This is a genomic window from Nonomuraea sp. NPDC004186, from assembly GCF_053603495.1.
In genome coordinates this window covers 169001-223756 of the sequence record NZ_JBSGFQ010000004.1, presented here as the reverse complement: position 1 = coordinate 223756, position 54756 = coordinate 169001, and the positions used below count along the sequence as shown (strand labels likewise).

Genomic DNA, 54756 nt, shown 5'->3' with positions numbered 1-54756 from the left:
GTGTCGGAGCCGATTTCGAGGTTGACCACCGTCTCCGACTCCGTGTACCCGAGGTACTTCACGTCGTCGAAGTCCTGCTTCAGCGACAGGTGCAGCACGTAGTGCTCCGACGTGCTGTTCAGGCCGTGCATCACCAGGTCGACCTGAATGCCGTCCTGGGCCAGCGAGTCGTACGCGGACCTGATCCGGTGCTCGGACAGCTGCTCCGTGACCTCCTGGCGATTGAGAATCTGGGAGGCGCGCGCGAGCAGGTTGGACGAGTACTGCGGCACGCCGTTCACGGTCTTCGGGATGATCCCGCGCTCGGCGAGCTCGTCCAGCACCTGATCCCTGAACTCGTCCAGCCCGTCGATGTCCTGGACGAGGGCGGGGCCGGCGCCCCGCATCTGTCCCGGGCCGTCGCCGAGCCACACGGGCAGCTCGGGCTTGCGCCCCGGCGGCGGATCGGGATTCATGTCGCCGCGCAGCACCTGGTTGCCGTCCGCGTCGAGGAGCGGCTGTCCGTCCCTGTACACCAGCGCCGCGCTGTCGACGGGCAGGCCGAAGTGGTAGGCGGCCTTCTCCCGCATGCTGACCACCGCCTCACTGCGCATCGGCCGCAGCGTGACAGGCGGCTTGCCGATCACCTCCACGGTGAACGTGGTCTCCACCACGAGCCGGTAGCTCTGCTTGTAGCTGGTCTTCCTGTGCACGCTCGGGTGGATGGCCTGCTTGTTGGCGGTGGCCGAGTAGGACCGCGACGCCGCCCGGGAGCCTCTGACCTGCGGCCCGATGCTGGGATGGTAGCCGCCGACGCCGACCCCCTGTAGCGCGTCGTGCCTGAACCCGGCCGAGGCGCTCGCTTCCAGCGACCCGCCGGATGACGCGCCGCCCGGGGTCGCGACGAAGTCGACGAGCACCTCCTCCTCCCACTCGTCCGCGGTCGCCCCGCCCAGCGGCTCGCTCTCCACGAGCACGACCCGGCTCTTGGCGGTTACCCTCGCGTGCGGCTCACCGTTCTTGGTGAAGACCTGTTCCCGCCCTTTGTTGACGGCATCGCGCAGCCGGTGGGGCAGTACGTCGGTCACGAACGTGCGCAGCTGGTCGTGGGGGACGGCGCCGACCTTGGTGTACTCCCCGCCGAGCGTCGCCGCGATCTCGTCGAGGGCCTCCTCCAAGCCGTCCATGCTGGTGAGGACGTGGTTGGGAAGCTTCGGGTCCCGCTTGTCGTCGTCGATCCAGGCCAGCTTCCGCGGCGGCTGGTCGGTGAAGGAGTGCGAGACCCACATCCGCTGCGCGGCGGAATCGCCGGGTTTGCCGGAATTCACCACGGTGGTGTCCCGCCAGCTCGTGTCCTGCCCGGTGCGGATGTCGACGGTCCACGTCGCGGCGGCGTCGAACAGCAGCGACTCGCTCCTGTTGTCGGCGACGGAGCCGCCCTGCGCGTACATTCCCGCGCCGCCCGTCGCCGACCAGTTGCGCCCGGCGGCGACCCCGAGGCCGACCCCGAGCAGCTCGACCAGCGTCCTGGGCACCTCGCCCTCGGCCAGGAGTTGCGCCAGGACGGAGCTGTCGAAGCCGACGTTCATCCCGCCGCTGCCCGACTCGGTGGCGGTGACCGTGCGGCCCGCCTGGAAGAACAGGCCGACCATCATCTCCGATGCCTTGACGCCCGGGTCGAGCACCTCGACGAGGTCGGAGAGTGAGAGTTTGACCCGCACTTCCGCCGCCCTGCTGCCGCGGCCGACGCGCAACACGGCGCCGTCGGAGACGATCTTGTGGAAGTCGGCCCGCAGGGCGCGCTCCAGTTCGTCCGGGGTGAACTGGTGGCCGATCTTGTTGCGTCCCAACATCTCGTTGACGGCGGTGGTGAGCGCGTTGAGGTGGGCGAGCCGGCCCGTCGGCATGGCCGTGGACAGGCTGTCCTTGTGCGGCAGCGCCTCGGCCAGCGCGTCCAGATAGCCCTTGTGGCGCCGCCTGGCCTCGGCCTCCAGCGACCGGGCGATGGCGGCCATGCCGACCTCTCCCGGCTGGGTGGGCCCTCCTGGCTGCCTCATCGCCGCGAGCAGTTGCTCGTAGACCTTCCGCGCCTTCGTCGCCTCCGCCAGCGCGGGGGCGTACGCCTGCGCGATCCTGGAGTGCCGCTTCTGCGTGGCCAGGTGCATCCGCATCTCCTGCCGCGCCTTGCGGGCCCGCTCGGACCGGCCCTGGTCGTGCTGCATCCGCGCCTTCACCGCGTCCCGCGCCGCCTTGCGGGCCTGCTTACCTGCCTCTTTCGCGCTGTCCTTCTTGGCACTGATCTGCTTCTGGAGCGCATGCTCCGCCTCGATCAGCGCGTTGATGACGTCCTGAACCTCCTGGGTGGACGGGTGCTCGCCGGGTAAGGCCGGGGCGTGGCTCGGCCGGGCGGTTTGCCCGGGCGCCCAGGGCGGCAGGGGCGGGGTGTGACCGCGTTCGTGCAGCTTGCGCGCCACGCCGTCGATGTCGACGGCGAGGAGCCGCTTCTCCGGGAGCGTCTGGGCCTGGTGCCACTTCCCGGCCAGCAACGACAACTCGTTGTAGAAGGCGGGGACGCACGCGTCCTGCGTGGCCTCGCCGCCGCGTCGGCGCCGTAGGAAGCCCTGCCGCCTGCCCCCGCCGGCCGACTGCACTTCCTGCAGTGTGTCGGTGATCTCGTGCAGCCAGACCCTGGACAGTTGCTCGGAGTCCACACGGGGGTTGAAGTGCACCAGGTGGGCGTCGTCCGCGCTCCTGCCCGACCTGATCTCGGTCTGGCCCATCAGGTCCGAGGGCAGGCCGCCGATGACGGGGCGGAAGTGGTGGACGCCGTCCGTCTCCGTGTGGACCGCCAGCGTCCGGCGGCCCTCCGAATCCGTCGACCAGGTGAAGCGCTTGACGCCCTGGTCGAGGAAGTGGCGGGCGAGCCAGTTTCCTATCGAGCTCCGCACCTCGTCGAGGTCCAGGTCCGGGCCCTGGCGGCCGTCGGTCACGTACCTGGTGCCGGCGATCGGCCGCGACGTGACCGTCCCCGGCTTGCTCGTGTACGCAGGCGCGGCGGCGGGGGCGTCGTCGGGCGCCGGGGCCGCCGCGGGGGCGGCCGGCTCCCCGGCCTGGGCGACCGTCAGCAGGGCGGCGGCCTCGGCCTGGAGGTCGGAGACGTCCGAGACCTCCTCGGCCCGCATGTCCAGCGCGGACCGGATGCGGCTCATGGTGGCCGCGGAGATCACGCGCACGCCATTGGGGGTGGAGATGAGGAGGTCGCCCTCCGGGCCGATCACCGCGTCGGGGAAGCTCGTGGTGAGTGCGCCGATCAGCGCCGTACGGGCCCGGACGGCGGCGGGCATGGGCTGACCGGCCGGCACCGACCCGTCGAGGGAGGTGACCGGGTGCCCGGAGCCGTCGTCGGCGAGCGTCGTCGTGCCGGTCGCGGCCTGGGCGTCGGGCATCGCTTGGGCGTCGGGCACCGTCTGGCCGTCCGGCTGGGCGGGGCTGTTGTCGGGGTTTGTCGGGTTGGCGTCGGGTTGGGTGGAGTTGTTGTCGGGGTTTGTCGGATTGGTGTCCGGTTGGGCGGGGGCGCTGTCCGGCTGCGCGGGGGTGCCATCCGGCTGGGCCGGGTCGGCGTTGGGCGCGGTGCTGCCGTCCGGCGCCTGTCCCGTCGGGGCCGTTCCGGAGGCGTCGTCCGGTCGCGGGCCCGCGTCGCCGGCGGGCTGCGGCGCGGCGTCGTCCTGGGGGGGTGCCGCCGCACTTGGGTCCGCCTGGTCGGGTGCCGCCGCATTCGGGTCCGCTTGGTCGGGTGCCGCCGCATTCGGGTCTGTCTGGTCGGGGTCCTCGCCCCTGGAGGTCCGCCGCTGCGACGACGCGTCCGGGTCCGGCGCGGCGGGGTTGCGGCGGCCGTCGCCGTCCCGGCCGCCGTCGGCCCTCGGGGTCGCCGGAGCGTCGGGCCTCGGGGTCGCCGGTGCGGTCGCCTGCCCGCCGGACCTCACGGTGGTGGGCCCCGCGGGGTCGGGCTGGCGCACGGCTCCGGCCATGCCGGGCTGGGGGCCGCCGTTCGTGGGGCTGCCGCCCGACGTGTTCCCGTCCGCCGGGCCCCCGGGCGGGCCACCCGCCGCGCGGCCGGCGTCGGTGTGCGCGGCGAGGTCGTAGGCGGAGGCGAGAGAGGTGACCGGGTGGGCCAGCGCGGTGTAGACCTCGGGGTTGAACGGGCTGATCGTCCCGGTACGCCCGGCGCCGCCCATGAAGCCGCCCAGGAGGGAATCGGCCGTGAACGGGTTCTGCCACTGGTTGTAAACCACGCCGTTGGCGATGAAGCTGCCGGCCGGGGAGGCGATCGTGTTGGTCAGGCCCGTGGTCAGGGCACGGCCCGCGAAACCCGGCACGTGGCTGGTGACGTGGGACATGGGCCCGGCCAGGGCCGTGCCGAAGAGCGCGCCGCCGCCCGCGCCGATGACCGAGGCGGCCGACTTGTTCACGTCCCAGTCCTGCACGGTGCCCATCTGGAGCTGCTGGTACTGGGAGGCCGCGTCGATGAAGAACTCCTCGCCGATCTCCTCGATCAGCTCCCGGCCGATCGGTGAGGCCAGCAGCCTGGCGATGAGGCCGCGCCCGGTGGCGCCGCTGAGCGCGGTCACCCTGGCCAGCTGCCGCACGCCCAGTTCCCGGCCGCCCAGGGTCATGAGCCTGACGAGGATCCGCGTGATGGCCGCGCGGGCGCCCGCCGCGTACGGCCCGATGATCGCGGTGGAGGAGCCGGCGGTGAAGAAGGCGACGAAGAGGGCGATCGCGATGGCGACGACCGTCACCCAGAAGGCCACGTTGACGGAGAGCTTGGAGTACTGCGTCTCGACGGCGAAGTTGTTGGCCTGCTGCGAGTAGGCCTGCGCGTTCCCGGACACCCCGGCCAGCCCGCCCTCGTGGCCGTACAGGAAGGTGGCCCTGGTGACGAAGTTCGCGGTCGCGGGCGAGATCCATCCGTCCAGGAGGACGCGCGTGGCCGAGCCCGCGGCCGGCGCGGAGCTGACGGACCCCTCGGCCAGCTTGTCGTACGCCTCGGACAGCTTCGACAGCCCGCTCTCGCTGGCGCCCGGCCATTTCTGCCCAGCCGAAAGCAGGGGGAGCAGCCAGTAGACGACCCAGTCGGGCAGCGCCTCGGTCTCCCACGCGGGGAGGACGTCGCTGTCGATGCGGACCGCTGGCCGCGGGGCGGCAAGGCCGCCGCCGTTCTTGCTGCCGGAGCCGTGGACCCCGGTGTCGGCGTTGACCGTCACGTCCTGGGCCTCAGATTTCCCGCACCCGCCCGGCTGCCATGTCGCGCTTGATGTCGAGATCCATCTTCAGGGTGTTGTCGACGGCCGTGCGCACCCCGCTCCCCGCACCGGTGATCTCCTTGGCCAGCTGGGTGCACTGGCTGAGCATCTGGTTGGGGCCGTCGTTGCGGAAATGGGCGGCCCTGAACGCTTCCCCCTCGGCGCCGGGACCCCACGGGGCGGCGTCGAGCGCCTCCCGGACCAGGGCGACCAGCCTCGCCGACTCGTGTTCGAGGTCTTCGGCCATCGTCGACCACTCGGACAGCCCCCGGTCCACGCTGGGCTTGATGATCTGCGTACCGTCCCAGAGCCTCATCGTTCACCCTCCATCCGCTCGGCGAGTTGCGTCAGGGCGGTTTCGACGTCGCCGTCGAGGTGTGCCTCGAGCTCCGCACGGGGGATCACCGGCTCGAGGATCTCCGTGACGCGCTCGCGGGCGCCGGCCGCCGCCCGCTGAGCCGTCTCGACGATCGTGTCGGCCAGCTGCCGTGCCTCCGGCCGCCGGTAGATGCGCGGGTCCAGGTCGAGCCGGACGAGCTCGCCGCGCGGGCCGACCGTGACCGACACCAGGCCGTCGCGTGACTTCTCGGTGAACTGCACCCCTCTGGCCTGGGCATGCAGCTCCATGCCCGCGTCCTGGATCTGCCGGAACATGTCGCGCAGCTCGTCGGCGTATGCCCTCATCGCCGCCGAATCAGGCTGGTCGAGCGACTCCATGACACCCCCTGAAGCCAGGCCTCCCGTCTACGGGAAATCCTCTTACGAAACTTCCACGTTTCTAGTTAGTTTCCGTCACATGAACACCATCAGACAAGAGTGTGTTCAAAAGTGTTGTTTCCCGACATTTAGTGGTTCGGTGTGTTCGTGGAGGTCCGTCACCTCGGCCCGGGGCACCCAGAGGCGGTACACACCCCGCTCGACGCGCTCCAGCCCGAGCTCCACCGCCGCGGGCGCGGACCCGCCCAGGTATTCGAGCAGCAGCCGCCCGTCGCGCTCGCCGTGCACGTGGAAGCGCTCTCCCCGCCAGGTGCACACCGTCGTCACGAAGTCCAGGGCCGTGCACTCCGACGCGGGCACCGGGCGTACGTGGCAGCCGGGCTCGACCTCCTCGAACCCGTCCGCCGGCTCGGGGCTGCGCAGCCGGATCCACAGCTCCAGGGAGTGCGGCTCGGGGCTGGCCACGTAGTCCGCCCCCTGCCAGCGAGCCCGGTAGAAGTGCCAGCTCATCCCGTCCGCCTCCCGACCAGCAGCCACCGGCCCAGGTCGCCGTGGTAGATCGCGCGCCGGTGCTCCGTCCCTCCCGAGGTGAGCTCCCAGATCTCCGCGCCGTGCGGCAGGCCCACGCCGTACACCTTGTACTCGCGGATGACCTGGTCGACGTTCGGCACCAGGCCCATCCCCACGAACGGCGGCTCCTCGACCACCCAGCCCGCCACCGCGGCCCTGCGCTCCTCGTCGGTCCCGCCGTAGGGGGTGCGGTAGCCGGCCAGGCCCACGGGGCGCCAGCGCAGGATGTTGAGCGAGCCGTTCTCGGTCAGCAGGTCCGGCTGCCCCAGCGCGTCGGCGAGCACGACGGGCGTCGCGATGTGCGAGACGTCCAGGGCGTGATGGCAGTAGCCGGAGACGCGCGGCTCGCCCCCGGTCAGCAGGTCATGGATGGCGGCGGGGGACAGCAGCTTCTGGACCGCCGGCACCCCCGACCCGGGGTCGAGCACGAGGTCCGCGGCCAGCGTGGGCACCGCCAGCCTGGCCACCGTCCCCGACTCCAGCATGAAGGCGGCCGTCAGCCCAGGATTGATCGCCAGCCCCCACCGCGGGTCCGGCCAGCCGGCCGCCAGCTCGACCAGCGACAGGACGCGGCAGTGCGTGGCGACGCCCCCGGTGGCCAGCCGCATCGCCTCCACGGAGGTGTAGGCGAGCAGCCACGTCCGCTCGGCGTCGGCGGCGGTCGCCCACGCGGGGGCCTCGGTCCCGTCCGCCGCGGCGGCGGTGATCGGCAGCGCCAGGTCCGCGTCGCGGAGCAGGCTCAGGCAGAGCGCGTCCTGCCCGTCCCGGTGCGCCGCCCACAACCGCTCCTCGAACGGCGTGGCCGGTTCGTGATCACTCGACGTCATCCGCCCAGTTTGCCGGAGCGGAACGCGTCAACCCAGGGCGTGGTCGAGGTTGAAGGCGGCGCTGATCAGCGCCAGATGGGTGAACGCCTGGGGGAAGTTGCCGAGCTGCTCCCCTGAGCGCCCGATCTCCTCGGCGTACAGGCCCAGATGATTGGCGTAGCTCAGGATGTTGTCGAAGACCCGGCGGGCCTCCTCCACCCGGCCCGCCCTGGCCAGCGCCTCGACGTACCAGAACGTGCAGATCGAGAACGTGCCCTCCGAGCCCTGCAGCCCGTCGGGGCTGGCCTCGGGGTTGTAGCGGTACACCAGCGAGTCGGAGACCAGCTCGTCGGCGAGCGCGTCGAGCGTGGACAGCCATTTCGGGTCCATGGGCGAGACGAACTTGGCCAGGGGCATCATCAGCACCGCCGCGTCCAGCACGTCATCGTCGAAATGCTGGACGAAGGCGTTCAGCGTGGCCGAATAGCCGTGCCGCATGATCTGGCGGTAGATGCCGTCGCGGGCCTCGCGCCAGCGCGGGATGTCGGCCGGGAGCCCGCGGTGGATGGCCATGCGCATGGCCCGCTCGATGGCCACCCAGCACATGAGCCTGGAGTAGACGAAGTTCTTGCGCCCGCCGCGGGTCTCCCAGATGCCTTCGTCCGGCTGGTCCCAGTTGTCGGAGACCCAGTCGACCAGCGTGCACAGCTCGTCCCAGCGGTCGCTGGAGATGGGCTTGCCCCATTTGTCGTACAGGTAGACGGAGTCGATGAGCGCGCCGTAGATGTCCATCTGGAGCTGGTCCGCGGCGGCGTTGCCCACGCGTACCGGGGCCGATCCGCGGTAGCCCTCCAGGTGGTGGAGCTCGCGCTCCGGGAACTCGACGCGCCCGTCGATGCCGTACATGATCTGCAGCGGGGCCGACTGGTCGCCGCGGCCGAGCGTGACGTGCTCCGACAGGAAGTTCATGAACGCCTCGGCCTCTTCGGTGAAGCCCAGCCGCAGCAGCGCGTACACGCAGAAGGCCGCGTCGCGCACCCACACGTAGCGGTAGTCCCAGTTGCGCGGGCCGCCGATCTGCTCCGGCAGGCTCGTGGTGGGGGCCGCGACGATGCCGCCGGTCGGCGCGTACGTGAGCAGCTTCAGCGTCAGCGCCGAGCGGTGCACCATCTCCCGCCACCTGCCGCGATAACGGGAGCCGGACAGCCACGACCGCCAGAACCGCACCGTGTTGGCCAGCTCCTGCTCGGCCTCGGCGAGCGCGCACGACTTCGGGCCGAGCCCCATGTCGGACCGGTCGAGGGCGAAGACGGCCTGCTCGCCCTCGGAGAGCGTGAACCATGCCCGCACGTCACGGCCGTCGCTCTCCAGCGGCACGGTCGAGGTCAAGGTCAGCGAGAGCCCGGATGACTCGAACGTGGCCCGGCCGTCGTGCAGGCGCACGCTGTGCTCCTGCGCGGCGTAGTCGAACCGGGGCGCGACCAGCACGCGGAACGGCAGCGAGCCGCGTACGCAGACCAGCCGCCTGATCAGCCGGTGCCGGTCGGCCTCGTGCGTCTCCTCCTCGACGACCGGCATGAAGTCCTGGACTTCGGCCATCCCCTCGTCCGCGAAGAACCGGGTGACGAGCACGTTCGTGTCGGGGATGTAGAACTGTTTGGTCCGTATGTCGAGGTCGGCGGCCAGTTCGAAACAGCCGCCCCGCTCGTTGTCCAGGATCGAGCCGAAGACGCTCGGCGCGTCGAAGCGCGGGCAGCAGTACCAGTCGATCGTGCCGTCCGTGCCGACCAGGGCGACCGTTCGCAGGTCGCCGATCAGCCCATGTTCGCCGATCGGCAGATATCCCATGACATCAAACTAGACCCGTCAAGGTCGGCAGTTGCCAAAACATCCGGCAAGGGATGTACTGCGTCGTGGGTCCGGACGGCCTCGGGGAGATTGCCACGATGGATTTCTCGATTCTGGGATCCTTACGCGTACAAGGCGCAGAAGGGCCCGTTCGGCTGAGCGCCAAGCAGCGCGCGGTGCTCAGCGTCCTGCTGCTCCACCCCAATGTCGTGATCTCAACCGAGCGCTTGGTCGCCGCCGTCTGGGACGACCCGCCGCGCTCTGCCGTGGCGAACCTCCAGACGTACGTCTCCCAGCTGCGCCGCGTCGTCAGCGGCACCGCGCTCCGCCTGCGCACGGAGCCCGCCGGGTACGCGTGCGAGCTGTCGCCCGACCGGCTCGACCTGCTCGCGTTCGAGGACCTCGTACGCCGGGCGCGGCGCGCGCGGCAGGCGGGCGAGCACCAGGCCGCGGAGCAGGCCTACAAGGCTGCGGTGTCCCTGTGGCGGGGCAGGCCCGCCGAGGACAGCCGGCTCGGCAGCGCCATGGAGCCCAGGATCGCCGAGCTGGAGGAGCAGCTCCTCCTGGCCAGGTCCGAGTGGATCGACGTCCGGCTGGAGCTCGGCGGGGAGGACCTGGTGGTCGAGCTGCGCACGCTGGTCGCCGCCCACCCGCTGCGCGAGCGGCTGTGGGCGCAGCTCATGCTGGCCCTGCACAGGAGCGGGCGGCGCAGCGAGGCGCTCGACGCCTTCCGCCAGGCCCGCGCGGTGCTCAGCAGCGAGCTGGGCATCGAGCCGGGCCGCGAGCTGGCCGACCTGCACGCCGCCCTGCTGGCCGGCGATCCCGCGCCGAGCGCCCCGGTCTCCCCGCGTGTGCCGCTGTGCCAGCTGCCCGCCGACACCTCCGACTTCGTGGGCCGCAAGGCCGAGCTGGACGTGCTGCTCCCCGCCGCGCGGGCCCGGCCGGAGCGGATGTCGCCGCCCATCGTGGTCGTCTCGGGGCTGCCGGGAGTGGGGAAGACCACGCTCACCGTGCACGCGGCGCACCTGTTACGCGCCGACTACCCCGACGGGCAGGTCTTCCTGCGGCTGGGCCGGGACGCGGCCGGCCCGCGGCGGCCGGAGGACCTGCTCGGCGAGCTGCTGCGCTCGCTGGGCGTGGACGGCACGCTGGTCCCGGGGCCGCTGGAGGAGCGGGCGGGCCTGCTCAGGCAGCGCCTGGCCGACATGGGCGTGCTCATCGTGCTCGACGACGCCCAGGACGAGACGCAGGTGCGCCACCTGCTGCCGGGCACCGCGCGCAGCTGCGTGCTGGTGACGTCCAGGTCGCGGCTGCCCGCCCTGGAGGGGGCCACCCGGCTGCAGCTCGACCTGCCCGGCGAGCACGACGCCCGGCTGCTGCTGGAGCGGGTGGCGGGCGGGGCCCGCTTCCGCGCGGCGCCGGAGGCCGCGCGGGCGATCCTGAAGGCCTGCGGGCTGCTGCCGCTGGCGATCAGGGTGGCGGGCGCGCGGCTGGCGATCCGCCCGTCCTGGCCGGTCGGCGTGTTCGCCAGCAGGCTCGAGGACCGGCGGCTCGACGAGCTGATCGTGGGCGGGCTGGACGTGCGGGGCACGTTCGGGGAGAGCTACGCGGCCCTGCCGGAGCCGGCGCGGCGGGCGTTCAGGCTGCTGGGGCTGGCCGACCTGGGGAGCATCGCCGAGTGGTCGGCGGCGGCCCTGCTCGGCTCGTCCGGGCTGGAGGCGGACGCGGCGCTGGAGACGCTGGTCGCCAGGGGGATGCTCGACTCGGGCGAGGTCGACGGGGCGGGACAGCCGCGTTACCGCCTGCACGACCTGTTACGCGTGTACGCCGAAGAGCGGGCCCGGGTCGAGGACGACCTGGAGGAGCAGCGGGCGGCGCTGACCCGGCACGTGCTGGAGTGCCTGCGCCTGCTCAGGGCGGCCACCAGCGACCTGCCCATCCCGACCGCGCCGCCCTTCCCTCAGGCCGAGGCGATCGACGGGGTCGGGATCGCGTGGCTGGCCGCCGAGCGCAGGACGCTCGTCCACAGCGTGTCGGCGGCCGTCGAGCTGGGGATGGCGGAGGAGGCGGCCGAGCTGGCGCACCACCTGTCGGCGTACCTGAGCCTGGAGGGGTTCTTCGACGACGTGGAGCGGCTGCAGGGGATCGTGATCGCGGCGGCGCCGAGCGAGCGGATCGCGCTGCGGGCCGAGCTGGTGCTGGCCGGGGTGCCGCTGTCGCGCGGGGCCTACGGGCCGGCGGGAGAGCACTTCCAGCGGATATATCAGGACTGCTTGCGGATCGGGGACTCGCACGGGGCCGCGTACGCGCTGATCAACCGGGCGGCCTGCCTCCACGGGGCCGGGCTGTTCGAGGAAGGGCTGGAGGAGGCGTACCGGGCCATCGCCCTGCTGGAGGAGCTGGGTGACGAGGGCGGGCTCGACTACGCCTGGACGTGGCCCGTCTGGATCCACATGGAGCTGGGCCGGTACGGCGAGGCGGGGCGGCTCTGCCAGGAGCGGCTGGCCAAGGCGGGGGAGGACCGGCGGGCCCGCGGTGACCTGCTGCGGGCCCTGGGCACCGCCTGCTACCTGCGCGGCGAGGTGGCCGAGGCCGTGTGGTGCTACCAGGAGAGCCTGGTGGTCAGCGAGATGATCGGGGATCGCGTCGCGTCCAGCAAGGTGCTGCGCAGGCTCGGCGAGGCGCTGGGGGCGCTCGGGCGGTTCGACGAGGCCGTGGACGCGCTCGACCGGGCCAGGTCGCTCTTCCGCGAGTGCGGGGACGGGCTGGGGGAGGCGCTGGCCACGTACGCGCTGGGCGAGGTGCGGCTGCGGCAGGGGCGCGCCGCGGAGGCGCTCGGCCTGCTGGTCACCGCCCGCGACGGGCTCGGGCCCGGCGGGCCGCCGACCTGGCGGGCCCGCGTGCTCAGGGAGCTCGGCCGCGCGTACGCCGAGCTGGGGGAGCACCCGTGCGCGGCGGCGGTGTGGCGCGAGTCGGCCGAGCTGTTCGAGAGCGGGCCGGAACGGGCCCAGGTCGAGGGTTTCCTGAACGAGGCCCAGGGCTGACCTACTCGGCCGGGCGGTGCCGTACCACGGGGACGGTTGCGAGGCCCGACTGCCGTGCCGCCCGCCGGGCGCTTCCCGGCGTGGGGCCCTCGCCCACGATCTCGCCGTCGGCCAGCGCCACCCACACGCCCGCGGGGATCATCTCGCCCAGCGCCCGCTCCACCACCGGCCGCGACGGCGCCGGGACCGGGCGGGTGCGCCAGAAGAGCCACTGCGCGACGATGAGCGGGCCGAGCGGGGTCAGCAGCGGTATCGCGCCGCTCCCGGACAGGAAGGCCGTGGCCGCGACGGCCAGCAGCGCGGCGTCGATCCCGGCGGCCAGCCAGCCGGCGCGCCGGCCGTACCTCTTGTACGCCACCAGCGGCCACAACGTGAGCATGAGGCAGTCGCCCAGCCCGACGAGCGAGGCGTCGGCGCCGTAGCGGGTGGCCAGCACCGGCGCGAACGGCAGCCCGTCCAGCCGCGCCACGAAGTCGAGCGTGAGCGAGCTGAGCCCGGTGGCGAGCGTGTCGTAGCAGGTCAGGGCGGCGGCCAGGGCGGCCACCTGGGCCGGGGTGACGGCCGTCTGGACCCACAGGTTGACCACGCCGACGACGAGCAGGATCACCGCCACGTCGTTCAGCACGAGGACGGCGGGCTCCCAACCGGCGAAGTACGCGGCCACGTCGCCGCCGACCAGCACCGCCGCCGCGATCGCCGCCGTCCGCCCGCCGAGCACCGGCGCCAGCGTGAGCTGCGCGAGCGTGAACACCACGACGCCGAAGATCGTCACGACGATGCCGACGGGGATGTGCAGGTACGCGAACGGCATCGCCACCAGCGCCACGATCATGACGGCGATGTCGGACCCGACGAACTTGCCGACCGGCGGTCGCGGGATCTCGTACCGGGACAGGAACAGGGCCGCCAACGCGACGGTCAGCGCGATGAGCGTGTGCAGGCCCAGGACGTGCGCGGTCATCGGACTCCGATCGGGAGGTGCGCGGCGTGCTCGAAGCTCTGCTCGATCAGGTCCGCCCGGACGTGGCAGGGGCGCGGCAGGTCGTCCGGGCTCTCGACCAGCACGATGCCCTTGAGCTTCGTCGCGGCGGCCCGCTCCTCCAGCCGGCTGAGCAGCGCCGGGTCGTCCTTGCCCGACACGACGTGCAGGATCCCGTCCTCGACCGCGAACCTGGTCGGCAGCGGCAGCGCGTGCTCGGCCTGCAGCAGGTCCAGCACGTCACGGGTGGTCACGTCGCCGTCCACCGCGCGTCCCAGGATGCGGGAGGTCGCCGGGATCGCCGCCAGCGCGCACGTGGGCGGCTCGGGCAGGGTTCTGACCAGGTCGCCGGTGACGTACCGGAGCAGCAGCGTGGTGTCGCGGAAGGTGGAGTACGGGGTGACGACCAGGACGCCGAGCGCGTCCGGCCCGGCGGGCTCCATGGTGACCGGGTCGAGCACCTCGATCAGGCCCTGGTCGGAGGGCAGATGCAGGTGGCCGTCATCGCACACCCGCCCGGTGACGGGCGCGATCTCGGTCATGGAGTAGCCGTCGTAGACCCTGGCACCCAGGGCCTCCTCGGCGCGCAGGCGCAGCGCGTCGGTGAGCACCTCGCCGCCGGACGTCACCTCGATGAGCCCGAAGTCGCGCGGGCTCCAGCCGCCGCGCTCGGCCTCCTGCACCAGCGCGGCCAGATAGGAGGCGGTCACGTTCAGGTGCGTGATGAGGGGCTGCTTGCCGGGGACGTGCATCGGCGTGGCCAGCCGGTCGAGGGTGGCGCGCGGGTCGATCATGCCGAGGTGCACGAAGCCCGCGCCCGTCATCGGCACCGCCCGCTCGGCCACGATCTGGGCGATGGAACGGGAGCTGATGGCGTTGGCCCACAGGTGCTCGGAGCGCAGGCCGCCGTTCAGCATCGCGGCCAGCGCCGCCATCGACGACATCAGCTCGATCTCGTACGCGGAGAACCACACGAGCGTGGGGCTGCCGGTCGTGCCGGTCGTGTGCGCGAGCACGGCGGGACGGGCCAGCTCGGAGACGAACGCGGCGGACATGCCGCGCAGTGCCTGCTTGGGGGTGGGGGCGATGCCGGCCAGGTCGTCCGACTCGAGACCGCGGTAGTACGGGACCTCCGCGCGGGCGTGCCTGATCGTGCGGCGCAGGCGCCGCTTGGTGAGGTCCTCCTGGATCTCCGGGTCGGCGGCGGCGAGCATGTCGTCGGAGCCCTCGCCGGGCGATCCGAACGCCTCCATGGTCGCCCGCGTGTCCTCCACCAGCGCCCGCACGTCCTTGATCCGGAACCTGCGGCCGGACATCATCGTCCACGCGTAGCCCAGTTGCCGCACCGCTGTGCCGAACACGCCTCGCCCTCCTGTCGCGATGGTGCAGTGTGTCCCCCGGGCCCGGAGCGCCCGGGGGACACCTGGGTGTCAGCCGTTGAGGACGAAAACCGCGGTCGACAGCGTGCTGATGGCGTACTTGGCGTACCGGCGAACAGTCTTGACCATGGGACTCTCCCTCGTTGTTCGGGGCAGAGGGGCTTCTCGCGCCCCTCTGCCGTAAACGATCAGCCCGGGTCCTACAGGGTCGCTACAAGCCCGCTACAACCCTGCGCCGCCGCAGGACCAGGCCGGTTGCGGAGGCGAGGACGAGCAGGCCTCCCACCCCCACCAGCACCCGCCCGTCGGGCCCAGCCTCACCACCGCCACCCGTGTCGGCCGCGCCCGCCGGGGTTCTGGTCTTCGTCGCTGTTTCGGTGGGGGTGGGGCTCGGGCTGGAGCTCGCGGTCTCACCGGCGCCGGTGACGGTGAGGGGGTATTCCGTCCGAGCGTCCCCGTTCTTGACCTCGCACTCGATCGCGCGATCGCTGGGGCTGGTGCCGAAGTTGATGGAGGCCGCGTGCACGGTGCCGGTGCCCGGGTTCTTGGGTGTCGTCTTCATGTCGACCGTCGTCGCGGGGAGTCGGACGGGCGCCCCGGGAATGATCGGCTCGAGCTCGGCGACGCCGGTGGCCGACGTCAGCTTTTCGATGCCGCTGATGCCCGCGTACGCGTACAGCTTGAGGCCGTCCTCCAGGCCCGTGGCAGGTGCGCGTAACTCGGAACCCTCCACGTACGTGCCGTGCCAGCCGATGGCCATCTGCTCGCCCACCTGCGCGTCCGTGGGCACCGTCAGCTCGACCTCGACCTTCACGTCCTGGGTCTCGCCCGTGGCGCGGACCTTGCATTCGTACTCCACGACGTCGGCCCGGGCGGCGGCGGACGAGAGCAACAGGGTGGCGGCTGGGACGAGCAGCAGAACACGCACGGCGACTCCTTGCGACGGATGGGGACCATGAGGAGACGGTGCAGGGGGACGCCTGGTTGACAGCTCCGGCCGCAATAGGGTGACGGCATGGGGTTCATCGTCACCACCGGTGCCACCGGCCGCCTCGGCGGGCGGGTGGCCGCGCTGCTCGCCGCCGCCGGGGTCGAGCAGCGGCTCGTCTCACGGCAGGCCGACCGCGTCGCCCCGCTCGCGGGCGCGAGCGCGGTCAGCGCCGAGTACGGCGATCCCGGCGCGATGCGGCGGGCCCTCGAAGGGGCCTCGACCGTGCTGTTCGTGTCCGCGTCGGAGAGCGCCGACCGCCTCGACCGGCATCGCACGTTCGTGGACGCCGCCCGCGACGCCGGTGTCGCCCATCTGGTGTACATCTCGTTCTACGGCGCCGCCCCGGACGCCACGTTCACGCTGGCGCGCGACCATTGGGCCACCGAGCAGCACATTCGCGGCAGCGGCCTGCCCTTCACCTTCCTGCGTGACAACCTGTACGCCGACTTCCTGCCGGGCATGGCGGGGGAGGACGGCGTGATCCGCGGCCCGGCCGGTCAGGGGCGGGTCGCGGCGGTGGCCCAGGACGACATCGCGGAGGCGGCGGCCGCGGTCCTGCTGGATCCGGGCGCGCACGAGGGCGCGACCTACGACCTCACCGGGCCGCAGGCCCTGACGCTGGACGAGGTGGCCGCCGCGCTGACCAGGGCGACCGGGCGCGCGATCACATACCACCCGGAGACGGTCGAAGAGGCTTACGAGTCACGCCGCCGCTACAACGCGCCCGCGTGGCAGGTGGCGGCGTGGGTGTCGACGTACGAGGCCATCGCCGCCGGTGAGCTGGAGGGGGTCGGCGACGCGATCCCCACGCTCACCGGGCACCCCGCGACCACGTTCGAGGAGCTCCTGGCCAGGGGCCAAGGCTAGTCCGGCCACTCCTCGCCCCAGCTCTCGCTGTTGCTGCAGATCTTCACCGTGGCGCTCTTCGTGAACCTCGTCGGGGTGACCACCTCGAAGACGACGTTGTACGTCCCGGCCCCCTTCCAGGTGATGGACGGCAGCAGGGGTTTCGACGACGACGTGCCTTCCTGCCTGCCCTGGTTCTGGCCGTTGACGAGCCACCGGTAGCTGTAGGTCCCTGTGGCCGAGACCGTGGCCCAGATGTTCGTGTCGTTGCGCCAGCAGTCGCTCAGCTTGTAGCCCTCGTACCTGAAGGACACCGACTTCACCCCGCCGCCGCCGCTGGTCGCAGTCGGTTTGGAGGTGCTGGGTTTCGTGGTCGGTCTGGACGTTCGGCTGACGGTGGGCTCGGCGGTGGGGCGGGTCGTGGTGGTGGCCTTGGGGGTTGTGGAGATCTTGGGCGTTTGCGGGGTTTTGGAGGTCTTCGTGCTCTTGGTCGGGTGCGGGGTCTTGGCGGATCCCTTCGCCCCGGTGCCCGTGCCGGAGACGGTCGGGGTGGAGGCCGTGACGATGTTGGCGGTGGTGGCACGGCCGGGCCACCACGGCGCCCAGGCCCAGGCGGCCACCACGGCGCCGGTCACGACGACCGCGGTCCCGCCGGCCAGGAACGCGAGGATGCGCCCGTTGCCGGAGGATCCCCGTCCGGGGTTGGTCCGGAGGTGGGCGATCGGCGGCTGGTGCGGAAAGGGGCCGCCGGGGTGATGCGCGGGTCCCCGGTACGGGCCAGGCCCATGGGGTCCGCCCGGGACGGCCCCATATGCGGGCCCTCCCGGAAACGCCCCCGGACCCGCATGTCCTGATCCCATGGGCGCCACGCCTGGCCCCGCCGATCCTTGAGGCACCGGGCCGCCTGGGAACGCCCCCGGCCTCGGTCCTCGTGAGGCCGGATGGGCCGAACCGCCTGGCGGAGGTGCCTGGCCGCCGATCAACTGGAAGAGGACGTCGTGCATGGCCGGGCGGGCCGCCGGATCCTTGGCCAGGCAGGCGTACACGATCGAGCGCAGCGGCTCCGGCACCCCGCCGAGCTGCGGCTCCTCGTACTGGATCCGTCTGAGCACCGCGGGCACGGAGTCGTTGCCGAACGGCGGGGCGCCCGTGGTCGCGTACACCATGACGGCCCCCCACGCGAACACGTCCACCGCCGGACCCGCGGCGGCGCCCATGAACTGCTCGGGTGCCATGTACGCGGGCGTCCCCACGACGCTGCTGGTACGGGTCAGCGCGGCGTCCATGGCGCGGGCGATGCCGAAGTCGATGACGCGCGGCCCGTCACGTCCGAGCAGGACGTTCGCGGGCTTGAAGTCCCGGTGCACGACGCCGGCCCGGTGGATGGCGGCCAGCGCGGTGGCCGTGGCGACGGCGAGTCGTTGCAGGTCGGCTCCGCTGTGGCGGCCGGCCTGGTGGAGTGAGGGGCCGTCCACGTACTCGGTCACGATGTACGGTCGTGGGCCGCCCAGCGAGGCGTCCAGCACCTGCGCGATGCAGAACGGCTCCACCCGCCGCGCGGCCGCGATCTCCTTCGCGAACCGGCCGTCACCCGGCAGCCCCTCGTGCAGCGCCTTGACGGCGACCCGGGTGCCGTCGGGGGCGGTGGCCAGGTAGACCACGCCCTGGCCGCCCTCGCCGAGCTGCTTGACGACCCGGTACGGGCCGATGGCCTCCGGCATCATCATGTCGGGATGGCGCAGACGTTGAACGACACGCTCTTCTGCGTCGCCGACGGGGAGGTGACCTTGAGGGCGACCGTGTGGCGCCCGGCCTCGAGCATGTACTGGCCGGAGGTCGCGAACGCGGTGTACCCACCCTCGGACACCCACGACCTGTTCCCCGTGACCGCCTTGCCGTCCAGCAGCCACTTGTAGGAGACCCACACCTTCTGCCGGGACGACTCCACGTTGGTCTGGAAGTGGACCGGTGGCATGTAGCAGCCGCTTCCCTGACTCTGGCCGGGGCCGCCGAACAGTTCGATCTCGAGGATGCTGACCCTGGCGTTCGCGACCGGCTTCTCGGTGGTCTTGGTGGGGGTGGGAGCCACGGTCGGGCGCGCCGTGGTGCGCTTGGGAGTGGGCGTCGCCGACGGTGGCGTGGACGTGACCTTGGGGGTGATCTTCTGGGTGGGTTTGGGGGTGGGCTTGCGGGTCTTCCGGGGCGGCGTCTTCGTGGCCGGGGGCTCGGTGGTCTTGGTGGCGGCGGACGGGCTGAGCTGATCGGCGGCGAACGATGCCTGACCGGGCCGCATCGACCAGGGGGCAAGCCAGACGACGCCACCGACCAGCGCCATCACCATGACCCCCGACACACCCACGGCCACCGGAAGCACAACCCGCCGCCCAGCCACCCCCCGCCGCCCCGGCCCCGGCCCATACCCCTGACCTGGCCCGGGCACCGGTCCTTGCCCCGGCACCGGCCCATATCCCGGCCCGGGCGCCGGTCCTTGACCCTGCGCCGGCCCACGTCCCGGCCCGGGAATCGGCCCTTGCCCCGGCACCGACCCCTGCATCGGCACCGGCCCGTTCCCAGCCCCGAAAACCTGACCCGGCCCTTGCCCCGATACGGCCACCGGCCCCTGCCCCGGCCCTGGCACCGACCCGTGACCCGGCCGCTGCCCCCATGCGGATCCTGGCATCGGACCGGACCCCGCTCCCTGGGGGACCCCGGCCCCCTGCCCCCCGGGGTTCTGCCCGCTCAGCAACCGCAGGATGACGTCCCGCATCGTCGGCCGGGCATGCGGATCCTTGGCCAGGCAGTCGTACAGGATGCCCCGTAACGGATGCGGGACGTCGCCGAGCTGGGGTTCGTTGTGGAGGATGCGGTTGATGATGGCCGGCAGCGTGTCCTGTCCGAACGGCGGCGTCCCGTTGGCCGCCCACGCCATGACCGACGCCCAGGCGAACACGTCTGCCGCCGGCCCCACCGACTGCCCCGCCAGTTGCTCGGGCGCCATGTACGCGGGCGTGCCGACGATGCTGCTGGTGTGTGTGAGGGCGTCGTCCATGGCCCGGGCGATGCCGAAGTCGATGACGCGCGGGCCGCCGGGACCGAGCAGGACGTTCGCGGGCTTGAAGTCCCGGTGCACGATGCCCGCCTGGTGGATGGCGGCCAGCGCGGTGGCCGTGGCGACGGCGAGTCGTTGCAGGTCGGCTCCGCTGTGGCGGCCGGCCTGGTGGAGTGAGGGGCCGTCCACGTACTCGGTCACGATGTACGGTCGTGGGCCGCCCAGCGAGGCGTCCAGCACCTGCGCGATGCAGAACGGCTCCACCCGCCGCGCGGCCGCGATCTCCTTCGCCAGCCTGTCGTCGAACCCCGCGCCCTCGCGCAGCACCTTGACCGCCACGGGGCTCCCGCCGGGAGCCTGCCCGAGGTAGACGGTCCCCTGGCCGCCCGCGCCCAGCCGGCCGAACAGGCGGTATTCCCCTACTGTCGCTGGGTCATCCTCCCGCAGCGGTTCGACTTGCGGCATGAGAGAAGTGACTCCTGAGACGGGGGCGGCTGATCGTTACGTACGATAGCGACTGCATACGGATTTGTGGCGAAGTTCCGGATCTGTCGGAAACCTTCCGGTAACCCCGGGCGCGGCCAGAAGGGTGCGATCATGTCGCTGACCACGGACGACGAGTTGGAAGGCTCGCCCGTCGTGGCCAACAGCCTCATGAACCGCGAACGCCGCCTCCCCTCCTACAACCGAGAGCTCGGCATCGACGTCATCGACGTGCTCCGCGCCACGGAAGCCCGGCCGGCGCGCTGGCTGGACCTGTGCTGCGGCACGGCGAACGCCCTCAACGAGGCCACCGCACTGCTCGGACAGGACGCCGAGATCGTGGGTGTGGACCTGGTCGACTTCTTCGCCTCCCCGCCGACCCCGCCACGGCTGCGACTGATCACCGCCTCCGTCACCACCTGGCGCCCCGATGCCCCGTTCGACCTCATCACCTGCGTACACGGCCTGCACTACATCGGCGACAAGCTCGCGCTCCTGGCGAAGGCCGCCGACTGGCTCACCGAAGACGGCCTCTTCGTCGCGAACTTCGACACCCGCAGCATCCGCCTCCCGGACGACACCCCTGCCGGCCGCCGCCTGACCACCGCCCTGCGCTCGCAAGGGATGACGTACGACGGGCGTACCAGAAGGATCGGCTGCCGGGGCCGCAGAAGCCTCGACCTCCCGTACCGCTACCTGGGCGCGGACGACCAGGCCGGCCCCAACTACACCGGCCAGCCCGCCGTCAACGCGCACTACGCCCCAGCCTGACCACCCCGGAACTGTCGGTGGAGCCTGGCAGAGTGTCCCCGAATCTTCAGACCGGCGCCGGCGACCAGGGACGAGTGCCGATGCCATGCGCGCGTCGAAAGGGGGCACGGTGTCCGATCGCAGCCACCGGAGCACAACCGAGCCCCAGCCGCTCGACCCCACCGCATCCAGGACTCACCACTCCGCCGCACCCCAGCCGCTCGACCCCACCGCATCCAAGACTCACCATCCCGCCGTAGGTGACCCCCACCACCTCGCGGCACCCGACAACCACCACCTCGCCATAGGTGAAGCCCGCCACCTTGCGCCACCCGACGCTCGCCATCTCACGACGCCACTCGGCCCGAGCACCCCGGGTGCCACAGGCGTCGAGCCCGATCCCCGGGCCACGGCCACCGTCCCTGATGCCGCCGTTCCAGACGCTGCGCGCGTCCGGGCTGATGCCGACGCTCCGCTTGCCGTGGGTGGGCAGCGGGACGCCGGTGGCCGGGTGGTCTCGCCTCGTTCTCGTTCGCGTTCGATGTTCGCGCCGCTGGCGGCCAAAGGGTTCCGGCGCTACTACCTGGGTCAGACCGCCTCCGCGTTCGGTGACTCGCTGACCCCTCTGGCGATCGCGTTCGCCGTCCTGCACCTCACCGGATCACCCGTGGACCTGGGGATCGTGGTCCTGAGCACCCGGCTGCCCGTCATCCTCCTGACCCTGCTGGGCGGCGCGGTCGGCGACCGGTTCTCCCGCAGGACCGTGATGCTGCTCGCCGACCTGACCCGCTTCGCCGCGCACGGCATGACGGCGGTCCTGCTGCTCACCGGTGCCGCGCACCTCTGGATGCTGATCGCCCTGCAGCTGATCGCCGGCGCGGGATCGGCGTTCTTCACCCCGGCCGCGGCGGGCCTCGTGACCGGGCTGGCCGGCAGGGAGCATGTGCAGGCGGCCAACTCCCTGATCTCGATCTCCAGGAGCGCGGCGTCGATCCTGGCGCTGGGCGTCGCCGGAGCCCTGGTGGCGCTGGTCGGGCCGGGCTGGGCCATCCTGGTCGACGCGCTGACGTTCCTGGCGAGCGCGGCCTTCCTGTACCGCCTGCCCCTCGAGACGGGACGACCGCGGCCGAGCGGCGGTGTGCTGGCCGGCATCGGCGGCGGGTTCGCGGAGTTCTCCCGGCACCGGTGGCTGTGGATGTGGACGATCCACAGCGCGCTCACGAACGTGCTCGTGGTCTCCCCGATCCTGGTCCTCGGCCCGTACGTCGCCGACCAGCACCTCGGTGGCGCGCCCGCCTGGTCGGCCATCGGCATCGCGTACGCCGTCGGCGGGCTGGCCGGGGGCTTCGTCGGCGCACGGTGGCGGCCGGGGCGGCCCGTGGTCGCGGCGCTCCTCTTCTTCCTCCTGATGGCCCCGCTCCCGGCGCTGCTGGCGATCCCCGCCGCGCTCTGGTTACTGGCGCTCGCGGCGGCGGCCGCCGGCATGGAGCTGGTGGTCTACAACGTCCTCCAGACCACCTCGATCCAGCGCCACCTCCCCGAGGAATTCGTCGCCCGCGCCACCTCCGTCACCATGCTCGGCGCCCTCGTGGCCGCGCCCGTCGGCATGGGCCTGGCGGGGCCCGCGGTGGCGCTGCTGGGCAGCGGGCCCGTCCTGGGTGTGTGCGCCGTGGCGGCCGTGCTCGTCACGGCTGTGAGCCTGTTCGCGCCGCCGGTGTGGCGCGTTCGTGACTAATCCGGATGAACTTTCCGCCGGGTCCACCACTCGAAGCATGCGTACCGTTCGACACAGGGGAGATCATCGTGATTAAGGTGCTTGTGGCGGTCCTGGCAGGCGGGGCACTGCTCACCGCCGGCGCGCCCGCGTTCGCCCAGTCCGCCAAGCCCGCGCTGGGGCCGTACGGCTACGGCAAGGTCCGGCTCGGCATGAGCGAGAAGCAGGCCAAGGCGACCGGAGAGGTCGTGTTCAAGAAGGCCGGCGAGGCGGGCTCGTGCGCGGGCTGGGACCTGAAGGCCCTGCCCACCGGCAAGGACAACGTGGGCCTGTACATCTCCAAGAAGCGTGGCGTGGCCCTGATCTTCGCCGCGAAGGGTGTCAAGACGCCCGAGGGCATCGGCCTCGGCTCCACGATGACGCAGATCAAGAAGGCGTACCCGGGCGTCAAGACCGCGGCGAGCGGTTACCCGTACGTGAGCGTCCCCGGCAACTCCAAGGCCAGCTACTCGTTCCTGCTCTCCAAGGGCAAGGTCTACGAGCTGGCGCTCAGCCTCAAGACGCAGGACTGCGTCAACTGACCAAGCGATCCACACGGGGGTCGTAGGACCGGGTGCACCACGCCCCACCCCAGCGCGGCCGAGGCGGTGCCGGGGGGAGTGCGGCCGTGCACCGCCGGGCCGTCGTCGTCAACGACGGGGGCGATGCCCGCAGTTGCCCGCAGTTGGCCGGTGTCGGCGTCGATGATCCTCGCCGGCCGTCCCCGCGAGCACGACGACCTGCGCGTCCGCGCGGATGCGGCCGAAATCGGAAATCGGCCGGACGAACGGATGGGTGGCTGCGGGACCGCCGTGCCGCCGAGATGTGCGCGGGCGGGCGGTGACCGGACCGACATGGCGCCGAGATGGGTGCGGGCGTGTTGGTTTGGCGGTGGTTCGTGACTCTCTGGCTGTGTTCGGCGGTGGTTCGTAGCTTTGGCCGTGTTTGGCGGTGAGCCGTAGCTCTCTGGCCGTGTTCGGTGGTGAGCCGTTGGGGACGGTCAGGGGAGTATGGAGCGGACGGCGTCCTCGGACCGGGCGACCACCGTTGTTCCGTCGTCGGCCGTGATGATCGGTCGCTGGATCAGGATCGGGTTCTCCGCCAGCGCCCTGATCCACCGGTCACGGGTGTCCGCGTCGCGCGGCCAGGTGGCCATGCCGAGTTCGGCCGCCCGCGCCTCGCCGGTCCTGGTGACGTCCCACGGTTCGAGGCCCAGCCGGGCCAGGACCGCGCGGATCTCGGCCTCGTCGGGCGGGTCCTCAAGGTAGCGGCGCACGGTGTATTCGGCGGCCTCGGCGTCCAGGATGGACAGCGCGGAGCGGCACTTCGAGCACGCCGGATTGATCCAGATCTCCATGACACCCGACAGTACAGAGCTAATGGAAGGCGAGCGGCAGCGACGCGGTCACGACCAGGCCGCCGCCCTCCCTGGGCTCCGCCCGGACGTCCCCGCCGTGCGCCACTGCCACCGACCGTACGATCGACAGCCCCAGCCCCGCGCTCCTGGCCGTGATCACGCGCTCGGCCCCGTGCCGGTGGAACGGCTTGAAGAGCTGCGGAATCTCGTATGGCGGCACGTCCGGCCCGGTGTTGCTGACCTCGACCTCGGCTCTCCCGCCCGAGCCGCCGAAGCCGCCTGAGCCGCCCAACCCGCCCGATCCGGCTGAGCCGCCCGACCCGCCCGACCCGCCCGGGCCGCCCGAGCCCCCCGACCCCCCCGGGCCGCCGGACACGACCCGGCTCACCACCCGCACCCACCCGGTCCCGTCGTCCAGGTTGTGCCGGATGCCGTTCTCGACCAGGTTGTGCACCAGCCGTTCCAGCAGCAGGGCGTCCCCGACGGTGGGCGCCTGCGCGGTGACCTCGTGCACGGTGACCTTGGAGTCGTGGGCGTCCGCGGCGGTCTGCCTGACCACGTGCGTCACGACGTCGGCCAGGTCCACCGGGGAGCGGTCCGTGATCTCCTGCTCCGACCTGGCCAGCAGCAACAGCCCGGAGATGAGCCGCTCGTGGCGGGCGTTGATCTCCAGCAGGCTCTCGCCCAGCTCCTTGATCTCCGCCGAGGCCGTACGGCGGTGCATGGCCAGCTCGACCAGCGCCCGGTTCAGCGTCAGCGGCGTGCGCAGCTCGTGGGAGGCGTTCGCCACGAACCTGCGTTGCCCGTCGAAGGACTGGTCCAGCCGCTCCACCATGGTGTCGAACGTGTCGGCGAGCGTCTTGACGTCGTCGTCCGGCCCCGCCAGCGCGATCCGCTCGTGCAGCCCGCGCTCGGCCATGGGCGCGGCGGCGATCCTGCGCGCCGTCTCGGTGACCCGGTGCAGCCGGGCCAGCACCCGTCCGGCGACCACCCAGCCGAGCCAGACGGCCACGGCGCCGACCACGACCAGCGCGATCAGACCCTGCGTGAGGAGCGACGTGATGGCCGCGCCGCGCAGCGTCAGCTCCTGCTGCCGCATCCACTCGTACGCCGCCTCGCCGGAGAGCTCGACGCCGTCCTGGACGAAGAACAGCTGCTTCGACTTGCCCGGCGGAGCGATGAACCGGCTCTCGAACGAGTTCGTCAGCTGCTGGTTGAACAGCAGATAGGTGACGCCGAGCAGGGTCAGCCCCGCGAGCATGAACAGGGCGCCGAACAACAGGGTGAGCCGCAGCCGCAGCGTGGGCCGCGGCCGTACGAGCCGCCTCAGGAAGCTCATGCGAGGGAAGCTCATGCGAGGGAAGCTCATGCGAGGGAAGCTCATGGGATCCGGTACCCGACCCCCGGCACGGTCTCCACCACCGGCGGGTCGGCGAGCTTGCGGCGCAGCTTGAGGATGGTGAGCCGGACCGCGCCCGTGAACGGGTCGGCGTGCTCGTCCCACGCCTTCTCCAGCAGCAGCTCGGCCGAGACCACGGTGCCGTTCGCCCGCATCAGCTCCGTCAGTACGGCGAACTCCTTCTTCGACAACGGGACGAACCGCCCGTTCCTGAAGACCTCCCTGCGCGCCGGGTCCAGCGTGATCCCGGCCCTGCGCAGCACTGGCGGCACGGCCGGCCGCGAGCGCCGCCCCAGTGCCAGGACCCGCGCGGCCAGCTCGGGGAACGCGAACGGCTTCGACAGATAGTCGTCGGCCCCCAGGGACAGCCCCGTGACCCGGTCGTCGAGCTGGACGGCGGCGGTCAGCATCAGCACCCGCGCGTCGCGCTCGGACGCGACGAGCTCCCGGCACACGTCGTCGCCGTGCACGCGCGGCAGGTCGCGGTCCAGTACGACCACGTCGTATTCGTTGACCGCGATCCGTTCCAGCGCCGCCGCACCGTCGCGCGCCAGATCGACCGCGTGCGTCTCCTCGCGCAGCCACTCGGCGATCGCGTCGGCGAGCAGCGGCTCGTCCTCCACCACCAGCACCCGCATCGTGCACCTTTCTTCTGCTTACGGAGCCGAGTGTGGCGTAGACGGCATTTGCTCAAAATAAGCCGCAGAACAAACAGCGGACGGAAACGCTGAGGAAACAGCGGCCCCTATTGCATCTCTCCTCGAACCACGTTCATACGACGGAGGAGAACACCCATGCGAGGACCAGCCCTCAGCGCGATGGCCCTGGCGCTCACCCTGACCCTGGCCGCCTGCGGCTCGGGCGGAGGCGGCGGCTCCGACGTGGCGTCGGTGTCCGGCACCGGCACCCAGGCCGCGGCCAGCGCGAAGCCCAGCGAGGACCCGCAGGAGCGCGGTCTCAAATTCGCCCAGTGCATGCGCGAGAACGGAGTGGAGGTCCCTGACCCCGAGCCCGGCAAGGGCATCATGATGAAGTTCGACGGCAGCGTCCCGCAGGAGAAGGTCGAGGCCGCCCAGGAGGCGTGCAAGCAGTACGCGCCGAAGATGGGCGGGGAGGGCGGCAAGATCGACCCCCAGCGGGCCGAGGCGCTGCGCAAGGTCGCCCAGTGCATGCGTGACAACGGCGTCGAGTCCTACCCCGACCCCGAGGGCGGCATGGTGCGCATCAACGCCGAGGTCGGCCAGGACCCCGATTTCAAGTCCGCCCAGCAGAAGTGCGAGAAGGAGCTCTCTGAGGCGGGCATGGGAGGCATGTGATGGGGATGGCCACCATCGACGGGAAGGCGGAGCCCGGCTCCCCGCCCTCCCGGCCGCGCCGCCGGCGCGGCCGGGGCAAGGTGGTCGCCGGGCTCCTGATCGCGCTGGTCGCCGCGGGCGGCGGGTTCGTGGCGATCAACAGCGCCGGCCTGCTGAAGGGCGGCGCCGGCCCCACCCGGTCGGCCACCGCCCTGCCCCCGGCCACCACCGCGGTGACCAGGCAGACCCTGAACGACACCAGGGACGCCGACGGCGAGCTCGGCTACGGCCCGGTGACCACGGCGATGAGCAGGAAGCTCGGCACGATCACCTGGCTGCCCGACAGCGGAGCCCAGGTCACCCGCGGCCGGTCGCTGTACCGGGTGGACAACCAGCCGGTCATGCTCCTGTACGGCGACACGCCCGCCTACCGCGACCTCAAGGTCGGCGTGGAGGGCAAGGACGTCGAGAACCTGGAGCGCAACCTCAAGAAGCTCGGCTACGACGGTTTCACGGTCGACGACGAGTACACCTACGACACCGCCGAGGCGGTCAAGGAGTGGCAGGAGGACCGCGGCCTGGACGAGACGGGCGTGGTCGAGCTGGGCCGGGTCGTCTTCGCCCCCGGCAAGGTACGGGTGGAGAGCCTGGAGTCCGAGGAGGGCCAGCCGGCCACGCCGGGACAGAAAATCCTGACCTATACGGGCACGTCCAAGGTGGTCACGGTCGAGCTGGAGGCCGAGGACCAGCGGATGGCCAAGAAGGGCGCCAAGGTCGAGGTCACGCTGCCGGACGGCAAGAACGTACGGGGCAAGGTCACCGAGGTGGCCACGGTCGTCAAGCCGGGCGAGGGCCAGAACGCCGAGCCGGAGACCCGGGTCGAGGCGCTCGTCTCGATCGGCGAGTCCAAGTCCGCCAAGGGGTTGGACAAGGCGGCGGTGGACGTGACGTTCACGGCCTCCCAGCGCAAGAACGTGCTGACCGTGCCGGTCGCGGCGCTGGTGGCGCTGCAGGAGGGCGGCTACGGCCTGGAGATCGTCGAGGGGGGCAGGTCCCGCTACATCAAGATCGAGACGGGGCTGTTCGCCGGGGGACGGGTCGAGGTCAGCGGTGACGGGCTCACCGAGGGCATGACCGTGGGGATGCCGAAATGACGTACCCCATGATCGCGCTGACGGACGTGTCCAGGACGTACCCCGGCGGCGTGGCGGCGCTGCGGGAGGTGTCGCTGCGCATCGAGCACGGCGAGCTGATCGCCATCGTCGGGCCGTCCGGCTCGGGCAAGTCGACGATGCTCAACGTCGTCGGCACCCTCGACCGGCCCACCTCCGGGACCATCCACATCGACGGGTACGACGTCTCCAAGCTCTCCGACAACCAGTTGTCGGCGCTGCGGGCCACCACGATCGGGTTCGTGTTCCAGTCGTTCCATCTCGCCGCGAAGGTCCCGGCGCTGGACAACGTGGCCGACGGCTTGGTCTACACCGGCCTGAGCCGGTCGGAGCGGCGGCGCCGCGCGGCCAAGGCGCTCGAACGGGTCGGGCTCGGGCACCGGATGGACCACGAGCCGCACGAGCTGTCCGGCGGCGAACGGCAGCGCGTGGCCATCGCCAGGGCGGTGGCGGGCGAACCGCCGCTGCTCCTGGCCGACGAACCGACCGGGGCCCTGGACTCGGTGTCGGGTACGGGGGTGATGGAGTTGTTGCACGAGCTGAACGCGAGCGGCACCACCATCGTGATCATCACGCACGACCGGGAGATCGCCGCCAGCCTGCCCAGGCAGGTGCGGATGCGCGACGGCCGGATCATCTCCGACAGCGCGCGGGTCCCGCTGGAGGCGGTGTGATGGCCGTCGTGGAAGCGCCCCGGCCGAAGTTGTCCCCGGCCAGGATGCGGCCCCGCGACGTGATGCGCGTCGGGGCGGTCGGCCTGCGTACGAGACCGCTGCGGGCCTTCCTGTCGGCGCTCGGCATCGCCATCGGCATCGCGGCCATGGTCAGCGTGGTCGGGCTGTCGTCCTCGTCGGGCGCCGAGCTGGACCGTACGCTCTCCGCGCTCGGCACCAACCTGCTCACGGTCTCGTCCGGAACCACGCTCATGGGCGAGGCCGCGCAGATGCCGAAGGACGCGGAGGCGATGATCGAACGGATCGGTCCCGTCCAGGCGGCCTCGTCGATCGGGCGCATCAGCGAGGCCAAGGTCTACCGGTCGGAGGAGATCCCCGAGGCCCAGACCGGCGGAATGACCACGTACGCGGCCCGCCTCGACCTGCCCGCCACCGTCGGCGCGACGCTGCGGAGCGGGACCTGGCTCAACGCCGCCACCGAACGCTACCCGGCCGCCGTGCTCGGCTCCTCCGCGGCCCAGCGGCTCGGCGTGGGCTCGATCGGGGCTGACACGCAGGTCGTGATCGGCGGCGTCCGCTTCGCAGTCGTCGGGGTCATGAACCCGGTGGCGCTCGCCACCGAACTGGACAGCGGCGTCCTGGTGGGCTGGCCGGTGGCGGAGTCCAGGCTGGGCTTCGACGGGCACCCGACCACGCTCTACACCCGTTCGGAGGAGTCCAAGCTGGAGGCCGTACGCCAGGTGCTGGCCGGCACCGCCAACCCGGAGGCGCCCAACGAGGTGGACGTCTCCCGTCCGTCCGACGCCCTGGCCGCCAAGCAGGCGACCAGCCAGGCGTTCGCCAACCTCCTGCTGGGGGTGGGCGCGGTGGCCCTGCTCGTGGGCGGGGTGGGGGTGGCCAACACGATGGTCATCTCGGTGCTGGAACGCCGCGCCGAAATCGGCCTCCGCCGCTCGCTCGGGGCCACCCGGGGGCAGATCCGCACCCAGTTCCTGGCGGAGTCGCTGCTTCTGTCGGCGCTTGGCGGGGGAGGGGGGATCCTGCTGGGGACGGGTGTCACGATGGGCTACGCGCTGTACAGCGGCTGGCCCTCCGTGGTCCCGGCCTGGGCCACCGTCGGCGGCCTCGCCGCCACCCTGGCCATCGGCGCCGCGGCCGGCCTCTACCCCGCCATCCGCGCCTCCCGCCTCTCCCCGACCGAGGCCCTGTCCACCCCCTGAGGCCCTCCCGGCGGCGGATCCAAGGGGCCGGGTGGTGTCAGTCGGTGGCGTAGCAGGTGGTCTTGCCGATGACCCGGACGCCGGGCCGGTCGCCGGAGAGCACGGTCAGCTCGAACGTCAGCCGTGTCTCGGGATTGCGCAGGACGGAGACGTCCTGATCCCCATCCCGCAGGTCCAGGTCGTCGACCACCTTGTCGTACCCCATCTCCTGGAGCCGATCCAGCAGCCCCGAGGAGGCGGAGGCGAGGTCGCTCTCGGCGCGGAAGTACCGCCGCACCTGCCCCGGCACGCACGAGTCGTCGTCCACCGGCGACTCGGTCGACAGCCGGAGGCCGGCGGAGCTGAGCAGGGCGCCGCCGTCGGAATCGAGCTGCCGGGCGGCGTCTTCGAGTGTGGGCAGCTCGGCCGCCGCCGTGCAGGCCGTCATCGCCGCGACGCAGAGAAGCACCGCGGATAAGCCGTGACGGCAGGCGCGCACGATCGGACCATATCCGAGATCGTCCGGGGCCCTCCACCAAAAAAGCGAAAACAGAATGATCAACGGCGCCGGCGGAGCCGGGCACGCAGTCCCAGGTCGTCCACGCAGGTGCCGAGGCCGAGCGCCACGCACTCCAGCGGCCGTTCCGCCCGCCGTACCGGCATGCCCAGGGACTCCCGCAGCCGCTGCGCGAGCCCTGCGAGCAGCGCGCCGCCCCCCACCAGCACCGCGCCGCGATCCCCGAGGTCGCCGGTCAGCTCGGCGGGGCAGCGCTCGACGGTCTCCATCGCCGCCCACACGATGGACTCGATCGCCGGACCGGCCGCCTCCCGGATCCGCTCCGCGGGCAGCCGCACGTCGTGCTCCTGACCGGTTTCGGGGTCTCTGGCGCGTACGGTAACGGGATTCCCGTCGGCGCCGGCGTGGTGTTTGGCCGCCTCCGCCTCGCGTTCGTCGATCGTGCGGCCGTGCTCGTGCTCGACCAGGCGGGCGATGGCCCGGTCCACGGCCCGGCCGCCGCCCGGGACCGCCGTCGTGGCCACGGCCTCCCCGCCGGAGAGCACGGCGATCCGGGCCGAGTCGCGCCCGATGTCGATCACCATGCCGCCCACGTAGTCGCGGACCGGCAGGCCCGCGCCGAGCGCCGCCGCGAGCGAGTGCGGGATCAGCCGGATCTGCCTGGCCTCCGCCTCGTACGCCACGTCGCGCAGCGTGGCCCGCTCGATCGGCGTGGAGCCGTCGGGCAGCGCCATGATCAGGCGGGGCCTGGCGAGCGGGCGCCGGTGCACCTTGCTCAGGAAGTGCTTGACCATCCGCAGGGTGAGGTCGCCGTCGGCCGGCAGGCCGCCGCTGACCGGCCAGCAGATCTCCTCGCCCGTCGCGTCCGCGCCGTACCCGATGATCTTGCCGGTACGGCCGTCGATCGTCACCGCGGAGGGCTCGTCGAGCACGATGCCCTTGCCCCTGACGTAGATCCGCGTGCGGGAGCCCCCGAGGTCCATCGCCAGGTCGCGGCCGAGGAGACTCATGACGCGACTGCGGACGCGGCGATCGTGGCGGGCATGCCGGGTCTATTTCCTGGGCCGCTCCAACGCAACACCAGGAACGGAGTGGTTCCCCTTTACCTGAGCGGGCGGGCTCAGCGGCTCCTGAGGGCGGCCAGGGTCTCCTCGGCCCACTCGATGCCGGTGCGGACCTGGGCCAGCCCGAGCCGGAGCGCGTAGTGGCCGGTCCCCTCCGCGGGCTGGCAGTCGAGGACCACCAGCCGTGCCTCGTACCCGGCCTTGATCCGCTCGACCACCGCGATCGCCTCCTCCGTGGAGAGCAGCGGCAGCAGGAACGCCTGCAGCGCGGTCTCGTTGCGTACGACGAAGACGGGCTCGTGCTCCACCAGCCACGTGTGCAGCTCCCGCGCCCCCTCGGGGGTGATCGTGTAGATCTTGCGCCCCCTCGCGCCCTCCGACGAGGCCGCCACCAGGCCGTCGGCCGCCATCTTCACCAGCTCGGGATAGATCTGCGTGTGCCCGGCCTGCCACACGTGGTTGAGCGAGTGCTCGAACTTCTTGGCCAGGTCATACCCGCTCGCCGGGCCCACGGCCTCCAGCAGCCCGAGAAGCGCGATCCGAAGGGACATGCGCGCCAGCATATCGAAGACTTGACATGTCAGGACTTACATATCACTCTTCACATGTGAATGATGACATGAAGCCTCAAGGGCTCCTTTTGCTCGCGGTGCTCGGCGGGATGTTCCTGGCGATGCTCGACCAGACGATCGTCGGCACCGCGTTACCACGGATCACGGCCGAGCTGGGCGGCACGACGCTCTACGTCTGGGTGGTGACGGCGTACCTGCTCACCTCGACGGTGACCGTGCCGCTCTACGGCCGGCTCTCCGACCAGCACGGCAGGAAGGCGCTGCTGCTGATCGGGATGGTGGTGTTCGTGGCCGGGTCCGCGCTGTGCGGGGCGGCGCAGGACATGCCGCAGCTCATCGCGTTCCGCGCGCTGCAGGGGCTCGGCGCGGGCGCGCTGCTGCCGCTGTCGATGGCGTTGGTGATGGAGATGTTCCCTCCGGGTACGAACGGCGCCCGCGTGCAGGGCGCGCTTGGCGGCGTGATGGGCCTGACGTACCTGGCCGGGCCGTTCCTGGGCGGGTTGTTCACCGACCACGCGACCTGGCGGTGGGCCTTCTACGTGAACGTGCCGATCGGCCTCGTGCTGATCGCGATCGTCGCGCGCCGCCTGCCGAACCGGCCGGGCGTGGGCGGCGGCGGGCGCCCCGACTACGCGGGCATCGCGGTCTTCACCGTGGCCATCAGCGCGCTGCTGCTGGGCCTGACGGAGAAGGGCCTGGACGGCAACACCTGGACCGACGCCGCCGTGGCCGGGCCGATCGTGCTCGCGGCCGCGTTGCTGGCGGTGTTCGTGCTGGTCGAGAGGCGGGCGGCCAGCCCGATCATGCCCATGCACCTGTTCGGCAACCGCACCTACACGCTCGTGAACGTCACGTCCTTCTTCACGGCCTTCTGCATGTACGCCGGCGTGGTGTTCCTGCCGCGTTACTTCCAGCAGTCCCTCGGCGTCAGCGCGACCGAGTCCGGGCTGAGGATCTACCCGATGACGCTGGCCATGGTCCTGGGCAGCGTCGTCATGGGCGCGCTCATGTCCAGGACCAGGGTCTACAAGCCGTGGCTGGTCGCCTCCCCGTTCCTGCTCGTCGCGGGCACCCTGCTCTGCCTGAACCTGACCGCGCACACCGACGGGCTGCTGCTGGCCGGCTGGATGCTGCTGATCGGGCTGGGCATGGGCCCGATGCTGTCCGGCCTGACCGTGGCCTCCCAGCAGTCCGTCGAGTCGCAGTACATCGGCGTCGCCTCCGCGAACCTGACCTTCTTCCGCCAGATCGGCGGCTCCGTGGCGCTGGCCGTCGGCGGCACCCTCTACACCTCGACGGTCACGGCGGAGGCGCCCGTGCACGGCCTGGCCGCCGCGCACGCCTCCGCCGCGGCGGCGGTCATCCCGTCGCTGGGGGTGGCGGGGGCGCTGCTCGCCCTGATCGCGCTGGTGGCGATGCCGGCCAGGCGGCTGGAGGTGCCCGCCACGCCGCAGAACAGGGTTGAGGCCAGTTTCGCGTCATAAGCGGCGCCATGCGAAGCTGTGATAGTCCCCAACACCATGGAGGTCCTCATGGCGGAAACACCGGAGCCGGAAGTCAGCGAGACTCCCGAGGACGAGATGAAGCGCAAGTTCCGCGAGGCGCTGGAGCGCAAGCGTAACCAGCACGCGGACTCGGGCGCGGGTGGCAAGGGCGGCGACCCATCGAAGATCCACGGGACGCACGGTCCGGCTGCGAGTAAAAGATCGTTCAGGCGCAAGAGCGGCGGCTGAGGCCGGGAATTTCAAGGGGGTACGGCCATGCCGTGCCCCCTTTCTCTATGCCGGAGGCAGGTAGATCTTTACACCGATTCATGACGAACTGTTTGTGTTTGTCCGGAATACGTGGTTAGAGTGATGCCCACTTACCAGCCGGTGGCGTGGACCACACAAGGGAACCAGCCGGCTGGCGCCTAATCCCGATCACTCGGGAGCCGGGGACCCACCTCCCTGGGGTGAATCCGACCTTGTGTCGGTAGGGCAACTCCACCGCCCGAACCCGTCAGCTAACCCGGTAGGCGAGATGGAGAGGACATATGCAGAACTTGAATGATCACGTAGAACACCCATACGGCGTGATGACGGCCGCCCTCTGAGCGGTCCCTTCTCCAGGCTCGTTTCGCGCTCCGCGTAGCTTTCCCCCTGTCAGGTGCTTTGCCCTGCTACGCCCTTTTTCAGCGAGCGCAATCCCCCTGCCCCCTCGCGAAGGACTGTACTTTCATGTCTGCACGTTCTGGTTTGCGTACCCTCGCTCTGCTCACCGCCTCCACCGTCGGCGCGCTCACCATCGCCGGCACCGCGGCCCACGCCGACTCCAACACGGACGAGAAGGTCCTGCTCAAGGGCTCGACCACCGCTTCGTACTTCTGGGACGACTCCTCCGGCCGCGCCGGGGACACCGGTCTGCCCGCCAGTGGCAAGCCCATGCAGAAAGGTCTGGCCGCCAGCCCGAGCTGGCCGCTCATGACCGAGGGATACGTGATTCACGACGGCAAGAAGCTGCCCTTCTTCGTCGGCGACCGCGGCCCGGGCGTGCCCTCCAACAACGGCGTCATGCTCGACCTGGACGGTAAGACGTTCGCGGAGCTGACCGGCGGCTCGTTCAACATGGAGACGCTCGGCGTCGACGGTGTCGGCGGCCAGGGGCACATCAAGGTCGACTACGTCATCACCAAGTGGGGCAACGGTCCCGGCAAGAAGAACTACCCGGTCCCGTTCTCGACCGGCGCCTGGTCCGAGCGTGACAACAACCCGGCCGAGCCCCCGGCGGCCGGTGCGGCCGTGCCGGCGCCGGCGCGCGAGGCCGGAGAGTGGAGCGCCAGCACGGGCGCCGTCGTCGCCAGCGCCGTGGCCGCGGTGGGCGGCGGCGTGGTGCTCGCCAGCGACCGCGTTCGCAATCTTCTCAAGGGCTGAACTTTACGGACCTGGACCAGAATGTCATTCTGGTCCTCGTGACCACCCGCGTAGCCGCGAACGGCATCGAAATCGCCTACGAGAGCTTCGGCTCGCACGAGGGGCGCCCCCTGCTCCTCATCATGGGGCTCGGCGCGCAGCTCATCCACTGGGATGAAGGGCTCTGCGCGCTGCTGGCGGACCAGGGACACCACGTCGTACGGTTCGACAACCGCGACGCCGGTCTCTCCACACACTTCCACGACAAGGGCGTTCCCGCGATGGGGGCGCCCTCGCCGTATCTGCTGGACGACCTGGCCGACGACTCGGCGGGACTCATGGACGCGCTGGGCTGGCCGGCCGCCCACGTGGTCGGAGCGTCGATGGGCGGCATGATCGCCCAGGCGCTGGCCATCCGCCACCCGGACCGGGTGCTGACCCTGACCTCGATCATGTCCACCCCCGGCCCCTCGGCGGCCCCGCCCACCGAGGCCGCGCTCGCCACCCTCATGGCCGCGCCCCCCGCCGACCGCGAAGCGGTCCAGGCCCAGGCGGTGCTGACCTGGTCGGTCATCGGCTCGCCCGGATACGAGCTGGACCGCGAGCGGATCACCCTGCTGGCCGGACTCGCGTTCGACCGCTGCTTCGACCCCGGCGGGACGGCCCGGCAGCTCGCCGCCATCATGGCCTCGGGCGACCGCACGGCAGGGCTCGCCGGGGTGCGGGTGCCCACGCTGGTGCTGCACGGGGAGGCGGACCAGCTCGTCCCGGTCGCGGGCGGCCAGGCCACGGCCGCGGCCGTCCCGGGCGCCCGGCTGGTGACCTACCCGGGCATGGGCCACGACCTGCCGCGCCCGCTCTGGCCGTCCGTCGTGGCCGAGATCAGCAAGCTCACCGCTCCCTAGCCGAAGTGGGCACGGGTCTCCGCGAACGCCTGGTCCGTGCCCTCCAGCGCCCTGGCCACGTCGGCCTCCGTGTGCGCGGCCGACATGAACCAGTTGTGCCACGGGTGCAGGTAGACCCCGTGCCGCAGGCAGGCGTCGCTCCACCACATCGCGACGGAGAGGTCGGCGTCCCCGTCGAAGCTGAGCCACGGGATCGTGACGGGTCCCGTCTGGTTCACCACGAACCCGTGGGACTTGGCCTGCGCGTAAAGCCCTTCGCGGAGCTGCGTGCCCGCGCGTTCCATGGCGCCGATGCCGTCCGTGTCGCGCAGCGTCTCGATGGTCGCCTTGGCCGCCGCCATGGCGACCGCCGAGAACCAGAACGACCCCGTCGAGTACAGCGTCTGCGCCGGTCCGCGCAGCGCGTCCGTGCCGGTGACGGCGGCGATCGGGTAGCCGTTCGCCATGGCCTTCGACCAGGCGGTCAGGTCGGGCCGCACCCCGTACGGCTCCCAGGAACCCCGCAGATCGACCCGGAACCCGGCCCGCACGTCGTCGATCACCAGCGCGGCCCCGAGCCGGTCGGCCAGGGCGCGGGCGCCCCGCGCGAAGGCGGGCTCCACCAGCTCCTGGTCCTCGAACGAGTCGTGCTTGAACGGCGTCACGATGATCGCCGCCACGTCGCCCTCCACGGTCGCCGCCGCGGCCTCCAAGGACTCGAGTGAGTTGTACGTGAACTCCACCAGGTCGGCCCGCTCGTTGGGCGTCGTGCCCGCCAGGGAGGGAGTGCACCAGGGGTCCGCCCCATGGTAGGCGCCGTGCGCCATCAGCACCTTGGTCCGGCCGGTGGCGGCGCGGGCGACCATGAGCGCCTGCGTGGTGGCGTCGGTGCCGTTCTTGGAGAACATCGCCCAGTCGGCGCTGGGCACGGTGTCCACCAGCAGCTCGGCCAGCTCCACCATGATCGGGCCGGGGCCGTTGAGGCAGTCGCCGAGCGCGGCCTGCCGGGCGGCGGCCTCCTCCACGCGCGGGTGGCGGTGGCCGAGCACGACCGGGCCCCAGCTGCACATGAAGTCGATGTACTCGCGACCGTCCACGTCCCACTGGCGGCAGCCCTCGCCGCGTTCGAAGAACTGCGGGAAGCCGGGGGCGAAGAGGGCGGCGTTGAGGTGGCCGTACATGCCGCCGGGGACGACCTTCAGTGCGCGCTGACGGAGTTCTGCGTCGGTCATCCGAGAGTCCTTAGAGTCGAGTCGAGATCGATGAGGCCGGCGTCCGAGCCGAGCCCGGTGGCGACGCGGGCGGCGGCGGCCGTGCCCCAGCGAGCCGCGGTCAGCACGTCCTGCCCGTGCAGGAGGCCTGTCAGGAACCCCGCGCAGTACGCGTCCCCGCAGCCGGTCGTGTCCGAGACGTCCACCTTGAGTGCGGGCACCGTCTCCGCGCCCTCCGCAGTGACCACCAGGCTGCCCGCGGCCCCCAGCGTGACGAGCACGCCGCGCGGGCCATCGGCCAGCAGGGCCCGGGCGGCCTCGCCGACGTCGGAGGCGCCGGTCATGAGGAGGGCCTGCGACTCGTTCGGCAGCACGTAGTCCACGTGCGGCAGGAAAGCGCGGGCCATTCCCAATAAGTCGGGCATCTCCGAAAGGAGGTCCATGGTGATGACGGTGCCGGACGCGCGTACCTCGTCCAGGAGGGCGAAGAACGCCGGGTCGCCGAGGCCGAAGGTGACGTCCATCCCGCCCAGGTGGATCGCCCGCACGCCGCGCAGCACGTCGGGGTCGAGGTCCGCGTACGTCACGCTGAGGTTGGCCCCCGGCACGTGGAAGCTGGGCCGCCCGCCGTCGGGCCTGATGGGCAGGATCGACGCAGCCGTCTGCTCGCCCGCCCTGCGCACGAGGCGCGAGACGTCGACGCCGCGCTTGGCGAGCACCGCCACCAGGAAGTCACCCAGCTCGTCGTCGCCGGCGGCTCCCATGGTGATCACGGGGTTGCCCAGCTTGACCAGGTCGACGGCGGTCCCGGCGGCGGCGCCGGCGGCGGTGAGGCGGATCTGCTCCACCAGTACGGTGTCCTGGCCCTCGGGGATGTGATCGATGGGCCTGGCGAGAATGTCGACGATGTGGACGCCGACGGTGGCGACGGTCATAGTCTAAATAGACAGACGTCCGAATAAAAAGTCAATGGAGGAGCCGATGCCCAAGATCGTCGATCACGACGAGCGCCGGCGCGAGGTCCTGTCAGCCGCCCGCCGGGTGATCGTCAGGGACGGCATCGACGCCGCCACCACGCGGGCCATCGCCAAGGAGGCCGGATACTCCAACGGCGTGCTCGCCCACTACTTCGCCGACAAGGACGAGATCCTGCTGTCGGCGCTGCGCCAGTCGCACCAGCGCATCCGCGACCGGCTGACCCGCAAGGTCGAGGGCGCGGCCGGGCTGGCCGCGCTGCGCGAGCTGCTGCTGGACAACCTGCCGCTGGACGCCGAGCGCACCCAGGAGTCGCGACTGGAGGTCAGCTTCTGGAGCCGCAGCCTGGCCTCGGAGCGCCTGGCCGAGGTCCAGCGCACGGAGGCGGACGAGCTGCGCGCCGCCGTACGCGACCTGCTGGCTCAGGCCCGTGCGGCCGGCGAGCTGCGCACCGACGACAACCTGGACGACCTCACCGAGCACCTGCTCGCCCTGGTCGACGGCCTCAGCCTGCACCTGCTCCTCTACCCGGGCCGGCTCAAGCGCGTCGACGTCGAGCGCCTCATGCTCCAGGCGCTGGATCGTTTGTGACCGTTGATGTATTTCGGACGACCGACTACATTTGCCGCGCATGAGCCTGCGCGAGCAGTTGTGCGAGTACGGCCGGCGCGCGGTCGAGCTCGGCCTGGTCATCGGCACGTCCGGCAACCTGAGCGTGCGCGAGGGGGATCTGGTCGCGGTCACCCCCTCGGGGGCGGCGCTCGACCGGCTGACCCCGGAGATGTGCCCGGTCGTGGACGTCGAGGGCTACCTCGTCGAGGGCGACCTGCAGCCGTCCAGCGAGACCCCCATGCACCTGGCCGTCTACGCGACCACGGACGCCAAGGCCATCGTGCACACGCACTCGGTGTTCGGCACGATCGTGGCCACCACGATGACCGAGCTGCCGCCCGTGCACTACAACGCGCTGCTGCTCGGCGGCGTGGTCAAGGTGGCCGAGTACGCCACCTACGGCACGCCCGAGCTGGCCGCCAACGTCCGGGCGGCGATGGAGGGCAAGAAGGCCGCCCTGATGGCCAACCACGGCGGGGTGACCGTCGGGGCGACGCTGGAGGAGGCGTTCGAGGCCACCCGGCTGCTGGAGTGGCTGTGCGAGGTCTACGTCCGGGGGCTCAGCGTGGGCAAGCCGGCCGTCCTCACGAACGAGCAGCTCAACGCGGTGATCGAGCGCGCGCTGAACCCCCCGACGTTCCCTCGTCGCCTATGAGAGCGCCGCCTGCTCCGCCAGGCCCAGCGGCAGCCCGCCCGACCCGGCGATCCGGTCGTGGAACTCCTTCAGCGACCCCTGGAACGACTCCCGGATGCGGTCGATCTCGATCGCGCCCGTGAGGTAGGAGGGCGCCTGCGTGGGCCACGCGCAGTAGCGGTTCACCTCGCCCTGAGCGGTGCCCGGCGACAGCGACGCCCTGGTCGCCATGAACGTCTCCGCCTCCTCGATCGACATGTCCTCGCAGTGCAGCGCGGTGTCCACGACGATCCTGGCGGCGCGGAAGATCCGGCAGTCCAGGTGGGCCAGCTCGGTGGCGGGGGTGTCGAAGTAGCCCTGCTCGTGCAGGAGCTTCTCCACGTACAGGGCCCAGCCCTCGGTGAAGTACGGGGTTCGGAAGACCTTCCTGGCAGTACGGGGGTTGCCCGCCATGTACGACAGGTGCCAGTGATGTCCCGGGTAGCCCTCGTGCACGGCGATCGAGGGCATCTGGGCCCGCGAGTTCGTACGGAGGCGCTGGCGTACCTGCTCGGGGGTGAAGTCGTCGGGCGTGTAGGGGACGAAGAAGACGCCCTTGCGCGAGGCGCTCAGCGGGGGCGGCGCCAGGTAGTGGGCGACGGACAGCACCGGACGGGTGTACTCGGCGGACGGGAGCACGTCGCACTCCTCGCCGTCGGCGAACGTGACCAGGTCCCGCTCCCGCACGAACTCCCTGGCCCGCTGGGTCTCGGCCGCGTACTCGGCCCGCATGTCGGCCAGGGTCGGCGGATGGTCGTCCATGAGGAACTCCATCGCCGCCCGCCAGTCCTCGCCGCCGTTGACCCGCAGCGCCACCTGGCGCATCCGCGCGTCCAGCTCGGCCCAGGCGGCCTTGCCCTTCTCGTGCAGCTCGGCGGCGCCGTAGCCGAGCATCTCGCGTTCGCGCAGCAGTGTGGAGTAGAGCTTCTCGCCCATCCGCCAGGTGCCGCCGCACTCGAAGCCCTCGAGGAAGGCGACCAGCTCGTCGAACGCCCGCGCGGCCGGTTCGGCGGCCTCGGCCAGCCTGGCGGCCAGGTCGGGGTCCTCGACCATGGACGGGATCGTACGCGTGAGGAAGTTGCGGCCGGTGCGGGCCTGGCCGAGCCCGCGCTTGATCAGCAGCGGGGCGGCCAGCTCGGGGTCGAGGTTGGCGCGGCAGGCGGCCAGCACGCCGGGCACCTCGGCCAGGCGGGAGACGGCCGAGGACACCAGCTCGGGCTCCGGCTTGAGGCGTCGCTGGAACGGCGTGTACATGGAGGAGAAGATCGCGGACAGGTAGACGGCCGGGTCACGCCGCCACTCGGGCCAGGAGGCGAGCGCGGTCGAGCCTCTCAGCTGGGAGAGGACCAGATCTCTGTCGATGGCGTCGTCAAGGGTGGCCGTTTGGAGGGAGGAGAGGCGGTCGAGCCAGCGGGCCTCTTCCCGCTCGCGGGCGGTCCAGCCGGAGGCCGTGAAGTCGCCGAGGGTGTGATCATAACCGTCGGCCCCCAGTAAGCTGGCCACGACGGGACGGTCGGAAAAGTACCACTTGAGAAACTCGTCCACCAATGCACCATATCCTGTGGAAATGCCCCTGCAGATCACTGGCGCGCTAGGCGACCCTGACCTGATCCGCCTCCCTTGGGAGGTCCCCCTCCAAGACTGGCCGCAGTACCATCTCGTCGATCTGCCGCGCGGCATTTCACGGCACGTGGTGCGGTTCGCCCGGCTGTCCGGCAAGGTGTACGCGATCAAGGAGATCAGCGAACGGTACGCCAAGCGCGAATACCAGCTGCTGTGGGACCTGGCCCGCCTCGACGCGCCCGCCGTGGAGCCCGTCGCCTACGTGACCGGCCGCGAGGAAGGGCTGGACGCGGCGCTGATCACCCGGCACCTGCAGTTCTCGCTGCCGTACCGCGCCGTCATGTCGGGCACGCTGCGGCCCGACACGCTCACCCGCCTGCTGGACGCGCTGGCCGTGCTGTTAGTGCGACTGCACCTGAACGGGTTCTACTGGGGCGACTGCTCGCTGTCCAACACGCTGTTCCGCAGGGACGCCGGGGCCTTCGCCGCGTACCTGGTGGACGCCGAGACCGGCGAGATGCACCCGATGATCAGCGAGGGGCAGCGGCTGGCCGACATCGACACCGCGCACACGAACATCTTCGGCGAGATGCTCGACCTGGAGGCCGGCGGGCTGCTGCACCCGTCCATCGACCCCATGGAGACCGCCGAGGACATCGTCACCCGCTACCACCGCCTGTGGGACGAGATCACCCAGAGCGAGATCATCGAGGAGGTCGACTGGCACCGCGTGGAGCAGCGGATCCGCCGGCTGAACCTGCTCGGCTTCGACGTGGCCGAGATGATGGTGCGGCGCAAGGTCGGCACCGGGCGGCTCATCGTACGGCCCAAGGTCGTGGACTCCGGCCACCACCAGCGGCGGCTGCTCCGGCTGACCGGGCTCGACGTGGAGGAGAACCAGGCGCGGCGGCTGCTCAACGACCTCGACGGGTTCCGGGTGGCCAAGGGGCTGCGGCACGAGGACGAGGCCATCGTGGCGCACCGGTGGCTGGCGGAGATATTCCAGCCGACGGTCGAGGCCATCCCCGCGGAGCTGCGCGGCAAGCTGGAGCCCGCGCAGCTCTTCCACGAGATACTCGACCACCGCTGGTACCTGTCCGAGGAGACGGGCGCGGACGTGGGGCTGGCCGCGGCCGTGAAGTCGTACGTGGACAACGTGCTCGTCCACAAGCCCGACGAGAAGGCGCTGCTCCCGGAGGAGGCGGCTCAGTAGGCCACAGTTATGCGCTTGCGCGGGTGGGCGCCGTTCTCCAGCTCGTCCGCGACGGCGACCGCGTAGTCCTCGGCCGAGATGAAGCTGCGGCCCTCGCGGTCGGCGAGCAGCGTGTCGCCGCCGATGCGGTAGACGCCGGTGCGCTCGCCCGGCGCGATCTCCGCGGCCGGTGAGATGTACGTCCAGTCCAGGTCCTCGACCTCCCGGTAGAGGCCGAGGGCCGACCTCTGGGCCTTGGACTCCTTTTTGTAGATCTCCGGGAAGTCGGGCGTGTCGACCAGGTCCTGTCCCGGCGCGATCTGGAGGCTGCCGGCGCCGCCCACGACGATCAGCCTGCGTACGCCGGCGGCGCGCACGCCCTCGATGAGCGCGCGGTTCGCGTCCAGGAACGGCGGCTCGGGCTCGGTGCCGTCGCGGGGCGGGGCGATGGCGGAGACGACGGCGTCGTAGTCCTTGGCCAGGGTGGCGGCGTCGTGGACGTCACCCTTGACGGGGCCCTTGCGGCTGACGGCGGTCACCTGGTGGCCGCGATTCGCGAGCTCGGCGGCTATGCGCTGGCCGATCATGCCGGTCGCGCCAAAGAGCAGGATCTTCATGTGCGCCAGAGTATCCATCGGATACTGGTTACTTCATCGTGCTATAAGTACCTTATGGATACTGGCGATGTCTTCGACCCTAACTGCCCGACCCGGGTGGTTTTGGATCGGATCGGCGATAAATGGTCGGTGCTGGTACTCCTCAGCCTCGCCCACGGCCCCATGCGCTTCACCGCCCTCCGCGGGCGGATCGGCGGGGTCACCCCCAAGGTGCTGACGCAGACGCTGCGGGCCATGGAGACGGACGGGCTGGTGACGCGGGAGGTGTTCGCGGAGGTGCCGCCGCGGGTGGAGTACGAGTTGACGTCCCTGGGGCGCTCACTGCACGAGCCGATCTCGGCGGTGGCAGCGTGGGCCGAGAACCACATAACCGAAATCCTCACCCACCGCACCCAATCCGCCTAACCTCCACCCGGCCCCCTCACCGCCCCACCCCCTTCGCCACCCCACCTCCTCACCACCGCACCCCGCCCCTCAACGGCCCGCCATCGCCGCTCGCCGTCGCAGCCTCGCGTCGTCGGAGCGCCCGCCGCCCACGCGCTGCCCGCCTCTCACCGCGCACCGCCGCCGCCCGCCACCGCCCCCTCGCGCGCTTCCGTAGTCGAGGAGGTCGGTAATGGGGGCGGGAATCCGGACATGGGGTGAGTGGTGGTGGACCACAGTGAGGAGAACGGATGGGAGCCGATCCCGAAAGCCGGTTCGAGGCGATGTACGAAGCGGCATACCCCCAACTGCTCGGATACGCCTTACGCCGATGCCCGGACCCGGACGACGCGGCCGACGTCGTCGCGGAGACGTTCATGGTCGCGTGGCGCCGGATAGAGGAGGTGCCCGAAGGCGACGAGGCGAGGTTGTGGCTCTTCGGGGTGGCCAGGAAGGTGCTGGCCAACCAGCGGCGCGGTGAGCGGCGGCATGAGCAGCGCACCGCCGCCCTGCGCGAGCAGCTGGCCGCCTCGCCGCTCGTCGCCGAGTTGCCCGGCGACGACCTCTCGCAGATGGGCAAGGTGTTCCGGGCCCTGTCCGGGGACGACAGGGAGTTGCTCGCTCTCGTCGCGTGGGAGCGGCTGGATCCGGGTCAGATCGCCAAGATCCTCGGCATCTCGCGCAACGCCGTGCGGGTCAGGCTCTTCCGTGCGCGAAAACGCTTCGCCCGTGGCCTGGCCGAGGCCGGGGTCGAGTACTCGAATGCCGTCGCGATCGAAGGGAGCAGCCTGTGAGCATCCGAAGGGAGCAGCCCGTGAACATCGCCGAGCTCGCCCGCGTACGGGACGAGGATCTGGCCGGAGACCCGGTGGGGCAGGCGTCCGGCGCGGGGGCGCGGGCGCTGAGGGAGTCGATCATGGCCGAGGAACGGGTGCCGGTGCGCAGGCGTTCCCCGCGCAGAGGACGGTGGCTCGGGCTTGCCACGGTGGCGGTCGTCGCGTCCGTCGTGCTCGTCGTCGGGGTGCCGTTCGGCGGCCCCGTCACCGAGTACGCCAACGCCGCCGTCTCGGTCAAGGCGGGCGACGACTACCTGGAGGTGGCGATCAACGATCCCGAGGCCGAGGCGGCGCAGTTCACGGAGGCGTTCCGGGCGGTCGGGCTGGACGCCGAGGTGAAGAAGGCGCCGGTGGCGCCGGAGGACGTGGGGGAGCTGATCGGCCCGATCATGGACGGAGAGTTCCCGCCCGGTACGGGCGTGAGCGGATCATGGACCGAGGACTGCGCATCCGCCTGGTGCGGCACGGTCTCCATCCCCATCCACTTCAAGGGAAAGGTCATCTTCGGGATCGGCCGACCGGCCGCGCCGGGGGAGCGCTATGCCACCCAGGGCCAGATCTCTCCGCCCTCCGACGGCGGGATGATCGACGGCTACAAGGCTCACGGCAAGCGGGTCTCCGAGGTCAGGGCCGACATGGAAAAGCTCGGGCTGAAGATCACGTACGTGGTGATGTGGACCACCAGTCCCGACGGCAGCGGCGAGGGGTACAAAGTGGACGCCGCGTACGTCAAGGACGACTGGACCGTCGCTTTTGCCAGCAAGACCGCGTCCGACACCGTCCGGCTGTCGGTCGACGCCGGTCCCGGGGTGCCGCTGGGGTCGCTGCCCAAATCCGCCGTGTTCGACGATCCCGACTGGTGGAAGGACTGAGCCCGCTCTTGCCGTCCACACTCTCGTCCGCGATGCTGGCATCTGGCCAGGCGAGTGGATCACGGCAGGGAACACGGCAAGGTCACGTCTCGATTGCGCCCCCTTGACGCGTGTCGGCGGCCGTTCGTACGTTCGGGCAAACGTTTAGGAAACTTTCCTAATTCAGGAGCCCCCCATGACCCATCCGGGCGAGATCACTCGGCGTCAGCTGCTGCGCCGCCTCGGTATGACCGCGTTCGTCGCCGGCCCCGGTGCGGGCCTCCTGAGCGCCTGCGCCACGGCCGGCACGGGCGGCGAGCCGTCGGCCGCCCCCAGCATCACCGCCTCGGCCGACAGCAAGAACCCGTTCGGCGTCGACCCCAAGAAGCCGCTGGAGGTGGTCATCTTCAGCGGCGGGTACGGTGACGCGTACGCCAAGGACCTGCACGAGGAGCTCTACAAGAAGGAGTTCCCCGGCGTGTCGATCAAGCACAACGCCACCCAGCAGATCGGCACCCAGTTACGCCCGCGCTTCGCCGGCGGCGACGTGCCCGACGTGCTCAACAACTCCGGCCCCGACTCGATGGACCTGGCCGCGCTGGCCGCCGAGAACCACCTCGCCGACCTGACCGCGCTCTTCGACGCCCCGTCGATCGACGACCCGGCCAAGAAGATCCGCGACACCGTCACCCCCGCCGTGATCGACAACGCCAAGATCAACGGCAAGGACCTCGTCCTGAACTACACGGTCTCCCACCGCGCGCTCTGGTACAACGCCAAGCTGTTCGCGTCCAAGGGGTGGTCGCTGCCGAGGACGTGGGCCGAGTTCACGGCGCTGGGGGACACGGCCAAGCAGGAAGGCATCCTGCTCTTCGCGTACCCGGGGCAGAAGGGCCCGTACTACCAGCTCTGGAACGTCCTCTACACGGCCGCCAAGATCGGCGGGAACCAGGTCATCATCGACATCGACAACCTGGTCGACAACGCCTGGAACGCCGAGCCGATGAAGCAGGCGGTCACGGCCTGGGTGGACATCCAGGCGAAATATGGCGACAAAGCGTACTTCGGCCTCGACCACACCCAGACCCAGGTCAAGCAGCTCCAGAACAAGCTGCTCTTCTACCCCGTGGGCTCCTGGGTCGAGAACGAGATGGCCAAGGACAAGCCCGACGACTTCGAATACGCCATCGCCCCCATTCCCGACGTCACCGCCGCCGACAAGATGCCGTACGGCGCCATCCAGGTCGGCGTCGGCGAGAACTTCGTCGTCGCGGCCAAGGGCAAGAATCCGCAGGGCGGCCTCGAATACCTGCGCATCATGCTGTCCAAGGACGGCGCGCGCGGATTCACGGAGAAGACCGAGAACCTCACCGTGGTGAACGGCGCCGCCGCCGGACTCGACCTGCCCGCCGGACTGATGAGCGCCGCCAAGGCCCAGGACGCGGCCGGCCAGAACATCATCACCGACGCGCGTTTCGAGGGCTGGTACAAGGAGCTGTTCGACTACGGCACCCAGCAGATCAACGTGGTCATGGCCGGGCGCATCACCCCGGAGAGGTTCTGCGCGAACATGCAGAAGAAGGCCGACGAGATCAAGAAGGACGACGCGGTCGCCAAGCAGACGCGGAGCCAGTGAGCAGATGGAGCGGCTGCGCAAGTACGGGTTCGTCGCCGGATTTCTCGTCGTCCCCCTGGCGCTCTATTCGGTCTTCGTCATCAGCCCCTATGTCCAGGCGTTCCAGCTCTCCCTGACGAGCTGGAACGGATACAGCTCGATCGTGCGGTACGTGGGGCTGGACAACTTCGGCCGGCTGTTCGACGACGAGGTGTTCTGGCAGGCCCTGCGCAACCACGGGATCATGCTGCTCGTGCTGCCGATCGCGACGATCGTCATCGCGCTGTTCCTGTCGTTCCTGCTGAACCTGGGCGGCGGCACGCGCGGCGCGGGCATGAGAGGGGTCTGGGGGTCGAAGTTCTACCGGGTGGTGTTCTTCTTCCCCCAGGTCCTGGCCGTCGCCGTGGTGGGCGTGCTCTTCCAGGCGGTCTACCGCCCCGACGCGGACGGCGTCATCAACGGCGTGCTCGCCAGGTTCGGCGCCGAGCCCGTCGGCTGGCTCACCGAGCCCGACCTCGCCCTCTGGTCGATCATCGCGGTGATGATCTGGCAGGGCGTCGGCTTTTACGTGGTGCTGTTCTCGGCGGGCATGGCGGCCATTCCCAAGGACTATTTCGAGGCCGCAGCCCTGGACGGCGCCGGACGCGTCCGGCTGTTCTTCTCGATAACGCTGCCGCTGCTGCGCGACACCATCCAGGTCGGCTGGATCTACCTGGGGATCGCGGCCTTCGACGGATTCGCGTTGGTGCAGGTGCTGGCCGGCGACAAAGGAGAGCCGGACGGCGCCACGACCATTCTCCCGGTCACCATCTACAAAACGGCTTTCGCCTACAACAAGGTCGGATACGCCTCCGCGATGGGCGTGGCGCTGTTCTTCCTCACCGTGACCTTCGCCGTGCTGACACTGCGGACGACCAGGCGTGAAAGGGTTGAGCTCTAGATGGCCAGAAACAGGCCGCGGCCCGGCGTGCTCAACGGGCTCTCGCACGTGGCGCTGGCCGTCTGGGCGTTACTGATCATCCTGCCGCTGCTGTGGACGTTCCTGGCGTCGTTCAAGAACAACACCGAGATCTTCGGCGACCCGCTGCAACTCCCGGGGGCGCTGCGGCTGGACTCGTGGGGCCGGGCCTGGGACAAGGCGCACATCGGGCAGTACATGCTCAACACCGTGGTCGTCGTCTTCTTCGGCACGGCGGGCACGATGTTGTTCGGGTCGATGGCGGCGTACGTGCTGGCCCGCTACACCTTCATCGGCAACAGGCTGATCTACTACTACTTCGTGGCCGGGCTGGCGTTTCCCGTGTTCCTGGCCCTGGGGCCGCTCTTCTTCGTCGTCAAGCAGTTGGGCCTGCTGAACTCCCACGTCGGGCTCGTTCTCGTTTACATCGCCTATTCCCTGCCCTTCACCGTCTTCTTCCTGGCGGCGTTCTTCCGGACGCTGCCGGAGACCGTCGCCGAGGCGGCGATGATCGACGGCGCCTCGCACACCCGGACGTTCTTCCAGATCATGGTGCCCATGGCCCGGCCCGGCCTGATCAGCATCACCATCTTCAACGTCCTGGGCCAGTGGAACCAGTATCTGCTGCCCCTCGTGCTCCTGGCCGGCGACCCGGACAAATGGGTCCTCACCCAGGGCATCGCCAAGATCTCCACCCTGGCCGGATACGAGGCGGACTGGCCAGGTCTGTTCGCCGCGCTGAGCATGACGATCCTGCCGGTCATGGTCGTCTACATCATCTTCCAACGCCAGATCCAGTCCGGGCTCGGCTCGGGGGCGCTGAAGTAACGTGGCGCCATGAGCGAGAACCTGCCCGAATGGCGGCGCGAGGGCGACGAGATCCGGCGCACGATCGAGGCGCCCGACTTCCCCACGGCCATCCGCATCGTCGACGAGATCGCGGTCAAGGCCGAGGAGCTCAACCACCACCCCGACATCGACATCCGCTGGCGTACTCTCCACCTGGTCCTCACCACCCACGACGCGGGCGGGCTCACCGACCTCGACTTCACGCTGGCGGCCGTCATCGATGACATCGCGGCGAAACACGGCGCCTAACCACTGAATACTCACCGTAGTAGCTCGATTACTCGTTAGAGTGGGTGCCCTCCCGGAGCCCTCCTGTCGAAGGGGCTCGAACCATGGAGGGTCTCATGCGCGTGCCCGCACTCTTGCTCATCATGCTCACCGCAGCCTGCGCGGGCCCGCCCGCCCCGCTCCAGCAGGCCATGGGCCCCAGCGAGGGCCCCAGCGAGGGGGCCACGAGCGCGGCGATCAGGCTGTCCGGCGAGGGGGAGTTCACCGCCTCCGACACCGCCGCCATCGTCTACGACCGCAAGCTGGTCCCGCAGGGCGCCCAGGGCAGCGCCCACGTCGAGTCGGCCGACGGCCAGACCCGCACCACCCTCGTCGTCGAGGGCCTGCTCCCCAACCGCCACTACGGCGCCCACCTGCACGTCAAGCCCTGCGGGAAGAAGCCCGACGAGGCGGGGCCGCACTACCAGCACAAGGCCGGCGAGATCAGCCCGGCCAGCGAGGTCTGGCTCGACTTCACCACCAACGGTGAGGGCGCGGGCCGCTCGTCCGCCCGCAACGACTGGGTCCTCGACCCGGCCAAACTGCCCGGCTCGCTCGTCATCCACGCCAAGGCCACCAAGACCTCAGGTCCGGAGGTCGGTACGGCGGGCGACCGCGTGGCCTGCCTGACCCTTAAAAAGGTGTCGTAACCACCCAGCCAAGGGCATAATTACACAATTACATAACGGAAGGTGTAGTTGTGACCCAGTGGCAGCCACCCAGATTACGGCTGTTCGAAGACGCGCACCGCAGGGCGACCTGGCTGGAGCTCCTGTACGACCTCGTCTTCGTCGTCGCCGTGGCCGAACTGGCCGATGTGCTCCCCACGAGCCTGCCGGCCTTCGTGGGCCTGTTCGTACCGATCTGGTGGGCCTGGCTGGGCTACGTCTTCTACGCCAACAGGTTCGACACCGACGACGTCAGCCACCGGTTGCTCGCGCTGCCGCAGATCCTGGCCGTGGCGGCCATGGCGGCGAGCGTGAGCGACATCGAGCAGCGTTCCGGACTTTTCGCCATCGCGTATGCGGTGGTCAGGGTGCTGCTGATCGTGGCCTACGTCCGCGCCGGTCGCCACGTGCCCGAGGCCCGGCCCCTGACGACCCGCTACGCCATCGGGTTCACGGTCGCGGTGCTCATCTGGCTGGCCTCGCTCGCCGTCGACCCGCCCCAGCGCTACGCGTTCTGGGCCGTCGCCCTCGCGATCGACCTCGTCACGCCCCTGCTGACCCGGCGGGCCCAGGGCAAGCTGCCGCCGCAGTCCGAGCACCTGCCGGAGCGCTTCGGCCTGTTCGTGGTGATCGTCCTGGGCGAGGTCGTGGCGGCGGTCGTCCTCGGGCTGAAGGGCCACGACGTGACGCCGGGCACGCTGCTGATCGCCCTGGCCGGGGTGGCGATCGCGATGGGCTTCTGGTGGCTGTACTTCGGCCACACCGACGAGTCCGTCGTGCTGCGTACCCGGCTGGCCGGACAGGTGTGGGTCTACTCGCATCTGCCGCTTTCGCTGGGACTGGTGGCGTTCGGGATCGGGATCGAACACGCGATCATGGACCCGTCCTCGTCGAGCTGGTCCTTCGGGCTGCCCGCCGCCGTGGTGCTCGCCGTGCTCGGCCTGCAACACCTGTGCTCGTCCGACCGGCGGGCGGGCGCCATCCGCCTCGGCGCGGCGGCGCTCACGCTCGCCACCTCGGCGCTTCCCGTGGCCGCCGCGCTGCCCCTGATCATCCTGTACGCGGCGGCGCAGGTCGCGTACGACCTGTTCCGCCCGCAGCCGGAAGGTGTCGCATGACCGCCAAGGACCTGTTCGACCGCCAGCTGGCCGCCATCGCCGACCGCGACCTGGAGGCGCTGCTGGGCCAGTATCACGACGACGCCACGGTCGTCCGCTTCGACCGCGTCGCCCGGGGCCCCGCCGAGATCAGGGACCTGTTCAGCGCGTACCTCTCGGCGGAGCCCAAGGTGGACGAGATCGTCTCGGTGCGGACGACCGACGACGTGATCTTCTACAACGCCCTGATGACGATCGCCGGGAACCGCGTCACCACGTACGGCACCCTGGTCGTCAGGGACGGCAGGATCTGGCGGCAGACGGCGGCCGCCGCGCCCGTCACCTGATCGCGGCCGCCATCGGCTGCCACGGCGCCGCGTCGAAGATCAGCATGATCGTGCTGATCTTCCCGTCGCGGAGGCGGAAGTGCTCGGCCGTGCGCTGGATCCCGGCCGGCGTCGCCGTGTGCACGTCGTAGACCAGCGTCGCCTCCGACTCCCCGTACAGCTCGCTGATCATCTCCACCTCCGTCACCACCCGCAGGAAGCCTTCCAGCCCCGCCAGGTGCCCGGCCGGGTCGGCGGACGAGATGAACGGGCTCCTGAACGAGAACGGCTCGCCGACCAGCGCCGCCGCCTCCTCGACCGCGCCCCGGAAGCGGGCGTCGTGATAGGCCCTGACGACCTCGCGCGCGCTCATCGGGCCTCCTGGGCGGCCAGGTGCTCGGCCAGCCGCTGCTGGTTGCCGGCCAGCCGCAGGCACAGGTGGCGCAGCGACGTCAGCTCCTCGGGGGAGAACCCGCGGAAGATCGCCGCCATGGCGAGCTGCGACGGCCTCCTGAACGCCTCGATCCAGGCCCGCCCCTCGGGGGTGATCCGGGCCAGCACCGACCGCCGGTCGCGCCGGTCCTGGACCCGCTGCACGAGCCCGTCCTTCTCAAGGGTGTCGACGAGGCCGGTGGCGTTCCTCGAACTCACGCCCGCCGACTGGGCCAGCTCGCCGATGCTGACGCCGTCGTCGTCCGCGTCACTCAGCCGCAACAGCAGGTCCATCGCCCCGGAGCTGAGCCCGCGGCCCTCGCTGCCGTGGGCGCGCATGCGCTCGATGGCCTGGAAGGCGGTGCGGACGGCGGCGGCGGCTTCGAAGGTGAGGGTGTCGTCGCCGGCGAGCCGGCTCATGGCGGCTCTGGCGTTGGGGTCGTAGAGCAATCCGGTGTCATCATGTTCTAGCTTCATAATGAAGCCACACTTTATTACGTACTTCCATAAATCGCCACTCAACCGGCGCTCTCGGCGGCCTGCAGGTTCTTCCGCAGGGCCGTGGTGATCGGCTCGATGGGCGCCGACAGCTGCTCCACCCTGTGCTGGTGGCGGCGCCACTCCCGGCCGGGCAGGACCGTCTTGAGCTCGGCCGCCGCGGCCAGCGCGGCCAGGACGCGGACGTCCGGGCTCAGCCGGCTGACGGTCCGGCCGCCGTGGACCGCGCGGGCGACGCGCTCGACGAGCCTGCGCGAGAGGTGTGGCTTGCGTGGTGTGACCCGTTCGACCGGGAACAGCAGAACCCGGTGGCGCTCCACCCGGACCAGCCGGGCGGCCTCCAGCTCGTCGCGGACCAGCCGGTACGCCTGCGCGTGGTCCTTGCGGATCCAGCTCGCCCACGACCGGGGCGGAGAGCCGGCGATCTGCTCCCAGACGGCCGCCTGCAGCCGGCCGGGGGCGGCGGGTGCGGTGACCGCCCGCGCCTTGCCCGACTCGTCCGCCAGGCTGCCGCTCGTCATGAGCTCGGCGAGCGCCGCCGCGCGCAGGAGGCAGCCCAGCCGGCGGCGGTTGGTCGGCCGTTCCTTGCGGAGGTCGAAGGCCAGCAGGAAAACCGACCTTGGCCAGGGCTCACCCTGCTGCGTCGTCGTCCGCGGTTCCATCCGCCGTCTCCCCTCCTTCCAGGGCTTCTTCCGTCTCCGGGGCCTTGCGCGGGCGCCCGCGGGGGCGCATGCGCCCCACGCTGTCGGGCAGGCGACCGGCCTCCGAGAGGGCCTTGCGCAACAGGAACTCGATCTGCGAGTTCGTGCTGCGCAGGTCGTCGGCGGCCCACTTCGCCAGCGCGTCGTGGACCACCGGGTCGAGCCGCAGCAGGATCTTCTTCCGCTCCACGGCGATTACTGGTAGAGCGTGCCGGTGTTGACCACCGGCTGGGTGTCGCGGTCGCCGACCAGCACCACGAGCAGGTTGCTGACCATGGCCGCCTTGCGCTCCTCGTCGAGCTCGACCACGTCGTGCTCGGCGAGCCTGGCCAGGGCCATCTCGACCATGCCGACCGCCCCCTCGACGATCCGCTGCCGGGCCGCCACCACCGCGCCGGCCTGCTGGCGGCGGAGCATCGCGTGGGCGATCTCCGGCGCGTACGCCAGGTGGATGATGCGCGACTCGATGACCTTCACCCCGGCCGAGGCCACCCTGGCGCCGATCTCCGCGGACAGCCGCTCGTTGATCTCGTCGGCGTTGTCCCGCAGCGACAGCCGCGGCTCGCCGTGCGCGTCGTACGGGTAGACACCCGCGATGTGCCGCACCGCCGTCTCCGCCTGGATGGCGACGAACTCCACGAAGTCATCCACCTCGAACACCGCCTGCGCCGTGTCCTGTACCTGCCAGACCACCACGGTCGCGATCTGGATCGGGTTGCCGTCCGCGTCGTTGACCTTCGTCACCTCGGTCTCGTGGTTGCGGATCCTGGTGGACACCCGCCGCCGCAGGGTGAACGGGTTGACCCACTGGAAGCCCGGCGTCCGCAGGGTGCCGACGTACCGGCCGAGCAGCTGCACCACCCTGGCCTCGCCCGGCGCCACGGCGGTGAGCCCGCAGCACAGCGTCGCGCCCGCGAGGACCACGAGGGGGGCCGCCACCACCACCCACGCGCCGGACTGCCCGGCCCCGCCGGCGAGCATGATGATCCCCAGCGCGAGTAATGCCGCCCCGCCCAGGATCAGCACCACCGCGACCCCCAGCAGCACGAATCCGTTGGCCGCCCGGACGGGGTGCTCGCTGGTGTGCGGCGCCGGCATGTCCACGACGGTCCCTTCGAACGATGTGTCTGTCATCGCCCGTCCCCTTTTCTAGCTGACTTTGTCTGCTATCAAAGTGATATCACTTTTCGGGCGCACGGGGAAGAGGCCTCGACTCGGGAGGATCGGCCGGTCAGCCGAAGACGGCGGGCGGGGGGACGGGGGCGAGGACCGGGTCGCCGTCCTTGATGGGGGCGGCGCCGGCGATGAAGTTCGTCAAAGCCTCGCCGTGCACGCATCTCGCCTGCGTCAGCCCGCCCGCCGCGCGCCGCGTCAGGAGGTCCAGCGGCAGGCCCGTACGGGACGCGGCCACGATCAGGTTGCCGAAGCGGCGGCCGCGCATGATGCCCGGCTCCGCCAGCAGGGCCACGTGGCCGAACGTGCCGGTCACCGTGGCGAGCAGGCGCCTGGCGAAGGCCAGGCCCTTGCCGTCGGCCAGGTTGATCAGGAGGGTCCCGTCCGGGCGGAGGATCCTGGCGATGTCCCCCATGTACTCGGTCGTGGCCAGGTCCACGGGCATCGTCGCCCCCGTGAAGGCGTCCAGCACCACCAGGTCCGCCGAGTCGTCCCACACCTTGGCGGTGCCCTCGCGGCCCCCGGCCACGATGACCTTCAGGCGGGGCACCGAACGCAGGTCCAGCTGCTCGCGTACCAGATTGACGAGGAGGCCGTCCGGCTCGATGACGATGTGGCGGGAGCCGGGCCGGGTGGAGGCGACGTAGCGGGGGATGGTGCAGGCGCCGCCGCCCACGTGTACGCAGCTCAGCGGTCCTTCCGACAAAAGGTCGATCACATCCGCCATGAGTCGTACATACTCAAATTCCAGAAATGTCGGGTCTTGAAGATCAACATACGACTGAGGTACGCCATCTTTGGACAGCACCCAGCCGTCCTGCCGGTCCAGGTCACGGAGAAGCTCGACCTCGCCGAACGTCACCGGATACACGCCGGGCATCGGTTCCCGTTGTCCTCGTGCCACGCTGATCCCCTCCTGGGAGAAACCGTATGCGACGACGAAGGCTGATTGTGCTCGTTATCGCACTTGTCGCGGTAGTTGGGGCGGGTGCGTTCGCAGTCGCGGCGTCGAACCGGGTCAAGGGGAGCGCTTCCCAGACCGCCGCGGACTACTTCGACGCCTGGGGCAAGGGTGACGTGTCGCGCATGGCGCGCCTGGTGTACCAGCCGCCGGCCGACTTCGCCGTCCGGCATCACCGGCTGACGGAGGAGCTCCACATCGAGTCCATCCGGCTGACCCCGGGGCGGTTGAAGAGCACGGGGGAGGGGGCCGCCGAGGTGCCGTTCGCCGGGGTGCGGCAGCTCGCCGACCTCGGGGCGTGGCCGTTCGACAGCACGTTGCGGCTCGGCGTACGGGACCGGGCCTGGAAGGTGCTGTGGGCCCCAGAGACGCTGCACCCCCTGCTCAAGGACGGCGGCACGCTGGAGCTGGACGAGGTCGACGCGTCGGTGACCGAGCTGGTCACCAGCGAGGGCGAGCGGATCCCGAACGACAGCTACGCGGACGCCTATCTCAATCAGCTCAAACCCGAGTTCGGGTCGTCGTCCCGCGGCTGGGAGCTGGTGTCGAAGGCGCCGGGGCAGCCCGCCAGGCAGCTGCTGACCCGCCTGCCCAAGGCGGACGTCGAGCGCACCACGCTGTCGCGGCCCGTGCAGGCGGCGGCCGCCAGGGCGCTGGACGGGGTCGACGACTCCGCGATGGTCGTCATCCGGCCGAGCACCGGCGAGATCCTGGCGCTGGCCGACCGGCTCAAGAAC

The 54756-nt window shown here is 71.0% G+C and carries 54 protein-coding genes and 1 riboswitch (2 of these 55 only partly in view); of the genes, 27 read left to right on the top strand and 27 right to left on the bottom strand.

Going from position 1 to position 54756, the window contains the following annotated elements:
• The 6 genes from ACWEPL_RS05270 to ACWEPL_RS05245 form a co-directional block, all read right to left on the bottom strand.
• On the bottom strand, positions 1-5243 hold the 5' portion of the coding sequence (locus ACWEPL_RS05270; RefSeq protein ID WP_452435277.1) for a WXG100-like domain-containing protein. 5155 nt of this gene lie to the left of the window's left edge; only the first 5243 of its 10398 coding nucleotides appear in the window; the start codon lies at positions 5241-5243; its stop codon lies beyond the left edge, outside the window.
• A gap of 10 nt (positions 5244-5253) precedes the next feature.
• The gene (locus tag ACWEPL_RS05265) at positions 5254-5598 is read right to left on the bottom strand and encodes a hypothetical protein (RefSeq protein WP_452435276.1); all 345 of its coding nucleotides are present in this window, start codon (positions 5596-5598) and stop codon (positions 5254-5256) included.
• Positions 5595-5999, bottom strand: a complete 405-nt coding sequence (locus tag ACWEPL_RS05260) for a YbaB/EbfC family nucleoid-associated protein (protein ID WP_363981627.1) — start codon at positions 5997-5999, stop codon at positions 5595-5597. The genes ACWEPL_RS05265 and ACWEPL_RS05260 overlap by 4 nt, the downstream gene beginning before the upstream one ends.
• Positions 6000-6104: 105 nt before the next feature.
• The gene (locus ACWEPL_RS05255; protein ID WP_363981630.1) at positions 6105-6509 is read right to left on the bottom strand and encodes a hypothetical protein; all 405 of its coding nucleotides are present in this window, start codon (positions 6507-6509) and stop codon (positions 6105-6107) included.
• Entirely contained in the window at positions 6506-7396 is an 891-nt protein-coding gene (locus ACWEPL_RS05250) for an SseB family protein (RefSeq protein WP_350728219.1), read from the bottom strand. Before ACWEPL_RS05250 ends, ACWEPL_RS05255 begins: the two co-directional genes overlap by 4 nt.
• Positions 7397-7423: 27 nt before the next feature.
• Entirely contained in the window at positions 7424-9223 is a 1800-nt protein-coding gene (locus tag ACWEPL_RS05245) for a glycoside hydrolase family 15 protein (protein WP_452435275.1), read from the bottom strand.
• A gap of 98 nt (positions 9224-9321) precedes the next feature.
• Between ACWEPL_RS05245 and ACWEPL_RS05240 the strand changes: the two genes are divergently transcribed.
• Positions 9322-12267, top strand: coding sequence for a BTAD domain-containing putative transcriptional regulator (locus tag ACWEPL_RS05240; RefSeq protein ID WP_452435274.1), 2946 nt, complete (start codon positions 9322-9324; stop codon positions 12265-12267).
• 1 nt (position 12268) lies between these two features.
• Here the strand turns inward: ACWEPL_RS05240 and ACWEPL_RS05235 are convergent, their stop codons facing one another.
• From ACWEPL_RS05235 to ACWEPL_RS05225, 3 genes are all read right to left on the bottom strand, one after another.
• The gene (locus ACWEPL_RS05235) at positions 12269-13228 is read right to left on the bottom strand and encodes a hypothetical protein (protein WP_364248168.1); all 960 of its coding nucleotides are present in this window, start codon (positions 13226-13228) and stop codon (positions 12269-12271) included.
• Positions 13225-14607 carry a phenylacetate--CoA ligase family protein gene (locus ACWEPL_RS05230; protein ID WP_350728215.1) on the bottom strand — a complete coding sequence of 461 codons (1383 nt, stop codon included), beginning with the start codon at positions 14605-14607 and terminating at the stop codon, positions 13225-13227. Before ACWEPL_RS05230 ends, ACWEPL_RS05235 begins: the two co-directional genes overlap by 4 nt.
• 229 nt (positions 14608-14836) lie before the next feature.
• Positions 14837-15553 carry a hypothetical protein gene (locus ACWEPL_RS05225; RefSeq protein WP_452435273.1) on the bottom strand — a complete coding sequence of 239 codons (717 nt, stop codon included), beginning with the start codon at positions 15551-15553 and terminating at the stop codon, positions 14837-14839.
• An 87-nt stretch (positions 15554-15640) separates the two neighbouring features.
• On the opposite strand from ACWEPL_RS05225, the gene ACWEPL_RS05220 reads away from it, so the two are divergent.
• Positions 15641-16483 (top strand): SDR family oxidoreductase, encoded by an 843-nt coding sequence (locus ACWEPL_RS05220; protein ID WP_452435272.1) that lies wholly within the window; start codon positions 15641-15643, stop codon positions 16481-16483.
• On the opposite strand, the gene ACWEPL_RS05215 is transcribed toward ACWEPL_RS05220, so the two are convergent.
• Positions 16480-18189, bottom strand: coding sequence for a protein kinase domain-containing protein (locus ACWEPL_RS05215; protein ID WP_452435271.1), 1710 nt, complete (start codon positions 18187-18189; stop codon positions 16480-16482). The two genes, ACWEPL_RS05220 and ACWEPL_RS05215, sit on opposite strands and share 4 nt — an antisense overlap.
• Positions 18186-19976 (bottom strand): protein kinase domain-containing protein, encoded by a 1791-nt coding sequence (locus ACWEPL_RS05210; RefSeq protein ID WP_452435270.1) that lies wholly within the window; start codon positions 19974-19976, stop codon positions 18186-18188. The genes ACWEPL_RS05215 and ACWEPL_RS05210 overlap by 4 nt, the downstream gene beginning before the upstream one ends.
• Before the next feature lie 132 nt (positions 19977-20108).
• Here ACWEPL_RS05210 and ACWEPL_RS05205 point away from each other — a divergent pair, with 132 nt between their 5' ends.
• From ACWEPL_RS05205 to ACWEPL_RS05195, 3 genes are all read left to right on the top strand, one after another.
• Complete coding sequence (locus tag ACWEPL_RS05205) at positions 20109-20765, top strand: class I SAM-dependent methyltransferase (RefSeq protein WP_452435269.1); 657 nt, start codon at positions 20109-20111, stop codon at positions 20763-20765.
• 520 nt (positions 20766-21285) lie between these two features.
• A complete protein-coding gene (locus tag ACWEPL_RS05200; protein ID WP_452435268.1) occupies positions 21286-22479 on the top strand; it encodes an MFS transporter in 1194 nt (397 codons plus the stop codon).
• 68 nt (positions 22480-22547) lie between these two features.
• Positions 22548-23039, top strand: a complete 492-nt coding sequence (locus ACWEPL_RS05195) for a hypothetical protein (RefSeq protein ID WP_452435267.1) — start codon at positions 22548-22550, stop codon at positions 23037-23039.
• A gap of 458 nt (positions 23040-23497) precedes the next feature.
• On the opposite strand, the gene ACWEPL_RS05190 is transcribed toward ACWEPL_RS05195, so the two are convergent.
• From ACWEPL_RS05190 to ACWEPL_RS05180, 3 genes are read right to left on the bottom strand one after another with little or no spacing between them, the layout of a single operon-like run.
• Entirely contained in the window at positions 23498-23854 is a 357-nt protein-coding gene (locus tag ACWEPL_RS05190; protein WP_452435266.1) for an arsenate reductase family protein, read from the bottom strand.
• A gap of 19 nt (positions 23855-23873) precedes the next feature.
• Positions 23874-25193, bottom strand: a complete 1320-nt coding sequence (locus ACWEPL_RS05185; RefSeq protein ID WP_452435265.1) for a sensor histidine kinase — start codon at positions 25191-25193, stop codon at positions 23874-23876.
• Positions 25194-25234: 41 nt separating this feature from the next.
• Positions 25235-25891 carry a response regulator transcription factor gene (locus ACWEPL_RS05180; RefSeq protein WP_350728207.1) on the bottom strand — a complete coding sequence of 219 codons (657 nt, stop codon included), beginning with the start codon at positions 25889-25891 and terminating at the stop codon, positions 25235-25237.
• 156 nt (positions 25892-26047) lie between these two features.
• Between ACWEPL_RS05180 and ACWEPL_RS05175 the strand changes: the two genes are divergently transcribed.
• Genes ACWEPL_RS05175 through ACWEPL_RS05160 form a run of 4 tightly spaced genes read left to right on the top strand, consistent with a single transcriptional unit; the run spans position 26048 to position 29614 of the window.
• Positions 26048-26569 carry a hypothetical protein gene (locus ACWEPL_RS05175; RefSeq protein WP_449968076.1) on the top strand — a complete coding sequence of 174 codons (522 nt, stop codon included), beginning with the start codon at positions 26048-26050 and terminating at the stop codon, positions 26567-26569.
• Complete coding sequence (locus ACWEPL_RS05170) at positions 26569-27702, top strand: efflux RND transporter periplasmic adaptor subunit (RefSeq protein ID WP_452435264.1); 1134 nt, start codon at positions 26569-26571, stop codon at positions 27700-27702. Before ACWEPL_RS05175 ends, ACWEPL_RS05170 begins: the two co-directional genes overlap by 1 nt.
• Positions 27699-28394: an ABC transporter ATP-binding protein gene (locus ACWEPL_RS05165; RefSeq protein ID WP_452435263.1), complete on the top strand. Its 696-nt coding sequence runs from the start codon at positions 27699-27701 to the stop codon at positions 28392-28394. The genes ACWEPL_RS05170 and ACWEPL_RS05165 overlap by 4 nt, the downstream gene beginning before the upstream one ends.
• On the top strand, positions 28394-29614 hold the full coding sequence (locus ACWEPL_RS05160) for an ABC transporter permease (protein ID WP_363981679.1): 1221 nt from the start codon (positions 28394-28396) through the stop codon (positions 29612-29614). The genes ACWEPL_RS05165 and ACWEPL_RS05160 overlap by 1 nt, the downstream gene beginning before the upstream one ends.
• A 37-nt stretch (positions 29615-29651) precedes the next feature.
• Here ACWEPL_RS05160 and ACWEPL_RS05155 read toward each other — a convergent pair whose 3' ends face one another.
• The 3 genes from ACWEPL_RS05155 to ACWEPL_RS05145 form a co-directional block, all read right to left on the bottom strand.
• Positions 29652-30062, bottom strand: a complete 411-nt coding sequence (locus ACWEPL_RS05155; RefSeq protein ID WP_452435262.1) for a hypothetical protein — start codon at positions 30060-30062, stop codon at positions 29652-29654.
• Between the two features lie 89 nt (positions 30063-30151).
• Positions 30152-31120 (bottom strand): rod shape-determining protein, encoded by a 969-nt coding sequence (locus ACWEPL_RS05150; protein WP_452435261.1) that lies wholly within the window; start codon positions 31118-31120, stop codon positions 30152-30154.
• 110 nt (positions 31121-31230) lie between these two features.
• Positions 31231-31725: a PadR family transcriptional regulator gene (locus ACWEPL_RS05145; protein ID WP_363981688.1), complete on the bottom strand. Its 495-nt coding sequence runs from the start codon at positions 31723-31725 to the stop codon at positions 31231-31233.
• A gap of 56 nt (positions 31726-31781) precedes the next feature.
• Here ACWEPL_RS05145 and ACWEPL_RS05140 point away from each other — a divergent pair, with 56 nt between their 5' ends.
• The 4 genes from ACWEPL_RS05140 (at position 31782) to ACWEPL_RS05125 (ending at position 35542) form a co-directional block, all read left to right on the top strand.
• The gene (locus ACWEPL_RS05140) at positions 31782-33230 is read left to right on the top strand and encodes an MDR family MFS transporter (protein ID WP_452435260.1); all 1449 of its coding nucleotides are present in this window, start codon (positions 31782-31784) and stop codon (positions 33228-33230) included.
• 48 nt (positions 33231-33278) lie between these two features.
• Entirely contained in the window at positions 33279-33479 is a 201-nt protein-coding gene (locus tag ACWEPL_RS05135) for a DUF5302 domain-containing protein (RefSeq protein WP_449959743.1), read from the top strand.
• A 166-nt stretch (positions 33480-33645) separates the two neighbouring features.
• Positions 33646-33781: riboswitch (cyclic di-AMP (ydaO/yuaA leader) on the top strand.
• Positions 33782-33965: 184 nt separating this feature from the next.
• On the top strand, positions 33966-34658 hold the full coding sequence (locus tag ACWEPL_RS05130; protein ID WP_452435259.1) for a hypothetical protein: 693 nt from the start codon (positions 33966-33968) through the stop codon (positions 34656-34658).
• Positions 34659-34696: 38 nt separating this feature from the next.
• The gene (locus ACWEPL_RS05125) at positions 34697-35542 is read left to right on the top strand and encodes an alpha/beta fold hydrolase (protein WP_363981695.1); all 846 of its coding nucleotides are present in this window, start codon (positions 34697-34699) and stop codon (positions 35540-35542) included.
• On the opposite strand, the gene ACWEPL_RS05120 is transcribed toward ACWEPL_RS05125, so the two are convergent.
• Complete coding sequence (locus ACWEPL_RS05120; RefSeq protein ID WP_319719253.1) at positions 35539-36753, bottom strand: aminotransferase class III-fold pyridoxal phosphate-dependent enzyme; 1215 nt, start codon at positions 36751-36753, stop codon at positions 35539-35541. The genes ACWEPL_RS05125 and ACWEPL_RS05120 overlap by 4 nt on opposite strands.
• Positions 36750-37667 carry a carbohydrate kinase family protein gene (locus ACWEPL_RS05115; protein ID WP_363981701.1) on the bottom strand — a complete coding sequence of 306 codons (918 nt, stop codon included), beginning with the start codon at positions 37665-37667 and terminating at the stop codon, positions 36750-36752. Before ACWEPL_RS05115 ends, ACWEPL_RS05120 begins: the two co-directional genes overlap by 4 nt.
• Positions 37668-37713: 46 nt before the next feature.
• Between ACWEPL_RS05115 and ACWEPL_RS05110 the strand changes: the two genes are divergently transcribed.
• Positions 37714-38298, top strand: a complete 585-nt coding sequence (locus ACWEPL_RS05110) for a TetR/AcrR family transcriptional regulator (RefSeq protein ID WP_452435258.1) — start codon at positions 37714-37716, stop codon at positions 38296-38298.
• 40 nt (positions 38299-38338) lie between these two features.
• Entirely contained in the window at positions 38339-38974 is a 636-nt protein-coding gene (locus tag ACWEPL_RS05105; RefSeq protein WP_350728193.1) for a class II aldolase/adducin family protein, read from the top strand.
• Here the strand turns inward: ACWEPL_RS05105 and ACWEPL_RS05100 are convergent.
• On the bottom strand, positions 38969-40537 hold the full coding sequence (locus ACWEPL_RS05100) for a DUF885 domain-containing protein (protein ID WP_452435257.1): 1569 nt from the start codon (positions 40535-40537) through the stop codon (positions 38969-38971). The genes ACWEPL_RS05105 and ACWEPL_RS05100 overlap by 6 nt on opposite strands.
• A gap of 22 nt (positions 40538-40559) precedes the next feature.
• Between ACWEPL_RS05100 and ACWEPL_RS05095 the strand changes: the two genes are divergently transcribed.
• On the top strand, positions 40560-41768 hold the full coding sequence (locus tag ACWEPL_RS05095) for a DUF4032 domain-containing protein (RefSeq protein WP_363981711.1): 1209 nt from the start codon (positions 40560-40562) through the stop codon (positions 41766-41768).
• Here ACWEPL_RS05095 and ACWEPL_RS05090 read toward each other — a convergent pair.
• The gene (locus tag ACWEPL_RS05090) at positions 41762-42364 is read right to left on the bottom strand and encodes an NAD(P)-dependent oxidoreductase (RefSeq protein WP_452435256.1); all 603 of its coding nucleotides are present in this window, start codon (positions 42362-42364) and stop codon (positions 41762-41764) included. The two genes, ACWEPL_RS05095 and ACWEPL_RS05090, sit on opposite strands and share 7 nt — an antisense overlap.
• Before the next feature lie 54 nt (positions 42365-42418).
• Between ACWEPL_RS05090 and ACWEPL_RS05085 the strand changes: the two genes are divergently transcribed.
• The 10 genes from ACWEPL_RS05085 (at position 42419) to ACWEPL_RS05040 (ending at position 50275) form a co-directional block, all read left to right on the top strand.
• The gene (locus tag ACWEPL_RS05085) at positions 42419-42769 is read left to right on the top strand and encodes a winged helix-turn-helix transcriptional regulator (RefSeq protein ID WP_363981717.1); all 351 of its coding nucleotides are present in this window, start codon (positions 42419-42421) and stop codon (positions 42767-42769) included.
• Positions 42770-43038: 269 nt separating this feature from the next.
• Positions 43039-43581, top strand: coding sequence for an RNA polymerase sigma factor (locus ACWEPL_RS05080; RefSeq protein ID WP_452435255.1), 543 nt, complete (start codon positions 43039-43041; stop codon positions 43579-43581).
• Positions 43578-44495, top strand: coding sequence for a hypothetical protein (locus tag ACWEPL_RS05075; RefSeq protein WP_452435254.1), 918 nt, complete (start codon positions 43578-43580; stop codon positions 44493-44495). The genes ACWEPL_RS05080 and ACWEPL_RS05075 overlap by 4 nt, the downstream gene beginning before the upstream one ends.
• 175 nt (positions 44496-44670) lie before the next feature.
• A complete protein-coding gene (ngcE, locus tag ACWEPL_RS05070; protein ID WP_363981723.1) occupies positions 44671-46110 on the top strand; it encodes an N-acetylglucosamine/diacetylchitobiose ABC transporter substrate-binding protein in 1440 nt (479 codons plus the stop codon).
• A gap of 4 nt (positions 46111-46114) precedes the next feature.
• The gene (locus ACWEPL_RS05065) at positions 46115-47029 is read left to right on the top strand and encodes a carbohydrate ABC transporter permease (RefSeq protein ID WP_350728185.1); all 915 of its coding nucleotides are present in this window, start codon (positions 46115-46117) and stop codon (positions 47027-47029) included.
• Entirely contained in the window at positions 47030-47875 is an 846-nt protein-coding gene (locus ACWEPL_RS05060; protein WP_363981726.1) for a carbohydrate ABC transporter permease, read from the top strand.
• Positions 47876-47884: 9 nt separating this feature from the next.
• Positions 47885-48145 carry a 4a-hydroxytetrahydrobiopterin dehydratase gene (locus tag ACWEPL_RS05055; protein WP_185067795.1) on the top strand — a complete coding sequence of 87 codons (261 nt, stop codon included), beginning with the start codon at positions 47885-47887 and terminating at the stop codon, positions 48143-48145.
• A 95-nt stretch (positions 48146-48240) separates the two neighbouring features.
• Positions 48241-48813: a superoxide dismutase family protein gene (locus ACWEPL_RS05050; protein ID WP_355199512.1), complete on the top strand. Its 573-nt coding sequence runs from the start codon at positions 48241-48243 to the stop codon at positions 48811-48813.
• A 50-nt stretch (positions 48814-48863) separates the two neighbouring features.
• Complete coding sequence (locus ACWEPL_RS05045) at positions 48864-49949, top strand: low temperature requirement protein A (RefSeq protein ID WP_363981730.1); 1086 nt, start codon at positions 48864-48866, stop codon at positions 49947-49949.
• The gene (locus tag ACWEPL_RS05040) at positions 49946-50275 is read left to right on the top strand and encodes a nuclear transport factor 2 family protein (protein ID WP_363981733.1); all 330 of its coding nucleotides are present in this window, start codon (positions 49946-49948) and stop codon (positions 50273-50275) included. Before ACWEPL_RS05045 ends, ACWEPL_RS05040 begins: the two co-directional genes overlap by 4 nt.
• Here the strand turns inward: ACWEPL_RS05040 and ACWEPL_RS05035 are convergent.
• The 6 genes from ACWEPL_RS05035 to ACWEPL_RS05010 all read right to left on the bottom strand — a co-directional run bounded on the left by ACWEPL_RS05035 (position 50268) and on the right by ACWEPL_RS05010 (position 53938).
• Complete coding sequence (locus ACWEPL_RS05035) at positions 50268-50627, bottom strand: nuclear transport factor 2-like protein (RefSeq protein WP_357741199.1); 360 nt, start codon at positions 50625-50627, stop codon at positions 50268-50270. The two genes, ACWEPL_RS05040 and ACWEPL_RS05035, sit on opposite strands and share 8 nt — an antisense overlap.
• Positions 50624-51163 carry a MarR family winged helix-turn-helix transcriptional regulator gene (locus ACWEPL_RS05030; protein ID WP_350728179.1) on the bottom strand — a complete coding sequence of 180 codons (540 nt, stop codon included), beginning with the start codon at positions 51161-51163 and terminating at the stop codon, positions 50624-50626. Before ACWEPL_RS05030 ends, ACWEPL_RS05035 begins: the two co-directional genes overlap by 4 nt.
• A gap of 41 nt (positions 51164-51204) precedes the next feature.
• Positions 51205-51846: a GOLPH3/VPS74 family protein gene (locus tag ACWEPL_RS05025; RefSeq protein ID WP_452435253.1), complete on the bottom strand. Its 642-nt coding sequence runs from the start codon at positions 51844-51846 to the stop codon at positions 51205-51207.
• Complete coding sequence (locus tag ACWEPL_RS05020; RefSeq protein WP_363982047.1) at positions 51815-52081, bottom strand: hypothetical protein; 267 nt, start codon at positions 52079-52081, stop codon at positions 51815-51817. The genes ACWEPL_RS05025 and ACWEPL_RS05020 overlap by 32 nt, the downstream gene beginning before the upstream one ends.
• Positions 52081-53019, bottom strand: coding sequence for an SPFH domain-containing protein (locus tag ACWEPL_RS05015; protein ID WP_363981741.1), 939 nt, complete (start codon positions 53017-53019; stop codon positions 52081-52083). The genes ACWEPL_RS05020 and ACWEPL_RS05015 overlap by 1 nt, the downstream gene beginning before the upstream one ends.
• A gap of 97 nt (positions 53020-53116) precedes the next feature.
• Positions 53117-53938: a spermidine synthase gene (locus ACWEPL_RS05010; RefSeq protein ID WP_363981744.1), complete on the bottom strand. Its 822-nt coding sequence runs from the start codon at positions 53936-53938 to the stop codon at positions 53117-53119.
• A 71-nt stretch (positions 53939-54009) separates the two neighbouring features.
• Here ACWEPL_RS05010 and ACWEPL_RS05005 point away from each other — a divergent pair, with 71 nt between their 5' ends.
• A protein-coding gene (locus ACWEPL_RS05005) for a penicillin-binding transpeptidase domain-containing protein (protein WP_452435252.1) crosses the window boundary here: on the top strand, positions 54010-54756 show its start. 768 nt of this gene lie beyond the right edge of the window; the window shows 747 of its 1515 coding nt (coding positions 1-747); its start codon is at positions 54010-54012; its stop codon lies off the right edge, out of view.

Bases quoted from the DNA above. Each gene is read 5' to 3' on its own strand.
- ACWEPL_RS05265 (WP_452435276.1), bottom strand. From the start codon at position 5,598: ATGAGGCTCTGGGACGGTACGCAGATCATCAAGCCCAGCGTGGACCGG.
- ACWEPL_RS05260 (WP_363981627.1), bottom strand. From the start codon at position 5,999: ATGGAGTCGCTCGACCAGCCTGATTCGGCGGCGATGAGGGCATACGCC.
- ACWEPL_RS05255 (WP_363981630.1), bottom strand. From the start codon at position 6,509: ATGAGCTGGCACTTCTACCGGGCTCGCTGGCAGGGGGCGGACTACGTG.
- ACWEPL_RS05250 (WP_350728219.1), bottom strand. From the start codon at position 7,396: ATGACGTCGAGTGATCACGAACCGGCCACGCCGTTCGAGGAGCGGTTG.
- ACWEPL_RS05245 (WP_452435275.1), bottom strand. From the start codon at position 9,223: ATGGGATATCTGCCGATCGGCGAACATGGGCTGATCGGCGACCTGCGA.
- ACWEPL_RS05240 (WP_452435274.1), top strand. From the start codon at position 9,322: ATGGATTTCTCGATTCTGGGATCCTTACGCGTACAAGGCGCAGAAGGG.
- ACWEPL_RS05235 (WP_364248168.1), bottom strand. From the start codon at position 13,228: ATGACCGCGCACGTCCTGGGCCTGCACACGCTCATCGCGCTGACCGTC.
- ACWEPL_RS05220 (WP_452435272.1), top strand. From the start codon at position 15,641: ATGGGGTTCATCGTCACCACCGGTGCCACCGGCCGCCTCGGCGGGCGG.
- ACWEPL_RS05215 (WP_452435271.1), bottom strand. From the start codon at position 18,189: ATGATGATGCCGGAGGCCATCGGCCCGTACCGGGTCGTCAAGCAGCTC.
- ACWEPL_RS05210 (WP_452435270.1), bottom strand. From the start codon at position 19,976: ATGCCGCAAGTCGAACCGCTGCGGGAGGATGACCCAGCGACAGTAGGG.
- ACWEPL_RS05205 (WP_452435269.1), top strand. From the start codon at position 20,109: ATGTCGCTGACCACGGACGACGAGTTGGAAGGCTCGCCCGTCGTGGCC.
- ACWEPL_RS05200 (WP_452435268.1), top strand. From the start codon at position 21,286: ATGTTCGCGCCGCTGGCGGCCAAAGGGTTCCGGCGCTACTACCTGGGT.
- ACWEPL_RS05190 (WP_452435266.1), bottom strand. From the start codon at position 23,854: ATGGAGATCTGGATCAATCCGGCGTGCTCGAAGTGCCGCTCCGCGCTG.
- ACWEPL_RS05185 (WP_452435265.1), bottom strand. From the start codon at position 25,193: ATGAGCTTCCTGAGGCGGCTCGTACGGCCGCGGCCCACGCTGCGGCTG.
- ACWEPL_RS05180 (WP_350728207.1), bottom strand. From the start codon at position 25,891: ATGCGGGTGCTGGTGGTGGAGGACGAGCCGCTGCTCGCCGACGCGATC.
- ACWEPL_RS05175 (WP_449968076.1), top strand. From the start codon at position 26,048: ATGCGAGGACCAGCCCTCAGCGCGATGGCCCTGGCGCTCACCCTGACC.
- ACWEPL_RS05170 (WP_452435264.1), top strand. From the start codon at position 26,569: ATGGGGATGGCCACCATCGACGGGAAGGCGGAGCCCGGCTCCCCGCCC.
- ACWEPL_RS05165 (WP_452435263.1), top strand. From the start codon at position 27,699: ATGACGTACCCCATGATCGCGCTGACGGACGTGTCCAGGACGTACCCC.
- ACWEPL_RS05160 (WP_363981679.1), top strand. From the start codon at position 28,394: ATGGCCGTCGTGGAAGCGCCCCGGCCGAAGTTGTCCCCGGCCAGGATG.
- ACWEPL_RS05150 (WP_452435261.1), bottom strand. From the start codon at position 31,120: ATGAGTCTCCTCGGCCGCGACCTGGCGATGGACCTCGGGGGCTCCCGC.
- ACWEPL_RS05145 (WP_363981688.1), bottom strand. From the start codon at position 31,725: ATGTCCCTTCGGATCGCGCTTCTCGGGCTGCTGGAGGCCGTGGGCCCG.
- ACWEPL_RS05135 (WP_449959743.1), top strand. From the start codon at position 33,279: ATGGCGGAAACACCGGAGCCGGAAGTCAGCGAGACTCCCGAGGACGAG.
- ACWEPL_RS05130 (WP_452435259.1), top strand. From the start codon at position 33,966: ATGTCTGCACGTTCTGGTTTGCGTACCCTCGCTCTGCTCACCGCCTCC.
- ACWEPL_RS05120 (WP_319719253.1), bottom strand. From the start codon at position 36,753: ATGACCGACGCAGAACTCCGTCAGCGCGCACTGAAGGTCGTCCCCGGC.
- ACWEPL_RS05115 (WP_363981701.1), bottom strand. From the start codon at position 37,667: ATGACCGTCGCCACCGTCGGCGTCCACATCGTCGACATTCTCGCCAGG.
- ACWEPL_RS05110 (WP_452435258.1), top strand. From the start codon at position 37,714: ATGCCCAAGATCGTCGATCACGACGAGCGCCGGCGCGAGGTCCTGTCA.
- ACWEPL_RS05105 (WP_350728193.1), top strand. From the start codon at position 38,339: ATGAGCCTGCGCGAGCAGTTGTGCGAGTACGGCCGGCGCGCGGTCGAG.
- ACWEPL_RS05095 (WP_363981711.1), top strand. From the start codon at position 40,560: ATGCCCCTGCAGATCACTGGCGCGCTAGGCGACCCTGACCTGATCCGC.
- ACWEPL_RS05090 (WP_452435256.1), bottom strand. From the start codon at position 42,364: ATGAAGATCCTGCTCTTTGGCGCGACCGGCATGATCGGCCAGCGCATA.
- ACWEPL_RS05085 (WP_363981717.1), top strand. From the start codon at position 42,419: ATGGATACTGGCGATGTCTTCGACCCTAACTGCCCGACCCGGGTGGTT.
- ACWEPL_RS05080 (WP_452435255.1), top strand. From the start codon at position 43,039: ATGGGAGCCGATCCCGAAAGCCGGTTCGAGGCGATGTACGAAGCGGCA.
- ngcE (WP_363981723.1), top strand. From the start codon at position 44,671: ATGACCCATCCGGGCGAGATCACTCGGCGTCAGCTGCTGCGCCGCCTC.
- ACWEPL_RS05065 (WP_350728185.1), top strand. From the start codon at position 46,115: ATGGAGCGGCTGCGCAAGTACGGGTTCGTCGCCGGATTTCTCGTCGTC.
- ACWEPL_RS05060 (WP_363981726.1), top strand. From the start codon at position 47,030: ATGGCCAGAAACAGGCCGCGGCCCGGCGTGCTCAACGGGCTCTCGCAC.
- ACWEPL_RS05055 (WP_185067795.1), top strand. From the start codon at position 47,885: ATGAGCGAGAACCTGCCCGAATGGCGGCGCGAGGGCGACGAGATCCGG.
- ACWEPL_RS05050 (WP_355199512.1), top strand. From the start codon at position 48,241: ATGCGCGTGCCCGCACTCTTGCTCATCATGCTCACCGCAGCCTGCGCG.
- ACWEPL_RS05040 (WP_363981733.1), top strand. From the start codon at position 49,946: ATGACCGCCAAGGACCTGTTCGACCGCCAGCTGGCCGCCATCGCCGAC.
- ACWEPL_RS05035 (WP_357741199.1), bottom strand. From the start codon at position 50,627: ATGAGCGCGCGCGAGGTCGTCAGGGCCTATCACGACGCCCGCTTCCGG.
- ACWEPL_RS05030 (WP_350728179.1), bottom strand. From the start codon at position 51,163: ATGAAGCTAGAACATGATGACACCGGATTGCTCTACGACCCCAACGCC.
- ACWEPL_RS05025 (WP_452435253.1), bottom strand. From the start codon at position 51,846: ATGGAACCGCGGACGACGACGCAGCAGGGTGAGCCCTGGCCAAGGTCG.
- ACWEPL_RS05015 (WP_363981741.1), bottom strand. From the start codon at position 53,019: ATGACAGACACATCGTTCGAAGGGACCGTCGTGGACATGCCGGCGCCG.
- ACWEPL_RS05010 (WP_363981744.1), bottom strand. From the start codon at position 53,938: ATGCCCGGCGTGTATCCGGTGACGTTCGGCGAGGTCGAGCTTCTCCGT.